This is a genomic window from Flavobacterium paronense, assembly GCF_030409795.1.
GTDB lineage: Bacteria > Bacteroidota > Bacteroidia > Flavobacteriales > Flavobacteriaceae > Flavobacterium > Flavobacterium paronense.
Genome location: NZ_JAUFQN010000019.1, coordinates 1,845,486 through 1,903,156 on the forward strand (window position 1 = coordinate 1,845,486; position 57,671 = coordinate 1,903,156).

Sequence of the window (57,671 nt, forward strand, 5' to 3'; positions counted from 1 at the left end):
GGTCAAGGTAAAATAACCAAAAGCACATATATAATTTGCAACGGCTTCAAAAGAGAACAATATATAGAAAACATTGCCCGATTAATTAACAACGGCTTCAATAAAACGGTTCCAATTATTGATAATTATGAAGAATTAGATTTGTTGCAGGAAGCTATTGATGGCAAATTCAAAATAGGAATACGTATTGCAGCTGAAGAAGAACCAAAATTTGAGTTCTACACCTCTCGTCTTGGAATTGGCTACAAAGACATTGTTCCTTTTTACAGAAAACAAATTCAAGAAAATAAGCAAGTTGAGTTAAAAATGCTCCATTTCTTTATCAACACCGGAATCAATGATACTGCATATTATTGGAATGAATTGGTTAAATGTATCAAAGTATATGTAGCACTAAAAAAAGAATGTACAACTTTGGATAGCTTGAATATTGGTGGTGGTTTTCCAATCAAAAATTCCTTAGCATTTGAATTTGATTACCAATATATGATTGACGAAATCGTGAATCAAATCAAAATCTCTTGTGATGAAGCAGAAATTGATGTTCCTCATATTTTTACCGAATTTGGTTCTTTTACTGTAGGCGAATCTGGTGGCGCTATTTATCAGATTTTATATCAAAAGAAACAAAACGACAGAGAGAATTGGAACATGATTGACAGTTCATTTATCACCACTTTACCCGACACTTGGGCAATTAACAAGCGTTTTGTGATGCTGGCAGTAAATCGTTGGAATGATACATATGAAAGAGTTCTTTTGGGCGGAATGACTTGCGATAGCGATGATTATTACAATTCTGAGCAACACATGAATGCTGTGTATTTACCGAAGTACAATAAAGAAAAACCATTATATATTGGCTTTTTCAATACTGGAGCATATCAGGAAACCATTGGTGGTTTTGGTGGATTACATCACTGTTTAATTCCACAACCCAAACATATTTTGATTGACCGCGATGAGAATGGAATATTAGCTACTGAAATATTCTCTGAACAACAAAGTTCTGATGACGTACTGAAAATATTGGGCTACGATAAAAAGTAGTTGCTTTTTTCATTGTAAAAATCGTGTTCATGAAATAAAAAATGTAAAAAAAATAGTTTGTAATTATAAAAAAAATAGGCTTTCTTTGAACCACAAACTATAAGTAAAATCGTAAGCGCGGCAAATTGTTGAATCGCAACAGAATAAAACAAGAAACTTAAAATGAGTAAAGGACCAATTAGTCAATTTATAGAAAAACATTACCTTCATTTCAATGCAGCAGCACTAGTTGACGCTGCAAAAGGATATGAAGCACATTTACTTGACAATGGTAAAATGTTGATTTCACTTGCTGGAGCCATGAGTACAGCTGAGCTGGGAAAATCATTAGCCGAAATGATTAGACAAGATAAAGTACATATTATTTCTTGTACTGGGGCTAATTTGGAAGAAGACATTATGAATTTGGTAGCTCACAATTCTTATAAAAGAGTTCCAAATTATCGTGATTTAAGTCCGCAGGAAGAATGGGATTTATTAGAGAATCATTTCAATAGAGTTACTGATACTTGTATTCCCGAAGAAGAAGCGTTCCGCAGATTGCAATCGCATTTATATGACATTTGGAACAACGCCAACTCAAAAGGAGAACGTTATTTTCCACATGAATTCATGTATCAAATGATCAATTCGGGTGTGTTAGAACAATATTATGAAATTGACCCAAAAGATTCCTGGATGGTTGCTGCAGCCGAAAAGAATTTACCGATTGTAGTTCCAGGTTGGGAAGACAGCACTATGGGAAATATATTTGCTTCTTATTGTATCAAAGGAGAATTCAATGCGACCACGATGAAAAGTGGAATCGAATATATGATGTGGCTAGCCGATTGGTATCCAAAAAATTCAACCGGAAAAGGTTTGGGCTTCTTTCAGATTGGTGGCGGAATTGCCGGAGATTTTCCAATTTGTGTGGTACCAATGCTGTATCAAGATATGGAAATGCATGAAGTTCCGTTTTGGAGTTATTTTTGCCAAATATCAGACTCAACTACCAGTTATGGTTCTTATTCAGGAGCTGTTCCTAATGAAAAAATTACCTGGGGAAAATTAGATATTCATACACCTAAGTTTATAGTTGAATCAGATGCAACTATTGTTGTACCTTTAATCTTTGCTTACTTACTAGATTTATAAAATGTTTTTTTATGAGAAGAATTATTGTAGATTATGCTAAACTAACCGGTGACATTCTGAATTTATTAGTAGATAAGTTTCCAGAAGGTTACGACGATTCTGACATCATTCGTTTTAGAAATGCTCAAAACGAATTGATTGAAGCTGTTGAAGTCAAAACAGAAGACACTATTTACCTGGTAAAAGTGAGTACAAAATTGGCTAGTCGTATGGAAAAATATGACGAGGAAGATATTGACTCTGTTGTGGAACCAATTGATCCAATCAAAGGATTAGATGATGATGAAGATGCATTAACTGAAAGTGAAGATGATGAAGAAGAGGATTTATTAAATGACAAAGGTGGGACCGACGATGGCGACGATGACGATGACGATGATGATTTTGAGACCTCAGATAACTTTGTAGAAGACGAAGACGAAGACGACGAAGAATAGAACAAAGCTTTAAGTTAGAAGCGTGAAGTATAAAATATAAAATCCCAAATTCAATTGAGTTTGGGATTTTATATTTTAAATGAATTGACAAATTCTTCGAGCTTCCCAGCTTATAAGTTACAGCTTAAAGATATCTTTCCTCAAAAACCCTTTGATGATGATTTTGATGTCCAATGATAGTAAATCCTAATGCTCTAACCGAAATTTGATTATGCGAAGCGATTCCTATTCGCAATAATTCTTCGTTTGAAAATGATTTGAATAAAGATAAAGTGGCTTGTCTGACAACAGCCATTTCAGTCAATAATTCTTGAATGCTTCTTTTTGTAGCATTAGCTTGGTCAACATAATCATTCTCTTCAAATCCTGCTAATTCGGTTTTGTCGTTTCTGGCAAAGCGTAAGGCACGATAAGCAAATATTCTTTCAGCATCAATCAAGTGTTGGATAATATCTTTAATCGTCCATTTTCCTTCAGCATATCGGTAATCAAATTTATCCAACGGAATATTTTGAACAAATTTTATAAAGCGGTGCACAGAGATTTCAAGTTCTTCAATAAGTGTATATTCAATGGAAACTTGGTTAATATAAGTACCAAAATTTCCTGCGAATTCTTTAGGTTGTAAATCGGATTGTTTCATGTAAATGATTTATTTGTGAAGCAAAGTTCACTATTTATTTTGTAAAAGCCTATGAAGAATATCTGTTCTTTTATAACTTTTTAGTTTGATATAAAGCCATCATCTCTTTTGCTTTTTCGGTTTGACCAATGCTTTCTAATGACTTAGCATATCTAAAATAGTAAACAGGTTCTAATTCATCAGGGCAAAATTCAAATAGTTGTGAATACCATTTGGCAGCAGTAACTAAATTGTCAGCAAAAAAATGATAATCTGCTACTGCCATTAGCATTTCTTCTGTTTTGTAACCTTTCTGTAAAACTCTTTCGTAGTTTTCTATTATTTTTATTTTGGCATACTGCAATTTCCCATCTGGAACAACTGAAATAACTTTAACAGGCTTTATAACATTTGCCGAAGTTGTAACAGCAGTAGTTGTCATTTTTTCTATAACTGGCAACTCTTCTTTTGGTTTAACATTTACATATTTTGGTTTTACAACTCTAGTATTGTCTGGCCCCAATTCATTTTTATCAACCAAATCTATATTTGAAACGGTATAAGTTGTTTTTCTACCACCAAATTTCATGTTTATTGTTTCTTCAACATCATAACCTTCAATTGCAACTTCATTTTTGGAAGTCTTATCGGATTTTGGTTGTACTTTTTCCGTTTTTTTAGTATGGGGCATTTTATCGTTCTTTTGTGAAAAAACACTTAGAAAGAAAAAACTGGCTATTAAGAGGAATGCAATTTTTTTCATATTAACTCAATTAAGATTATTGGCAACATCAAAAAACCTCATCTAAGTTACGAAAACATAATGCTTCTTTAAATTTTTAAACAATAAATTATATTAAAAGACTTTATTGAGTTAGAAAAAAAATCATTTACTATGCTGAATTCCGGCTAGCATTTGTATTTCCAAAAAGTGATCGCGTTACTAATTTTTCATATACATTAAGTAACTTTTCGTCAATTTTTTTATGCTTTTTCATTTCATTAATTTGCGAAGAAGCATATTGCTGAATTGCCAGTAAAGGCAATACAATTTGTTCTCTAACTGCAATAGAGGCTTTACCATCAGGATAGTTTTCCATGAGTTCTTTATGTCCCGCAATTTTAAGCAACAACCTTTTGGTATCTAGAAATTCATCATAAATGATTTGCCAAAATTCACCAAACTCCTTATCTTCTTTCATATAAGCAGTTAATGGAAAAAAAGATTTTGCTAAAGACATGGCTGTATTTTCTAAAAGTGTTCTAAAAAATAAAGAGTCATCATAGAGTGTTTGCACTTTTTCCCATTGGTTTGTTGCTTCAAAATGTTTTAAAGCGGTACCAACACCAAAAAATCCGGGCACATTTTGTTTCATTTGACTCCATGCACTCACAAATGGAATGGCTCGCAAATCAGCAAAATTAAGTTGTTCAGATGCATTTCTCTTAGAAGGACGACTGCCAATATTCGTTTTTGAATAATATTTCAGCGTGCTCATTTGTTCCAAATAGGGAATAAACTTTGGATGCGATTTGAAATCAAGGTATTTTTGATAGCCAAGATTAGCAAGTTCATCAATTATTGATTTGTCATAAGCTGAAAGATTATTTTCGTCTTTATTAAAAACCTGATTTGCAACACCTGCACTCAACAAGTTTTCTAAATTGTAACGACAAGAATCCAATGTTCCAAAATTGGAACTAATTGTTTGCCCTTGCACTGTAACTTGTATTTCCTGATTTTCTATAGTCGAACCTAAGGACGCATAAAACTTGTGTGTTTTTCCACCTCCACGAGCTGGTGGACCGCCTCGACCATCAAAGAAAATAACTTTGATTCCGTGTTTTCGAGAAACTTCTGTTATGGTTTCTTTGGCTTTGAATATACTCCAATTTGCCATTAAATAACCTCCATCTTTGGTTCCGTCAGAAAAACCAAGCATCACCGTTTGCTTATCTTTTCGATGTTTAATGTGATTTCGATAGGCTGTATTTTCATACAATTGCTCCATGATTTCGTTTGCATTTTGCAAATCGTCTACCGATTCAAATAGCGGAACAATATCAACAGTTGGACTTTCCCAGTCCAATAATCGAAACATGGCAAAAGTTTCAATAACATTTAGAGCACTTTCGTTGTTACTAATTATATATCGATTGCAACCTCTTTCCCCATTCTGTTTTTGAATTTCACGCATCAACTTTATAGTGTCAAGCGTAGATCGTGTTATTTGATTTTCAAAAAAATGATTGTTCAAATTAAATTGGAGTTTTGAAATAAAATCCATTTTATTTTCTTCGGAAAATGTATCAAAATCATTCGGAAAATAAAGTGTTTTCTCCTTTTTTAAAAAATCTAAAATATCATTAAAAACTTCATTGTGAATACGACTATTTTGACGAATATCTAAATCAGCAAAATGAAAACCAAACTGATTTATTTTTTGCAATAACATATTTATTTCATCCAAATACAAAGACTGATGCTCATTAATTATAATTTGTTTTATAATATTTAGATCATTATTTAACTCATCTAAAGAAATAAATAATTCACCTTGAGAATAAAAAACCGAACGATACAGCTTGTATTCCAAAGTGGCAATTATCGTATCAACTTGGTTGAAAGTTAATTTTCGCTTTAAAGCCCTTACATCAAAATAATAACATTTGAGTATGGAAGTTCGTAGTCTTTTGGCAACTTTTTCAGTGATTTCGGGAGTTACAAACGGATTTCCATCTCTATCGCCACCAGGCCAAAAACCTAAATTAATAATAGGATTTTCGATGATGTTACCATCAAATATATTTTTTTGCATATACTGCATCATCTCTCCAATAGTTTGATAAAAAACATTTTCGAGATACCAAATCAAACTCACAGCTTCATCGTATGGTGTTGGTTTTTCCTTTTTGATGAAAGGTGTTTTACCTAATTGTGCTAACAATTGTTTGATTTGCAATAAGTCGTTTTGGCGAATGGCTTCGGTCAAATCAGTGATTATGCCCAGAACTGAACCTGGATAAAATTGTGTAGGATGAGCCGTAAGCACAGTTCGAACGCTAAAGTTTTCCAAAAATTCAATTAGTTCTTCATGCTTGTCCTTAGCTTCTGATTTTTCTTTAATGTCGCGCAACGATCCTCTACCTTCAAGGTTATTTACAACCGAGAAAGCAGCATCTTCGATAGCATCAAAAAGCACAATTTGACGTTCAACATATTGAATAAATCGAAACATTAAATCGATTTTCATTTCATCTGAAGCATTATCTAAATACTTTTCGGAAAAGAAATCTACAATCTGTTTTGGTGACCAATTCTTTTTAAAACCTGTTTCACAAACTTCTGAAAATAATGGTAACAAAACGCCTGTATTATCAATAGCATCAAAAGGTAACGTTATAAAAACGCTATTATATATATGGTACTTGGATAAAACATTTTGGTTGAAACGCTCAATTTTTGGTAAAGTATACATGGCTAAAACTTTAGGCATTAAATTAGTAAAAAAAAACCTCATTCGATGTTAAAGAATGAGGTTAGAATTATATATCAATAATAGTTCTTAGTCTAATTCTTGGAAAATGGTATGCATCAAACGTTTTTTGTCGTTTATGCTTTCTTCTAATGAAATCATAGTTTCTGTTCTGTAAACACCATCAATATCATCAAGCATAAAGATTACATCTTTAGCATGTTTGGTATCTTTTGCTCTAATTTTACAGAAGATGTTGAATTTTCCTGTAGTTACGTGAGCTACTGTCACATAAGGAATTTCACTGATTCTTTCTAAAACAAATTTTGTTTGAGAAGTGTTATTCAAAAACACACCAACATAAGCAATAAAAGAATAGCCAAGTTTTTCATAATCTAAAGACAATGAAGAACCCATTATAATGCCTTGGTCTTCCATTTTCTTTACCCTAACATGCACAGTTCCTGCTGAAATTAACAATTTTTTAGCAATATCAGTAAATGGAATTCTGGTATTGTCAATCAGCATATCTAAGATTTGGTGGTCTACTTCGTCTAATTTAAACTTACTCATAAAATATATTTTTATTAAAACCCAATTTTAAAATTTAAAGTTCAAAAAAGAATAACTAACTACTTGATATTTCCGTTAACTATTTGAATACTTTTTCCTAAATAAAAGTTAGCTTTCTTATCTAAAATAGGAAAATTACTTTCGCCGTCGTAATAGGTTTCGTCTCTAGCGTCAATTTCTATATGACCAAAATAATTTTCTAAATTATCAATTTGAGCAATCACTGCTTCAAAAGTTACTTTTTCGTTATTTAGAACTTCTTTGAACTGAGCAGCAAAATTGATAATTTTTTTGTTATTATCATAATTTATTTTAACATTTTTATAAACAAAATCATAAAAAACGACTTTATTTTGCGAAATTTTTAGGTAATTGCCAATTTCGTTGAGAACTATATCGTTTTCGTTTAAAAACTTGATTCCCGAAACTAAAGCGATAAAAATATATTTTCTGGAAATTTCTCTTTCATAATCGTTGGCAAAATGTCCTGCTTCAAAAAGTATTGTTGGCACATTTAAATATTGAAATGTATCTCCAACACAATTTATATTAAAAGAATCGTCAAACCGACCAACTTGATTTGGAATAAATTGCTGCAAAGTATTGTTCATCGACACAATTATATTCATAGCTTTAATACGAACTTCATTGAGATCTCGATTTTCATTATAAGCTGGCGCTAAAAACGAAACTGTAGCTGAATGTCCTGATTCTCCGGCACCATAAATAGTACGCTGGTCATGAAGATTATAACAATAATTGGGTTTAAATGCTTCGAATTCTTTTCTTAAAACTACACTTTCTGGTTGTGAAAGGTTTTGGGCATCACGGTTTAAATCTATTCCGTTGGCGTTTTCTCTGGTATATAATTTTGCTCCGTCAGGATTGAGCATCGGTAACAAACAAAAAGTAAAATTGTCTAGAAAGGAGTTGCTTTCTGTAGTATTAGAATCCAAAAAATTAATAAAATCAAATAGCGCTTTGGTTGTGGTGCTTTCGTTTCCGTGCATTTGTGACCACATTAAAATTTTATTTTTTCCAGTTCCGAACTGCAATTTGTATATCGGTTTACCCAAAACAGATTGACCAATAATTTCAGCCTTTTGTTTTAAAATCAAAGATTCAATATGTTGCAATGTTATATAGCGACCGGAAATTGATTCTTCTTTGTATTGTTTATGCAGTTCTAAATAATTCATTTGTTTGGTTTTAAACTTCAAATCCTCTTTCTGGGTTTTTGCCTTTAACTCCTTTATAGAAAGGTAAAATAACTTTCATATCTTCTTCATAATTGCCCGTTACGGTAAAAGGATTACCAACTTTAACTTCCTTTTTGCCATAATCAAAAGCAACAGGAATAATAGGAACGTTTGCTTTTAGTGCAATATAATAAAATCCAGTTCGCAGTTCAGTTACTTTTTTGCGTGTTCCTTCGGGCGATAATGACAATCGAAAGGTTTCATGTTTACTGAATATCTCGGCAGTTGCATCTACGTTATTTTTGCCACCACTTCTGTCTAATGGTGCACCACCAACACTTCTAAAATAATAACCAAACGGAAAAACAAACAATTCCTTTTTGCCCACAAAGTTGATTTCAACATTCATTATTCCACGAACCAACAAGGCAATAAAAAAATCAACATTCGCAGTATGCGGAATAACGATAACAACGGACTTTTTGATTGACTTGTCAAGTGTGCCAATCAATTTCCAGCCAAGTAATTTAAAGAAAATAAATTTATAAAGTTGCTGCTTCATTCGGTTATATTTTTCGTAAATTTAGTGTTTCTGTCTTACTTTTGATAAAAATATTTATCGATGATTCGAAAACTGTTTAGCTATTTTATTCCAATTAACGTTTACCAAAAAAAATCTGCGGTAAGCCAATCGCTTGAAGTAACTTGGAACAATGGCGAATTAGTTTTAGACAGTAAAAGCACCAATTATTCGTATGGCAGCCTGCAACGGATTCTTAGAAAAGGCTTGAAATATATAGGTTTTGAACGCATTCGGAATTTTGAAAGCATTTTGGTTCTTGGCGTTGCCGGAGGAAGTGTGATTAAGACTTTGACTGATGAAATCAAATTTAAAGGAAAAATTACCGGTGTTGAAATTGATGAAGCCATTATCAAAATTGCCAATGAATATTTTGAATTAAATAAAATCCCGAATCTGGAAATTGTGATTGATGATGCTTTTGAGTATGTATTGAAAACCAAATTAAAATACGATTTAATCATCATTGATATTTTTGAAGATGCTACTATGCCGAACTTTTTGTTTCAGGATTTTTTTATACAAAGAATAAACTCTTTACTGAATCTGAACGGTTTTATTTTGTTCAATACAATGGTAATTGACAAAAAACAAGAAGAACGAAATCTAATTTATAAATCAAAATTTGGTGGCAATTATTCTTTACGAATGTACCCAAAAGTGGAAATACACAACGAATTGTTTACTATTAAAAAACTAAACTAATGGGATTTTTTAAAAAATTATTGATTGGTAAAGTTGATGAAAACTACAAACCAAAATACAATCCAATAGACAGAAGAATTTTAAACATCCGTTCTATTTGGAATAACGACCACCAAGATGATAATGGCATTGAAAAAATATTTCGTTTGTTTCTTTCCATTTCTCAATTGTGTTTCCCTGGTATTTATGTTAAAACATTAGCATCTAAAATAAATTACGCTTACAAAGATTTAGCGATGGATTGTTATATATTAATCAAAACATTCTTTCCAATACTAATTCTCATGAATCATTGGCAAGACCACAAAATTTTAATTTGGTTGTTGGTCTATCTAATTCTGGAAACCATTCTATACATTCCAACACTGATTTTTGCTTCCGATTTGTTTGCACGTCCTCGTTCTTATAAGCGTTCTATGTTGTTGTTGTTTTTTAACTATTTAGAGGTAGTTATCTCTTTTGGCGTTTTTTATACTTTGGGAAATAATACTAATATTCCTTTTGGACATTGGTCTGATGCAGTCTATTTTAGTTTAATGACTACAAACACCATTGGTTTTGGGGATTATCATCCGATTACCACTTATGGAAAATTTTTGGCTTGCGTTCAAGCGATGTTCTTCTTGTCATTTGTGATTTTGTTTTTGAATTTCTTTTCTACAAAAGTAAAATCAAAAGGCTATTTTGACAATGAAAATAAAGATATTTAAATCATCTTCCTAGCTTTTTCCAAATCTTCTGGAGTATCAATACCAATGCTTCCCTGATTGGTTTCGACCATTTTAATTCGCTTACCAAATTCTAAGTATCGAAGTTGTTCCAATTTTTCCGAAGCTTCAAGTGATTTCATTGGCAAACGATAAAAATCTAAAAGTGCCTGTTTGCGGAAAGCATAAATCCCGATGTGTTTCATATATCGAACTCCAGCATTTGCATCTCGTGGATACGGAATTACAGAGCGCGAAAAGTACAAGGCAAAGCCATTTTGATCGGTTACTACTTTTACGTTATTGGGATTTTCGATTTCGTCAGTATCCGTAATTTGAAACATCAGTGAAGCCAAATCAACTTTTTGGTCAAAATCATTTCTAAAAACATGCAACACTTTTGCTAATGGCTCTTTGTTAATGAACGGTTCGTCGCCTTGTACATTCACAACAATATCTACATCCAGATTCTCTACTGCTTCGGCAATTCGGTCGCTACCACTTTCGTGCTCTTTGACACTCATGATAGCTTTGCCACCATTGTTAATGATTTCATCGTAAATCAAAATCGAATCGGTAACTACGAATACATCGTCAAATAATCTGGTATTTACCGCTGCTTCATAAGTTCGTTGAATAACTGTTTTACCTCCCAAATCCTGCATCAGTTTGGCAGGAAAACGTGTAGAAGCATAACGGGCTGGAATTACGGCGATGATTTTCATTTCAAATTAGTTTATTCAAATATAATTAATTCCTCAATAAATCTATTCTACAAAATTGTCATCTTTAAATCCAATTAAATACAATTTGTCTTTAGCACGAGTCACTGCTGTGTAAAGCCAACGGATATAATCTAAATCGACACCATTTGGTAGATACGGTTGCTCTATAAAAACGGTATTCCATTGTCCGCCTTGGGATTTGTGGCAGGTAATTGCATAAGAGAATTTTACCTGTAAGGCGTTGAAATATTCGTTGCTTTTTACTTTCTGGAACTTGCGGTATTGCGGTTCACCTTCGTAATCTTTCATAACTTCCTGATACAACCGATTGCTTTCTTCAAACGTTAATGAAGGCGATTCGCTTGTAATTGTGTCTAATAACAGTACCGTTTCAAAAGGTATTTGATTGGGATAATCGACCATTCTGATTTTAACTTTGGCAAATTTGAAATTATATAATTCCTTGAAACCATAAATTTCTAAAACCTCAATGATATCGCCATTGGCAATAAATCCGGCTTCATCGGTTTCTTTTAGCCAAAAATAATTGTTCTTAACCACCATTAAATAATCGCCAACTGACAAATCACTTTCCTTATCCAAAATTCGGGAACGAATTTGCTGATTATACTGATTCGCTCTTTTGTTAGAACGCACAATAAAACACGTATCTTCAATACTGTAATTGCTATAAGCACTTTGAATGGCATCCTGAATATCGAAACCATCCGTCAAACGGACAATATCTTTATACCCTTTTAAGTCGAATTTAAAATCATCTAGAAAACTGCTTTTCATCAATTCTCTCAGTTCGGTTGCGTTATATAAAATCCCTGATTTTTCTTCCTGTCGCATGACTTCATCCAACTCGATTGAAAAAATCTCTTTATTATAATTCATGGCTAATTTTTCGGTATCCAATGCCGGACTGACATCTAATTGCACTGGCGCTAATTGGGCTGTATCGCCCAGCAAAATCATTTTGCAATTGTCACCATTATATACATACGAAATCAAATCATCGAGCAATGAACCGTTTTCATAAAGTTTGGATTCGGTATTCACATCTGAAATCATGGACGATTCATCTACAATAAAAATGGTGTTTTTGTGTTTGTTGGTTTGCATTGTAAACGAAACGCCACCTGATTTTCCTTTCTTCGGAAAATAGATTTTCTTGTGAATGGTAAAGGCTGGTTTGTTTGAGTAATTCGCAATCACTTTGGCAGCTCTTCCGGTTGGTGCCAACAAAACATATTTTTTGTTGATTTCTATGAGATTATTAACAATGGTAGAAATCACGGTTGTTTTTCCTGTTCCGGCGTAACCTTTTAGTACAAATATTTCGTTGGAATTCGAATTGGTTAAAAACTCAGCAATTTGTTGAAAAAAAATATCCTGCTTTACGGTTGGTTGAAACGGAAACTGTTTTTGTAACACACTGTAAAACTGGCTGGAAGTCATGAAAAGATTGAATAAAATGGAGTTTCAAATATAAAGGTTTCAATGGCAATGACAATATCAATTGCAATAAACAATTATAAATCTATTAACTATTAGAACACTACAATTGACATTGACATTAATTTTTGCCATTGATATTGATTTTTGCCATTGACATTGACATTGATTTTCGTAAGTTTGCCATCCGCACTAATTCAAAATAATATGTGGCAAAACAGTAGTGTTATCGACAAAATGTATCAAAAACTGGCAATTCAGGTTTCCCTGAATGGTTTGTCTTTTGCTACGTTTGATACACTGACGAACAAAGCTACTAAACTCCAAAAAGTTGTTTTGGGTAAAGTCCAACTCACTACCAAAATAGAAGATTTGTTTGCCGAAGCGTTTCAGAATAACCCGGAACTAAAAGTAGGTTACGACGAAGTCATTATTATTCACAGCAATAATCTTTCGACATTTGTACCAACAGCTTTATTTGACGAAGACTATTTAGGCAGTTATTTACAATTTAATACCAAAGTTTTTGAAACCGATTTCTTTGCTTTTGATGAGTTGGGAAATTACGAAATGAATAATGTGTATATTCCGTATGTGAATCTGAATAATTATTTCATTGACCAATTTGGCACATTTGACTACAAACACGCGAATACCGTTTTGGTAAAAAAATTGTTGGATATTTCCAAAAACAATGACGAACGCCAAATGTTTGTGCATGTAAGTGATACTCATTTTGAAATTGTGGTAATCCAAAATCAAAAACTACAACTTTATAATACTTTTGAATATAAGACTCCGGAAGATTTTATCTATTATATAGTATTCACTGCCGAACAGTTGCATTTGAATCCAGAAAGTTTCAAATTGGAATTATTAGGCAAGATTACCGAAGACGATTCGCTTTACAACATTGCATATAAATACGTGCGAAATACCAATTTGTTTGATGTGAGTTTTATGCAAAGCAATTTAACCGATGCCGAAAAGCGTGAGCATTTTATATTGTTACACTCATGAGAATCATCTCGGGCAAATATAAAGGCAGAAGAATAGCGCCTCCCAAAAATCTTCCCGTTCGTCCTACGACTGATATGAGCAAAGAAGCGTTATTCAACGTTTTGAACAATCATTTTAATTTTTCGGAACTGAAAGTTTTGGAACTTTTTGCCGGAACCGGAAGTATTAGTTATGAGTTTGGTTCGCGAGGTTGTTCGCCAATACTTTGTGTTGATGGCGATATGGGTTGTGTAAACTTCATTAAGAAAACCGCCAAAGAATTTGAGTTTGATATTACGGCAATCAAAAGCGACGTATTTAAATTTCTTGAAAAACATAGTGGTAACTACGATATTATTTTTGCTGATCCGCCTTACGGAATGGAACAAAAGGAATTCGAAAAAATCGTTGAACTTATTTTTGAAAGAGAATTGTTAGATGAAGAAGGGATGCTCATTGTTGAACATTCGAAATACACCAAATTGGAAAACATGTCAAATTATTCCTTCCAAAAGAATTACGGTGGTTCGGTGTTTACTTTTTTTGAATTTGCCTCAGATAAGGAAACTGAAGAAGAATAAATCAATTAATTCTACCTGAGTTTTCGTCAACGCTTCTTTCCTTGAATTCTGATTTTTTAATCTTTCCGAAAGAATATTTTATCGAAAGAGAAATTGCACTCGAATCGGTGTAATAGATTCCTTTTGCCGCAATATTATTTATAGTAAAGTTGCCTCGGTAATTCATTTTTCTAAAAATATCACTCCAACTCAACGCACAATCAAAAGCTGTAAAAAACTTTTTGGTAACAGCTGCATCAAAAGTTACGAGACCACTTCTTTCAAAAATGCCTAACTTTTGTTTGGTATAGCCCCAACCGGTAAGTGATACTTCTATTTCTTTTGGCAAGCTAAAAATATGATTAGAATAAATATAGACCGAAGGTTTGGTTTCCATCATCAAAGCTGTACTGTCCACAATTTTGGTGTAGCCAAGATTCACCACATTGGTTGTCGTCCAAAATTTATATTTAAACGGAATCGTTAGTTCTATTGAAATTCCAGATTCTTTTTCAAAATTGGTAGTCATAAAAGTTAATAAGTCTTGTGAATCATTATAACTTGCTCCATAATAAATTGGATTCTTAGTTTTGTAAAATACCAATCTAAGTGATTTGTCTTTATAGCCATAATCAAGTGAAATTTCGTCTGTTATAGTTGGATTCAGATTAATATTATTCGCCCAAACAAAATAAGGATTAATATAGGCGGAAGCCTGACTTGTAGATGAATAATTAGGACGCACGATGCTTTTAGCATAATTCACACTAATGGTATTAGAACTGTCGATTGTCATTCCGATTTCAGCTTTTGGAAATAGGTTGATGTAATCCTTATCAACAGAAAAAGTATTTTCTGCAGCATACTTTCCTTTTACAATGGTGTTTTCAGCTCGTAAACCAACTGTATAATTTAGCTTTTTATAACTTCCGCTAAGCTGAGAATAAGCCGCAATGTTTTGCTCTTTATAATTATAATCCGATTTGGTTGTGCTTACTGGATTTATGTTTTCGATAGTAAAATGAGTATCCGCATTGGCAGACAAATACAAGGCTCCAAGTTCTAATTGCATTTCGTTTTTAAACTTTTTCTCCAAATCGGTTCTGCCTGAAAAAACATTTACATCAAACTTTTGATTTCGGTGTTGTGTTAATTCAGAACCCGTATCATTATAATCATTAAAAACAACACTCGCCATCTGCTGATTAAAATTAGAATACTGAAATCCCGAAAATAAGTTAGCCTCTAAACTTTTAATTTTATGATTGTAGTTCAAAAAACAATTGGTGAATTCACGATTTTCATCATTCCTATTCAAAGTATTAATATAATTTATAGTGCTTTGTTCCTGATTGAACGTATTTGTATTAATATCAAAAATATCATCTTGACTTTTTCTGCTGCCATTTAAAGTCAGATAATCGTCTTCATTGATTTTGTAGAAAAGCCCGCTACCGTATAAAAATTGCGGTCTTTTGGTAATAGCTGTAACTAAATAATTGGAGTGAATATCATAATCGGGCATCGTCAAATCATTTCCATTGCTTTCCCAAACGGTAATCTGATTATAATTGAAATTGGTTTTGAACTCAAGTTTTCCGGTTTTAAAACTGGCATTAATTCCCGAGTAATTATTGAAATATTTCTTGAAAGAAGCATTTTCAGAAAGCACCACTTTAAAGCCTTCTTTTTTACTGAACTTTCGGGTTATTAGAATGACTACTCTTCCGTTAGCTTCGTATTTTGAAGACGGATTATTAATGATTTCAATGGTTTTTATATCTTCTACAGCCAACGCATTGAATTCTTCCATATCAACACTTTGATTGTCTATATACAACAACGGCGTGCCTTTGCCAATTACTGAAATACCATCTTTTTCGGGCGTGATTTGGATTTTAGGCAACTTAGCCAGCAAATCAAGAGTATTTGGAGACGAATTGAAAATAGAATTTGCCACATCAACCTTAATGTTTCCATTTTTATAGGCAAACGTTTTGGTTTCATTTTCTACTACAACCTCTTTTAATTCTTCAGGTTTTTCCTTTTCCTGTTCTTTTCTCTTTTCCTTTTCTTGCGCTAAGACAAATTGGGTAACAAATAAAATTAACAGTAAAGAGAATTTGTTCATTTTCATGGATTAAAATTTTCACAAAAGTGTTTCTATTATTTAGTTCCGAAAGTTAATTGAAGGTTAATGCAGGGTTAAACGTTTTATTTTGGTATAATTCACTTATTTTTGAAAAGTCAATTTTGCATTCATGAAACAAAAAATAAATTTCTTAATCGGATTTTCGGCTATAATATTACTCTTGCTTTGTGCCATTCAGGTGTATTTAGTGAAGACTGCGTATGACTATAAAGTAGAACAGTTTCATGCCGAAGTCAAAGACAAAATCGGGAACATCACCAGTAATTTTACCGAATTGGATTCGAGTATTTTCTTCAGAAAAGAAATCCTTTATAAAAGCCTAGCCGAAAAATTCATTAACGACAAAAGCTATAGAAATCAGGTTAAAGCTGATTTACTCGATAACGAATACCGCGATGTATTGACCAACCGTTTAAGAAAAAAATTAAAGCGTGCTTTCCCTGATGAAGAAATCAGTTTTGCAGTTGTTGCTAATAAATTCGTAATGCTTGACAACACTACAAAGACAGACACTCTTTTTTCAGAGAAACCGGTTATCTCGAATGCTATTTATGGAAATCTGGCTTCTTTGGACGATGCTTTTTTAGTTAGAAACTATGTTGGAACCACAAGCGGATTTAAAAATGACAACTATAAATTACTGACAGAAGACTGTTTGTATGTTTCGGTAAAAAATTGGGAGCAAATCATATTAGGGCGAATGGCAACGCTATTGATTTTGTCGATACTTTCGATGTTGGTTTTGGTAACGCTATTCGTAATCGCCATCAAAGCTCTAATCAAACAAAAGAAAGTGAGCGATGTCAAAACTGATTTCATCAATAACATTACCCACGAATTGAAAACACCTTTGACTACATTAAGTGTTTCAACCAAAATGTTAGCTCGCAAGGAAATAAAAGAAAACGAAGCTGTTTTTGACACCATTCTGGATACTGTAAACCGTCAAAATATACGTTTGCAAAATATCATCGATCAGGTGATGAGCAATTCTTTGGGCTTTGAAGACATTGAACTTCAAAAAGAAAAGGTAAAAACCAACGCCTTGTTGCAAACCATTATTACTGATTTCAATCTCGCATATCCAAACGTAAAGATTAAATACAATTTCAATACTACAGAAATAAATTTATTACTTGATAAATTTCATTTGACAACAGCAATCACTAATGTTCTCGAAAACGCCGTGAAGTATGGCTGCCAGAATATTACTTTAGTAACTTCGCTTGAAAATGAGATTTTCCACATCAGCATTCAGGATGATGGTATCGGAATTGCCAAAACAAAACAGCCGTTTCTTTTTGAAAAATTCTATCGCGTCGAACAAGGAAATGTTCACAATACGAAAGGCCTTGGTCTCGGATTGTATTATGTTGACCAAATCATAAAAGCACATCAAGGAACTGTAAAAGTTGTAAGTGAACTTGGAAAAGGAGCTTCTTTTACTATTAGTATACCTTCCGTTTAATTCATGAAAAAAATACTATTAGCCGAAGATGATATTGATTTTGCCAATGTGCTGAAACACTATTTAGAGATTTATCAGTTTGAAGTACATTGGGCAAAGGATGGCGAAGAAGCCTGGAAGCTCTTTCAAAAGGAAATTTTTAATATCTGCATTTTTGATGTTATGATGCCTAAAACGGACGGATTTACTTTGGCAGAACAATGTGTTAGTCTTCGTCCAGAAATTCCGTTTCTATTCTTGACTGCCCGAAACCAAAATGAAGATAAAATCAAAGGCTTAAAACTCGGGGCAGATGATTATATTATAAAACCTTTTGAAGCCGATGAATTAGTTTTGAGGATTACCAATATTTTAAAAAGGGCTACCAATTCTGTGACTAAATTATCTAATGCCAATGAGATTCAAATTGGAAACTATCTTTTTCACACATATCGATTAGAATTAAAAATAGGAAACAAAACCCAACAACTCACGGAAAAAGAAGCTTCACTAATTACGTTTCTTTTCAACTATAAAAATCAATTACTGAAGCGTGAACAAATATTAAAGGCAGTATGGAAAAACGACGATTATTTCTCAGGCAGAAGTATGGATGTTTTCATCAGCAGACTCAGAAAATATTTTAAGGATGATACTGCTATTTCAATCGAAAGTGTTCGGAATATTGGATTGGAGTTTAAAATAAAAAAAGGAAGTTAATTTTCACAATTATTAAACCTTTTTAAATTATTTTAGTCGAAAGGTTGCTTTTTAAATCCACAGACTATGAATAAAGTTTTACCACTCCTTTTTTTATTTTTTATTTCTCAGACAAATTCGCAAACAGTAAATACTCAATTCGGGACTATTCAAGGAAGTTTAAACGGAACAGTCTATCAGTTCTTAGGTATTCCTTTTGCAAAACCTCCTATAAATGACTTACGTTGGAAAGCGCCACAAAATCCAGTAAATTGGACAGGCATATTAACTACAAATGCTTTTTCTCCGGTTTGTCCTCAAAAAAACTTTGATACAGGTGGTTCGTCATCTACAATTGAAGGGAATGAAGATTGTCTTTATCTAAATATTTGGACTCCCAATTTAACCAATACCACGAAACCTGTAATGGTCTTTATTCATGGTGGAGGAAATCAACAAGGAAGTACCAGTGAAGTAAATGGTGGAACACAAATGTTTTTTGGGAAAAACTTAGCAGACAGAGGAAATGCTGTAATTGTCACTATACAATACCGACTTGGACCTCTAGGTTTTTTAGTGCATCCCGGTTTAGAAACTGAAAACGTTAATAATGTTTCAGGAAACTATGCTGTAATGGATCAAATTTTAGCCTTAAGATGGATTCAAAACAATATAGCCAATTTTGGTGGAGATGTTAATAAAATAATGATTTTTGGAGAAAGCGCTGGCGGAATCAATGTCGGGAATTTATTGACTAGCCCATTAGCCGCTAATCTATTTCAAAGAGCTTGCATTGAAAGTGCTGCTCCAGTCATAAACAATTATTCTACAGGAAGAAATCTTGGTATTGATTATGTAAACACTTACACCACAACAGGTACAGATACTGACAAAATTGCTTACATGCGAAGCTTAACAAGTGATCAACTTGTAGCTAATGAAACGGCTCCTTTAAGCGGTGGTGCTGTTGGCTTGAACTGGTTGCCAGTAGTAGATAATGTTGTTTTTAATAGCGTTCCATCAGCCCAATTTCAATCAGGAAATTTTAATAAAGTTCCGTTGATAATTGGTAGTAATTCAGAAGAAATGAGTATTTCTGCACCCGAAACAGTTACACCGTTAATGGTGACTTTATTAAAAAACAGTATTGTACCGACTGCATTATTACCGCAAGCAAATAGTTTATATCCATCTGGCGCAGATAACACAACAGCTAAACAATCCTATATTGGCATACTAACAGACTCACAGTTTACAGCCTCGACAAGAAGAACAGCACAATGTGTAAGTTCTAATCAAACAGAGCCTGTTTGGCGTTATTTTTTCACTCACAAACATACCGTTTCAATACTTCAACCTCTGGGAAGTTATCATGGTATGGAACTTTTTTATGTTTTCAATAATTGGGAAAATGCTACGCTTGGTTCTGGACCTTTATTTCACAACGAAGATGAACAAGTTCAAGATGCTATGTTGTCTTATTGGGTGAATTTTGCCAACACCGGAAATCCTAATGGAACAGGACTAGCTACATGGCCTCAATATAATGCTGCTACCGATTGTTATGTAGAAATTAAAGCAACTCCTGATGGGACACAATGTGGTTTGAGAACTGCAAAAACGGATTTGTGGGATGCAGCAATTAATTATACGCCTTGTACAAGTTCACTTTCTGTTGTAGAAAATAATGACACCATGTTTACTGTTTTTCCGAATCCTTTAAATGATATTGTAAATATTATCCCGAAAGGAACTACAGACTCGATTGAGATTTCTGTATTTGATTTAACTGGTAAAAAACTCTTTACTTCAACTGAATTACAACTTGATTTTTCTAATTATTCAAGCGGAATTTATACTCTTAAAATAAATCAAGGCAATACAACTTCGACAGCAAAAATCATTAAAAAATAAAAAAGCAGACCTATAAGCCGGATTCTGTACCTCGCCGAGGCGGGCCCTTATCATTTATCTAGTCTCGTTATTACTAACGAGATCAAGCTTCCTACCCTTCGGCAACGGACGAGTAATCCTTAAATGCCGATATACTTGGAATTTCACCGCATAGAGTTTACCTGGTTTCACTACAGCCGAACTGTACTTGCTTTCTGTTGCACTTGTCCTCGTCTTTCAACGGTTGGGCGTTACCCAATATGCTACTCTTTGGTGTCCGGACTTTCCTCCCCGATTGCTCAGGACGATAAGGCGGTCTGCGTGGCAAAGATAGGAAATTGGGATTTAGGAATTAGGATTAAGAATTTGGGAATTATTTTTTATCTTTATGGAAATAATACCTTATGAAAAATCGATATCATTATGCTTCTGTTTTAAAAGCTTTGGAAGAACTTAAAGCTATGGATTTTGTTGTTGATTTTAATCTGCAGGAAGATGCCATAATGAGTAATCCTGAGAATTATCAAATTCTGCATATATATCGTTATGAAGGTGATACCAATCCGGATGAAGAAGCTATTGTCTATGGTATCAAATCGAGCACTGGAGAAAAAGGAGTATTTGTGGCTGGATTTTCACCCAATTCCGAAAGTCATGCCGCACAGGTTTTACATGAATTAAGTATTAAAGGAAATAAACAATAGCATCAGAAATTGTGGAAAAGTTTTTTCCAAATAACCACATTCCCAAATAACCAAATCAACTATTATTCTATATTTGTAATCCAGTAAAAATCTATGGAACAATTTGTAGTATCAGCACGCAAGTATCGTCCACAAACGTTTAAAGACGTTGTGGGTCAACAAGCAATTACGAATACTTTGCTTAATGCCATAGAAAGTAATCACTTGGCTTCTGCCCTATTATTTACCGGTCCGAGAGGTGTTGGAAAAACTACCTGTGCCAGGATTTTAGCACGCAAAATTAATCAGCCTGGTTATGATGATCCCAATGAGGATTTTGCTTTTAATGTGTTTGAACTAGATGCCGCTTCTAACAATTCGGTTGATGATATTAGAAACTTAATTGACCAAGTTCGCATACCGCCACAAACCGGACAATATAAAGTTTATATTATTGACGAGGTTCATATGTTGTCTTCGGCAGCTTTCAATGCCTTTTTAAAAACACTTGAAGAACCGCCAAAGCACGCCATCTTTATTTTGGCTACGACCGAAAAACACAAAATTATTCCAACTATATTATCGCGTTGCCAGATTTTTGACTTTAAAAGAATTACGGTTAAAGATGCTAAAGAACATTTGGCTGATGTTGCTAAAAGTCAAGGCGTGGAATTTGAAGATGACGCTTTACACATTATTGCACAAAAAGCGGATGGCGCTATGCGTGATGCTTTGTCCATTTTTGATCGTGTGGTTTCCTATTGTGGAAACAACTTAACACGTCAGGCGGTAACTGAGAATCTGAACGTTTTAGATTATGAGACGTACATCAATATGACCGATTTGATTCTGGAAAACAAAATTCCGGAAGTCTTGCTAGGGTATAATGATATTTTATCCAAAGGTTTTGATGGTCATCATTTCATTGCTGGATTAGCATCGCATTTTAGAGATTTATTAGTTGCCAAAACACCCGCTACACTTTCGTTGTTGGAAATGGGTGAAGCGGCACAAAGATTATACGGACAACAATCCCAAAAAGCGTCTCAAGACTTTTTATTAAAAGGGATTGAGATTGCTAATGATTGTGATTTGAAATATAAGGTTTCTCAAAATCAACGCCTTTTAGTAGAACTCGCGTTAATGCAATTAAGCTCTATCGGTTTTGATGGAGAAAAAAAAAAGCCTGAGTTAATAATTCCGCCTACTTATTATCGTAATAACAGTTATTCTATAGCTGAAGTTAAAGAGCCATTAGCCAAAAGCCAAAAGCAATTAGTAGAATACATTCAGAAGGCAGAAGAAATTGTTGAGAAACAAATAAATATAAACAATCAACCAACAACCGACAACCAACAACCAATAACTGATAACCTTCAACCAAAGGTTTCCTCAATGTCTTTAGCTAGCATTCGTGCTAAGAAAGAAATGGTTGAGGCCCATAAGTCGACAGTAAAAGAAGTGATTCATTTGGCAAGCGAGCCGTTTTCTGAAACGGAAATGCACGAACAATGGTTTGAATACGCACGTCGCATGGAAGATAAAGGTCATCATATTGTTGCTTCTTTAATAACGATAAACAAACCAACACTCGAAGGCACAACCATTATTCACGAGTTACCGAATGAAAGTTCAAAACTGGATTTCGAAAAAGATAAAGAATTAGTGGGCTACTTAAGAGGAAAGCTGCATAATCACGATATTACTATTGAAGTTAAGGTAAATGAAACTTTAGTACTTAAAAAAAGTAGCCGAACAATAGACAAATACAACCGTTTGGTAGAACTTAATCCCAATTTAGAATTGATGCGTAATCTTTTTGGGTTAGAAGTCAATGAGTAAATTATAATTTCCCCTGATACATCGCTTTTACAATTCCGTCTGCCAAACCAATTTTTGGTACAAAAAGCTGACGTGCTCCACTCCATTTCATAGCATTTAGATACACTTTAGTTGCTGGTATAATTACATCAGCACGGTCAGTATTCATGGCTAACTCTGCGATGCGTTGTTCGTAAGTCAATGAATTCAAATATTGGTATTGAGAGTTTAAGTATAAATACGATAACGGTTTGTCTTGTAATTTGCCTGAGAGTTTGAACAACTTGTTGATGTTTCCTCCAGAGCCGATAAGGATAACATTTTCAAATTCTGCGGTGTTTGTTTTTATCCATTTTTCAATTTCTTCCCAAACAATGTCGCTTACCACATTGTTCAGCATACGAACAGTTCCGATTTTGAATGATTTGGACGCAATCATTTTGCCATTGGTAAATAAAGAGAATTCGGTGCTTCCACCTCCAACATCAACATATAAATAGGTTTGATCCGTTTTTAAGAAATCGTGTAAATCGGAAGAAGCAATAATGGTAGCTTCAATTTTTCCGTCAATAATATCAATATCAATATCACATTTTTCTCTGATAATATTGGCTACTTCTTTTCCGTTATAGGCTTCGCGCATAGCAGATGTAGCGCAGGCTTTGTATCTTTCTACCTTATAAACTTTCATTAAGAGTTTGAAAGCTTTCATGGCATCAACCATTCTGTCAATATTTTCATCTGAGATTTCACCGACAGTAAAAGCATCTTGCCCTAAACGAATTGGTACCCGAATCAAGGAACTTTTGTTAAATTGTGTTTCCTTGCCTTGTTGTTCAATGATGTTAGTAATAAGCAATCGCATGGCATTGGAACCAATATCTATTGCTGCATATTTTTTTATTGAAATCATTAATTGGTTTATTCGATTATTTGGTTATTTGACGTACCTTCAAGTCTTTCTTTATAATAGTTGTAGGTTTCATGTTGCGCTCTGAAAATAGTTTCTCCTTCAGCTCGAACTCGGTATTTATTTTCAAATTTTTCTGAATGATAACGAGCTTTTACATTTCCTTTCCATCCTATATTAAAGGTGTCAATAATTTGCTTTTTGATTTCTTCATCATATATTGGGCTGGTAACTTCTACTCGTCCATCTAAATTACGCGTCATAAAATCGGCCGATGAAATAAATACTTCAGGATCATCATTGTTACAAAAAATATAGGAACGTGTATGTTCTAAAAAGTAGTCTACAATGCTAACAGCTTCAATATTTTCGCTCATTCCTTTGACGCCAGGAATTAAGGAGCAAATGCCTCGCACCTGCAATTTAATCTTTACACCTGCATTACTAGCTTCATATAATTTGTCAATCATTGGGTAATCCGAAATACTATTCATTTTTAAATTAATGTATGCCGGACGACCCATTATAGCGTTGTTTATTTCTCTGTCAATTAACTTGTAGAATCTAGAACGAGTGTAATGTGGCGAAACAATTAGGTGTTTGTAACGATGAATTCTGTAGTTAACATCAAAGAAATCAAATATTTTAGAAACGTCTTTCAGTATTTGTTGATGACTGGTAAAAAGTGTCAAATCGGTATAAATTTTTGCCGTACTCTCGTTGAAATTTCCGGTAGAAATAAAGCCGTAACGTTTTAATTTTCCTTCTTCAATTCGGTCAATCAAACATATTTTGCTGTGAACTTTCAATCCTTTAATCCCAAAAATAAGTTCTATTCCTTCTTGTTGCATTTGTTCGGCATACGAAATATTACTGGCTTCATCAAAACGAGCTTGGAGTTCAATTTGAACCGTAACCTTTTTGCCGTTTTTAGCAGCATTTATAAGTGAACTTACAATTTGAGAGTTTTTTGCCAAACGATATAAAGTGATTTTAATGGAAGTTACTTTTGGATCTAAAGCGGCCTCACGCAAGAACTTTATCAGATAAGAAAACGACTGAAATGGCGCATTAATCAAGTAATCTTTTTGGGCGATTTTATTCAGCAGACTTCCATCTAATGACAAGCCTTCTACCGGAAGCGGCACTCTTGGCGGATACAACAAGTCAAATCGACCAAGGTTTGGAAAGTTCATATAATCTCTACGGTTGTGATATCTTCCGCCCGGAATAACACCATCGGAAACATCAATTCCCATTTTGGAAAGGAAAAATTTGAGTGTATCTTTTCCGATATGTTGATCATATACAAAACGAACAGGTTCACCAATACGTCTGTCTTTTACAGAAGTTGCAATCTTTTCGAGCATACTTTTACTCATGTCGCTATCAATATCCAACTGAGCATCACGTGTGATTTTTATCATGTGAGCCGAAATGCTTTCGTAATCAAAAATATTAAAAATACTGTTTATGTTGTAGCGAATAATATCGTCTAACAACATTAAATATTGTTTACCATCTTTTACAGGAAGTTCTTGAACTCTGTTGATGTTTTTGGGGATTTCGATAATAGCATAACGTACTTCAGGTTTGTTTTTTATCAAACCTAACATTTTTGATTTCTGTTCCGTCTTCATTACTAATTTAACAGCGAGATATCCTGAAGTGTCTTTTAATAGTGGAAATTCGGCTAAATCATTTAAGATGATGGTAACTAATTCAGGGCTTATTTTTTGGATAAATAAATCCTTAATAAAGTTTTCATGTTCTTCGGAAACTTCATTCTCGTTGATAATGATTATGTTTTGCTTCTCTAGCTCTTTTTCAATAGTAGTGAGTACACGTAAACTTTCTTCTTGTTGTTTAATAACAATTTCGGTGATGTCTTTCACCAGTTGTTGGGCAGTTATACCGCCGAGAATTTTTTCGCCTGTTTCTCCGGAAAGACTCAAACGTCGAATAGCGGCAAAACGTACGCGAAAAAACTCATCTAAGTTATTGGAAAAAATGCCTATAAAACGAAGTCTTTCTAATAATGGAACTGCTTCGTCAGCTGCTTCTTGTAGAACTCTGGCATTAAATGCTAACCAACTTTTTTCTCTATCTATATATCGAAAACGGGGTTCTGTACTCATAATTATTTTAAATCTCTTGGGAAAATAACTTTCTTGGTAATGCCTTTTTCAATGCTATCCCAACCATTTTGGTCAAATATAATGTTTACAAAACCAGAGGTGGAAACATTGTCGATAAAAACGCTCCCAAATTTATTGACAAAATTTGTAATTGCTTCATTATGTCCAAAAAGAATTAAGTTTTCATATTCATTTGGACATGATTTGATAATACGCTCCAATTTTATTTCGTCAAAAGTATATAGCTCTTCTTTAAAAACTATACTTTCTACAGGAAAGGAAATATTTTGTGCAAAAATTATCGCTGTTTCAGAAGCTCTTTTAGCGGTACTACTCCAAACCAAAAATGTTTTTGGTATTAGATTGCTAATATAAGAAGATACCAAATGAGCATCTTGAATACCTTTGCTAGTTAATGGCCTATCCTTATCTCGAAGTGGTGCATCCCAACTAGATTTTGCATGTCTTACTACTATTAGCTCTTTCATTATAAATTTCTTGTAAGCAATTGAATGCATAAATTTAAGTTTTTATATCATATAAAATGTATTTTATCTAAAGACTTTAAATACTAAATAAACAATCAGAATCAACAAGTAATAAAAGTAATTTTATTTTAAATTGTCGTTTATTCTGCTTCAATATTTCTTAGTTGAGAAAATTATAAATTAATGTTAAAAATAAAAAATGGAATAAAATACTTATAACAATAAAAATTGTAGTATTTTTCTATTTAAATATGTTAATAAATGCACTTTATCTATAAAATAACGCACTTTGTCGATATTTTTTTTGGTGGTTTAATTAAAACTATCTACTTTCGAATTGTAAAACCTAAATAATTACAAAAAAATAACCCTAAATACCCAAATCACCATGTCAAAAAACAAACAAATTATGCCCAAAAACAAAGTTAAACATCTGCATGAAATCAAAAAAAATGCACTTAATCGTTTTCTTTTACTTTTTATAGATAAAATTTAAATTTGTTAATAACTTGTGAATAACTTTGTTTTATAGTTTAACCCAAAATCTATGCTACCTAAATGCCTACAAAAAATCTTCCTAGCCAAAAATGCGATTTTTTTAAACTGTTTTAAGAAAAGAAATTTTTAAATAATCAAACCCAAATAATTAACCGTCAAACAATTTACTTGTTTGAAAAATCAAGTCAACTCATGAAACAAAAACTATTACTAATTTTAATGTTAGTTTCTTTTTACTCAGGTGTCTTTGCCCAAGGTACAAGAGCAATTAAAAATGAAACTATCGTGATCAAAGAAATGAATTCATTTCTATCTTTGAGTAACAGTGAAACTTCAGCCCGTATTGCAAATGGGACACCTGCAGTGAATACTAATCACTTAAAAGATCTGATATCTAATGTACATTCAGCTACCTATTTTTATTCTGGTGAAGCCAAAACCTATGGTGAACAACCCGTTAAACTTTATACTGATTTAGGCATGCTTAATCGTTTAGACAGCTCAATTACTTTAAAACAAAATATTGAGATTGTAACTGTTCAAATTACTGATTCTAGTCAATTAAATTCTACTATTGATTTATCTAGCCTTTCAAATTTTCCTAATTTGAAATTCGTTTATTTTATATCAAGTCTCAATACAACTAGTGAAAATATCGCAAGTCATATTGTTAATTATGACAAAAGGTTTAACATATTTTATAAAATCGACAAAGGCGATAACAATCAATAAAAATTGATAAAAAGAGAATATATGAAAAATTTATACTTCAATTCAATCGTAAAAAAGCTTACCTACTCCATAGCTATATTGGCAATCTTTCTTGGATTTAACAATACTGTTAATGCGCAGGTTAAAAAGACTTTTACACAAAGAACTTCACAATATAGTCCTACCAAAAAGATATATAATGTGAAAGGTGATTTTGCCATGTTAGGTAATACCTGTTTGAGTCCGCAAAATTATAGCGCAACAACCAACAACAATGGTCAAACAATGGTGTATGTTGATACCGATGGTGATTCAAGCACGTTTAACTCATCTTCTTCCACACTAGTTTTATCAACTGAAGGTGGAGTTGCAGTACCTGCTTGTTCGAATATCATTTATGCCGGTTTATATTGGACTGGTAAATCTTCTCCAAATGTAACTTTTAACGTAACCAAAAACAGCGTTACAAAAACATTCAATAAACGAATTGTTAAGTTTAAAGGTCCTGCATCTTCATCTTACACGACTATAACTGCAGCTGCGACAGATATTTATTATCCATCAGGTACTGATGATGATATATACTCTGCTTATGCTGAAGTTACCGATTATGTAAAGACCAATGGTCTAGGACAGTATACTGTAGCTGACATGGCATTATTAGAAGGTGATCCGGGAGGGACTGGATATTCTGGTGGATGGGGAATGATTGTAATCTATGAAAACTCTAAAATGAAATGGAGAGACGTAACTATTTTTGATGGTTATGCTTATGTAGCTTCTACAAATACCACAGGATTTGATTTACCAGTTTCTGGTTTTAATACCGTTCAATCAGGAAACGTTGGCGTAAAACTTGGTTTGATGGCGAGTGAAGGTGATGTAAGTTTTACAGGCGATTATTTTAAAATTAGAAATCTTAATACAACAAATTATACTTCTTTAAGTCATTCTGGTAATTCTGCAACTAATTTCTTTAACTCTTCAATCAATACAGGTGGTACACGAAACCCAAATTTGGTAAATAATACGGGTATCGATATTGCAGTTGTTAACATTCCAAATACTAACAACACAATAATTGGTAATAGTCAAACATCAACTAATTTTAAATACGGTACAAGTTCAGATACATATTCAATATTTGCAATTGCTATGTCGGTAGATGCATATGTCCCTGAGGTTGAAGCTGTAATTTCAGCAACAACTATCAATGGTACTCCTGCTGTACAACCGTATACTATATTACCAGGTCAAGACGCTGGTTATACAGTTGACATCAAGAATATTGGTACTGAGGCTGTGAAAAACTTTAAATTAGTTGTCCCAATTCCTTTTAATGCAACTTATGTTGCAGGAAGTGCTGCCGGTTCAGTTTTCAGTCCTCAAACAACACCTACTCCAAATAGCATTACGTTTAATCCTAGTTTAGGAGCTACGGGTTCAATTGTTTGGGATTTTGGTACTTTAGTTTTACCTGTTTCTCCTAATGGACCAGGAACATTATTGGCCAGATTAACTTTTAAATTAAAAGCAACAACAGATTGTGCGATTTTAAGTAATGCAACCTGTGGTAGTGCCATGTCGGTGAATGGAAATTCTACCGGAATTGGAAATACTACAAATGTGCCTTTAAACAATTCAGATTTCATTCAAGGTTATACTCAAAATGGAAGTTGTGCAGGTGTAGCTATTCCTACTCCAATAAACATAGCAATAAATGGAACAAATTATGTTACACAAAATTGTCCAAATAGTGATTATACCAGACATTTTTCTTACTGTAGTGCTAGTACAAGTGTAGGAACTTCTGAAATTGCTTCTAATTTTCCATTAGGGACATTATTTTATAATACTTTCCCAGTAACAATCAATTCGATTCAATATACAGATGCCAATCCTATTCCTTTAGTTTCTGGTTCAACTGTTACTTATTATGCAGTTCCTTCAGGTGGTGGAACCGGATGTAATTTTCCTTTCACCATTACTAAATGTCCTGTTATTGTAGCTCAAAATGATGCTCTTACCGGAGGCAATGGAACAACAGGAAATCCTAATGCTGGAAACGTATTAAATAACAACGGAAGTGGTGCTGATACTTTAAATGGTGTTCAGGCTACTATTTCACAAGTTAATATTACGGTTACGACACCAGCAACTTCAATAGGTGGCAATCCTGTTCCTTCTATAGATACTGCTACGGGACAAGTTTCTGTTCCTGCCGGTACACCAGCCGGAACCTACACCATAGTATATAACTTGTGTGAAAAATTAAACCCTACAACTAACTGTGATCCTGCAACGGTAACTATTACTGTTACTGCTCCAGCTATTTTAGCTGTTAACGATACTTATACAAATATTAATTGTACAACTTCAGGTTTAATAGGTAATGTTTTAACAAATGACACATTAAATGGTGGACCATTTGCAGCTAATCTGGTAACTTTCACATTACTTTCAGGAAGTAATCCTAAAATCTCTATTAGTTCAAATGGAGATGTAAATGTTACATCAGGAATTGCAGCTGGAGTTTATACTTTTACATATAAAATTTGTCAAGTATTAAATCCAACAAACTGCAGTAATACAGCAACTATTTCTATTACTGTTGTTGATACGACTGCACCTGTAATTTCGACTTTACCAGGAACATCTACAATTTCATGCCCAGCAACTCCGAGTTTTACAACTCCAACTGCAAGTGATACATGTGGTGCTGCTACTCTAACTTCTAATGATGTTAGAACAAATGGTACTTGTGCTAATTCCTATTCTATTACTAGAACTTGGACAGCAACTGATGCTTCAGGAAATACTTCAACAGCTTTTCAGACTATTATTGTTCAAGATACTACAGCGCCAACTTGGTCAACTACAGCTACTGCTTTAAATACTACTCTTCAATGTAGCGATGCTGCTGGTTTAGCAACGGCTCAAGCTTTAGCTCCAACGGCTACTGATAATTGTGGTGGAACAGTAACTTATACTAAAACGGCTGGTACCTTTACTGCTGGTTCTTGTCCAAATAACGGTACTTATACTAATACTTGGGTTGCTAAAGATGTATGTAATAATTCGTCTGCTACTTTCACGCAAGTAATAACTATTGAAGATACTACGGCACCAACTTGGTCAACTACAGCTACTGCTTTAAATACTACTCTTCAATGTAGCGATGCTGCTGGTTTAGCAACGGCTCAAGCTTTAGCTCCAACAGCTACTGATAATTGTGGTGGAACAGTAACTTATACTAAAACGGCTGGTACGTTTACTGCTGGTTCTTGTCCAAATAATGGTACTTATACCAATACTTGGGTAGCTAAAGATGTATGTAATAATTCGTCTGCTACTTTCACGCAAGTAATAACTATTGAAGATACTACGGCGCCAATTTGGTCAACTACAGCTACTGCTTTAAATACTTCTCTTCAATGTAGCGATGCTGCTGGTTTAGCAACGGCTCAAGCTTTAGCTCCAACAGCTACTGATAATTGTGGTGGAACAGTAACTTATACTAAAACGGCTGGTACGTTTACTGCTGGTTCTTGTCCAAATAACGGTACTTATACTAATACTTGGGTTGCTAAAGATGTATGTAATAATTCGTCTGCTACTTTCACGCAAGTAATAACTATTGAAGATACTACGGCACCAACTTGGTCAACTACAGCTACTGCTTTAAATACTACTCTTCAATGTAGCGATGCTGCTGGTTTAGCAACGGCTCAAGCTTTAGCTCCAACAGCTACTGATAATTGTGGTGGAACAGTAACTTATACTAAAACGGCTGGTACGTTTACTGCTGGTTCTTGTCCAAATAACGGTACTTATACTAATACTTGGGTAGCTAAAGATGTGTGTAATAATTCGTCTGCTACTTTCACGCAAGTAATAACTATTGAAGATACTACGGCACCAATTTGGTCAACTACAGCTACTGCTTTAAATACTACTCTTCAATGTAGCGATGCTGCTGGTTTAGCAACGGCTCAAGCTTTAGCTCCAACAGCTACTGATAATTGTGGTGGAACAGTAACTTATATTAAAACGGCTGGTACGTTTACTGCTGGTTCTTGTCCAAATAATGGTACTTATACTAATACTTGGGTAGCTAAAGATGTGTGTAATAATTCGTCTGCTACTTTCACGCAAGTAATTACTATTGAAGATACTACGGCTCCAATTTGGTCAACTACAGCTACTGCTTTAAATACTACACTTCAATGTAGCGATGCTACTGGTTTAACAACGGCTCAAGCTTTAGCTCCAACAGCTACTGATAATTGTGGTGGAACAGTAACTTATATTAAAACGGCTGGTACGTTTACTGCTGGTTCTTGTCCAAATAATGGTACTTATACTAATACTTGGGTTGCTAAAGATGTGTGTAATAATTCGTCTGCTACTTTCACGCAAGTAATAACTATTGAAGATACTACGGCACCAATTTGGTCAACTACAGCTACTGCTTTAAATACTACACTTCAATGTAGCGATGCTGCTGGTTTAGCAACGGCTCAAGCTTTAGCTCCAACGGCTACTGATAATTGTGGTGGAACAGTAACTTATACTAAAACGGCTGGTACCTTTACTGCTGGTTCTTGTCCAAATAACGGTACTTATACCAATACTTGGGTAGCTAAAGATGTGTGTAATAATTCGTCTGCTACTTTCACGCAAGTAATTACTATTGAAGATACTACGGCTCCAACATGGTCAACTACAGCTACTGCTTTAAATACTACACTTCAATGTAGCGATGCTGCTGGTTTAGCAACGGCTCAAGCTTTAGCTCCAACAGCTACCGATAATTGTGGTGGAACAGTAACTTATATTAAAACGGCTGGTACGTTTACTGCTGGTTCTTGTCCAAATAACGGTACTTATACTAATACTTGGGTAGCTAAAGATGTGTGTAATAATTCGTCTGCTACTTTCACGCAAGTAATTACTATTGAAGATACTACGGCTCCAATTTGGTCAACTACAGCTACTGCTTTAAATACTACTCTTCAATGTAGCGATGCTGCTGGTTTAGCAACGGCTCAAGCTTTAGCTCCAACAGCTACTGATAATTGTGGTGGAACAGTAACTTATACTAAAACGGCTGGTACCTTTACTGTTGGTTCTTGTCCAAATAACGGTACTTATACCAATACTTGGGTAGCTAAAGATGTGTGTAATAATTCGTCTGCTACTTTCACGCAAGTAATAACTATTGAAGATACTACGGCACCAATTTGGTCAACTACAGCTACTGCTTTAAATACTACACTTCAATGTAGCGATGCTGCTGGTTTAGCAACGGCTCAAGCTTTAGCTCCAACGGCTACTGATAATTGTGGTGGAACAGTAACTTATACTAAAACGGCTGGTACGTTTACTGCTGGTTCTTGTCCAAATAACGGTACTTATACCAATACTTGGGTAGCTAAAGATGTGTGTAATAATTCGTCTGCTACTTTCACGCAAGTAATTACTATTGAAGATACTACGGTACCAATTTGGTCAACTACAGCTACTGCTTTAAATACTACTCTTCAATGTAGCGATGCTGCTGGTTTAGCAACGGCTCAAGCTTTAGCTCCAACAGCTACCGATAATTGTGGTGGAACAGTAACTTATACTAAAACGGCTGGTACGTTTACTGCTGGTTCTTGTCCAAATAACGGTACTTATACTAATACTTGGGTTGCTAAAGATGTATGTAATAATTCGTCTGCTACTTTCACGCAAGTAATAACTATTGAAGATACTACGGCACCAATTTGGTCAACTACAGCTACTGCTTTAAATACTACTCTTCAATGTAGCGATGCTACTGGTTTAGCAACGGCTCAAGCTTTAGCTCCAACGGCTACTGATAATTGTGGTGGAACAGTAACTTATACTAAAACGGCTGGTACCTTTACTGCTGGTTCTTGTCCAAATAACGGTACTTATACTAATACTTGGGTTGCTAAAGATGTATGTAATAATTCGTCTGCTACTTTCACGCAAGTAATTACTATTGAAGATACTACGGCACCAATTTGGTCAACTACAGCTACTGCTTTAAATACTACTCTTCAATGTAGCGATGCTGCTGGTTTAGCAACGGCTCAAGCTTTAGCTCCAACAGCTACTGATAATTGTGGTGGAACAGTAACTTATACTAAAACGGCTGGTACGTTTACTGCTGGTTCTTGTCCAAATAATGGTACTTATACCAATACTTGGGTAGCTAAAGATGTATGTAATAATTCGTCTGCTACTTTCACGCAAGTAATTACTATTGAAGATACTACGGCACCAATTTGGTCAACTACAGCTACTGCTTTAAATACTACTCTTCAATGTAGCGATGCTGCTGGTTTAGCAACGGCTCAAGCTTTAGCTCCAACAGCTACTGATAATTGTGGTGGAACAGTAACTTATACTAAAACGGCTGGTACGTTTACTGCTGGTTCTTGTCCAAATAATGGTACTTATACCAATACTTGGGTAGCTAAAGATGTATGTAATAATTCGTCTGCTACTTTCACGCAAGTAATTACTATTGAAGATACTACGGCACCAATTTGGTCAACTACAGCTACTGCTTTAAATACTACTCTTCAATGTAGCGATGCTGCTGGTTTAGCAACGGCTCAAGCTTTAGCTCCAACAGCTACTGATAATTGTGGTGGAACAGTAACTTATACTAAAACGGCTGGTACGTTTACTGCTGGTTCTTGTCCAAATAATGGTACTTATACCAATACTTGGGTAGCTAAAGATGTATGTAATAATTCGTCTGCTACTTTCACGCAAGTAATTACTATTGAAGATACTACGGCACCAATTTGGTCAACTACAGCTACTGCTTTAAATACTACTCTTCAATGTAGCGATGCTGCTGGTTTAGCAACGGCTCAAGCTTTAGCTCCAACAGCTACCGATAATTGTGGTGGAACAGTAACTTATACTAAAACGGCTAGTACGTTTACTGCTGGTTCTTGTCCAAATAATGGTACTTATACTAATACTTGGGTAGCTAAAGATGTGTGTAATAATTCGTCTGCTACTTTCACGCAAGTAATAACTATTGAAGATACTACGGCGCCAATATTTGAAACTCTTCCAAATCCAAGTACAATATCATATAGTTCAACACCTTTATTTCAGCAAGCAATTGCTTCAGATAATTGTAGTACAGCTACTTTAACTTTCAATGATGTACCTACTTCAACGAATTGTGATGGATCATATTCAATCACTAGAACTTGGACAGCAAAAGACGATTGTAATAATTCAAGTAATGCTTCACAAACAATAAATGTTAGTCCAGCTGTATTTATAGCTAATAATGATTCTGGAAATTCTATTAATGGTTTTGTAGGTGGAATTTCATTTACTAACGTTTTAGTGAATGATACTTTAGACGGAAACCCAATAACAAGTTCACAAGTAACTACAACTTTTGTTTCTTCAACTAACCCTGGAGTTACATTATCAGGAACTAATGTTGTTGTAGCACCTGGAACTCCTGCTGGTAATTACACTTTAACGTATCAAATATGTGGTGTTAAAGCAACATGTAGTTGTGCAACAGCAATTGTAACTGTTGCTGTTTCTGCTGCTTCTATCATCGCTAATGATGATACAGGTGCTGCTGTAAACGGTTTAACTGGTGGAACGGCTTTCACTAATGTACTGGTTAATGATACTCTTAATGGTGTGCCGGTTTTAGCTTCGCAAGTAAACACTACTTTCGTATCTTCTACTAATCCAGGTATTACGCTTTCTGGTACTGATGTACTTGTGGCTCCTGGAACGCCTGCTGGTTCGTATAGTTTAGTATACCAAATCTGTGAAATATTAAATCCAGGTAACTGTGATACTGCTACGGTTTCGGTTGCTGTTTCTGCTGCTTCTATTATCGCTAATGATGATACGGGTGCTGTGGTTAACGGTTTAACTGGTGGAACGGCTTTCACTAATGTACTGGTTAATGATACTCTTAACGGTGTGCCGGTTTTAGCTTCGCAAGTAAACACTACTTTCGTATCTTCTACTAATCCAGGTATTACGCTTTCTGGTACTGATGTACTTGTGGCTCCTGGAACGCCTGCTGGTTCGTATAGTTTAGTATACCAAATCTGTGAAATATTAAATCTAGGTAACTGTGATACTGCTACGGTTTCGGTTGCTGTTTCTGCTGCTTCTATTATCGCTAATGATGATACAGGTGCTGCTGTAAACGGTTTAACTGGTGGAACGGCTTTCACTAATGTACTGGTTAATGATACTCTTAACGGTGTGCTGGTTTTAGCTTCGCAAGTAAACACTACTTTCGTATCTTCTACTAATCCAGGTATTACGCTTTCTGGTACTGATGTACTTGTGGCTCCTGGAACGCCTGCTGGTTCGTATAGTTTAGTATACCAAATCTGTGAAATATTAAATCCAGGTAACTGTGATACCGCTACGGTTTCGGTTGCTGTTTCTGCTGCTTCTATTATCGCTAATGATGATACAGGTGCTGCTGTAAACGGTTTAACTGGTGGAACGGCTTTCACTAATGTACTGGTTAATGATACTCTTAACGGTGTGCCGGTTTTAGCTTCGCAAGTAAACACTACTTTCGTATCTTCTACTAATCCAGGTATTACGCTTTCTGGTACTGATGTACTTGTGGCTCCTGGAACGCCTGCTGGTTCGTATAGTTTAGTATACCAAATCTGTGAAATATTAAATCCAGGTAACTGTGATACCGCTACGGTTTCGGTTGCTGTTTCTGCTGCTTCTATTATCGCTAATGATGATACGGGTGCTGCTGTAAACGGTTTAACTGGTGGAACGGCTTTCACTAATGTACTGGTTAATGATACTCTTAACGGTGTGCCGGCTTTAGCTTCGCAAGTAAACACTACTTTCGTATCTTCTACTAATCCAGGTATTACGCTTTCTGGTACTGATGTACTTGTGGCTCCTGGAACGCCTGCTGGTTCGTATAGTTTAGTATACCAAATCTGTGAAATATTAAATCCAGGTAACTGTGATACTGCTACGGTTTCGGTTGCTGTTTCTGCTGCTTCTATTATCGCTAATGATGATACGGGTGCTGTGGTTAACGGTTTAACTGGTGGAACGGCTTTCACTAATGTACTGGTTAATGATACTCTTAACGGTGTGCCGGTTTTAGCTTCGCAAGTAAACACTACTTTCGTATCTTCTACTAATCCAGGTATTACGCTTTCTGGTACTGACGTACTTGTGGCTCCTGGAACGCCTGCTGGTTCATACTCTTTAGTATACCAAATCTGTGAAATATTAAATCCAGGTAACTGTGATACTGCTACGGTTTCGGTTGCTGTTTCTGCTGCTTCTATTATCGCTAATGATGATACGGGTGCTGCTGTAAACGGTTTAACTGGTGGAACGGCTTTCACTAATGTACTGGTTAATGATACTCTTAATGGTGTGCCGGTTTTAGCTTCGCAAGTAAACACTACTTTCGTATCTTCTACTAATCCAGGTATTACGCTTTCTGGTACTGATGTACTTGTGGCTCCTGGAACGCCTGCTGGTTCATACTCTTTAGTATACCAAATCTGTGAAATATTAAATCCAGGTAACTGTGATACCGCTACGGTTTCGGTTGCTGTTTCTGCTTCTTCTATTATCGCTAATGATGATACGGGTGCTGCTGTAAACGGTTTAACTGGTGGAACGGCTTTCACTAATGTACTAGTTAATGATACTCTTAATGGTGTACCGGTTTTAGCTTCGCAAGTAAACACTACTTTCGTATCTTCTACTAATCCAGGTATTACGCTTTCTGGTACGGATGTACTTGTGGCTCCTGGAACGCCTGCTGGTTCGTATAGTTTAGTATACCAAATCTGTGAAATATTAAATCCAGGTAACTGTGATACCGCTACGGTTTCGGTTGCTGTTTCTGCTTCTTCTATTATCGCTAATGATGATACGGGTGCTGCTGTAAACGGTTTAACTGGTGGAACGGCTTTCACTAATGTACTGGTTAATGATACTCTTAATGGTGTACCGGTTTTAGCTTCGCAAGTAAACACTACTTTCGTATCTTCTACTAATCCAGGTATTACGCTTTCTGGTACTGATGTACTTGTGGCTCCTGGAACGCCTGCTGGTTCATACTCTTTAGTATACCAAATCTGTGAAATATTAAATCCAGGTAACTGTGATACTGCTACGGTTTCGGTTGCTGTTTCTGCTGCTTCTATTATCGCTAATGATGATACGGGTGCTGCTGTAAACGGTTTAACTGGTGGAACGGCTTTCACTAATGTACTGGTTAATGATACTCTTAACGGTGTGCCGGTTTTAGCTTCGCAAGTAAACACTACTTTCGTATCTTCTACTAATCCAGGTATTACGCTTTCTGGTACTGACGTACTTGTGGCTCCTGGAACGCCTGCTGGTTCATACTCTTTAGTATACCAAATCTGTGAAATATTAAATCCAGGTAACTGTGATACTGCTACGGTTTCGGTTGCTGTTTCTGCTGCTTCTATTATCGCTAATGATGATACAGGTGCTGCTGTAAACGGTTTAACTGGTGGAACGGCTTTCACTAATGTACTGGTTAATGATACTCTTAATGGTGTACCGGTTTTAGCTTCGCAAGTAAACACTACTTTCGTATCTTCTACTAATCCAGGTATTACGCTTTCTGGTACTGACGTACTTGTGGCTCCTGGAACGCCTGCTGGTTCATACTCTTTAGTATACCAAATCTGTGAAATATTAAATCCAGGTAACTGTGATACTGCTACGGTTTCGGTTTCGGTTGGTGCAGCTGCTATTGAAGCTATAGATGACAACTATGTAAACATTCAATGTTCGGACATTGGTTTAATTGGAAATATTTTATCAAATGACACCTTGAATAGCACTATTGGTTTATCAACTAATGAAGTAAACTTAACAATACTAAGCGGTAGTTATAACAATTTAAATATTGATAATGCTGGTAATGTCAATTTAAATAGCTTTGGAAGTTGTGGTTCATATACATTTACTTATAGAATCTGTGAAATATTAAATCCTAACAATTGTGATGAAGCTACAGTTACTGTTGTAATACAAGATTTAATCGAGCCTGTAGCTCCAGAAGCTCCAGCAACTGTAAACGTTGCTTGTGCTGGTGATATACCTGCAAATACTTCTCTAACTGCAATTGATAATTGCTCTGGTGAGATAACTGCTCAAGGTGTGGATACCGCTGTTCCTGGAAACTGTCCTAACTCGTTCACTGTAACTAGAACTTGGACATTTACGGATGCTTGCAACAATACATCTTCTGTATCACAAACTATTAATGTAAATGATACCATTGCGCCTGTAGTTCCAGAAGCTCCAGCAACTGTAAACGTTGCTTGTGCTGGTGATATACCTGCAAATACTTCGCTAACTGCAATTGATAATTGTTCAGGTGAGATAACTGCTCAAGGTGTGGATACCTCTGTTCCTGGAAACTGTCCTAACTCGTTCACTGTAACTAGAACTTGGACATTTACGGATGCTTGTAACAATACATCTTCTGTATCACAAACTATTAATGTAAATGATACCATTGCGCCTGTAGCTCCAGAAGCTCCAGCAACTGTAAACGTTGCTTGTGCTGGTGATATACCTGCAAATACTTCGCTAACTGCAATTGATAATTGCTCTGGTGAGATAACTGCTCAAGGTGTGGATACCGCTGTTCCTGGAAACTGTCCTAACTCGTTCACTGTAACTAGAACTTGGACATTTACGGATGCTTGTAACAATACATCTTCTGTATCACAAACTATTAATGTAAATGATACCATTGCGCCGGTAGCTCCAGAAGCTCCAGCAACTGTAAACGTTGCTTGTGCTGGTGATATACCTGCAAATACTTCGCTAACTGCAATTGATAATTGCTCTGGTGAGATAACTGCTCAAGGTGTGGATACCGCTGTTCCTGGAAACTGTCCTAACTCGTTCACTGTAACTAGAACTTGGACATTTACGGATGCTTGTAACAATACATCTTCTGTATCACAAACTATTAATGTAAATGATACCATTGCGCCTGTAGCTCCAGAAGCTCCAGCAACTGTAAACGTTGCTTGTGCTGGTGATATACCTGCAAATACTTCTCTAACTGCAATTGATAATTGCTCTGGTGAGATAACTGCTCAAGGTGTGGATACCGCTGTTCCTGGAAACTGTCCTAACTCGTTCACTGTAACTAGAACTTGGACATTTACGGATGCTTGTAACAATACATCTTCTGTATCACAAACTATTAATGTAAATGATACCATTGCGCCGATAGCTCCAGAAGCTCCAGCAACTGTAAACGTTGCTTGTGCTGGTGATATACCTGCAAATACTTCGCTAACTGCAATTGATAATTGCTCTGGTGAGATAACTGCTCAAGGTGTGGATACCGCTGTTCCTGGGAACTGTCCTAACTCGTTCACTGTAACTAGAACTTGGACATTTACGGATGCTTGTAACAATACATCTTCTGTATCACAAACTATTAATGTAAATGATACCATTGCGCCTGTAGCTCCAGAAGCTCCAGCAACTGTAAACGTTGCTTGTGCTGGTGATATACCTGCAAATACTTCTCTAACTGCAATTGATAATTGCTCAGGTGAGATAACTGCTCAAGGTGTAGATACCGCTGTTCCTGGAAACTGTCCTAACTCGTTCACTGTAACTAGAACTTGGACATTTACGGATGCTTGCAACAATACATCTTCTGTATCACAAACTATTAATGTAAATGATACCATTGCGCCTGTAGCTCCAGAAGCTCCAGCAACTGTAAACGTTGCTTGTGCTGGTGATATACCTGCAAATACTTCACTAACTGCAATTGATAATTGTTCAGGTGAGATAACTGCTCAAGGTGTGGATACCTCTGTTCCTGGAAACTGTCCTAACTCGTTCACTGTAACTAGAACTTGGACATTTACGGATGCTTGTAACAATACATCTTCTGTATCACAAACTATTAATGTAAATGATACCATTGCGCCTGTAACTCCAGAAGCTCCAGCAACTGTAAACGTTGCTTGTGCTGGTGATGTTCCTGCAAATACTTCACTAACTGCAATTGATAATTGTTCAGGTGAGATAACTGCTCAAGGTGTGGATACCGCTGATCCTGGAAACTGTCCTAACTCGTTCACTGTAACTAGAACTTGGACATTTACGGATGCTTGTAACAATACATCTTCTGTATCACAAACTATTAATGTAAATGATACCATTGCGCCTGTAGCTCCAGAAGCTCCAGCAACTGTAAACGTTGCTTGTGCTGGTGAAGTTCCTGCAATGATTTCGCTTACTGCAATTGATAATTGCTCAGGTGAGATAACTGCTCAAGGTGTGGATACCTCTGTTCCTGGAAACTGTCCTAACTCGTTCACTGTAACTAGAACTTGGACATTTACGGATGCTTGTAACAATACATCTTCTGTATCACAAACTATTAATGTAAATGATACCATTGCGCCGGTAGCTCCAGAAGCTCCAGCAACTGTAAACGTTGCTTGTGCTGGTGATATACCTGCAAATACTTCGCTAACTGCAATTGATAATTGCTCTGGTGAGATAACTGCTCAAGGTGTGGATACCGCTGTTCCTGGAAACTGTCCTAACTCGTTCACTGTAACTAGAACTTGGACATTTACGGATGCTTGTAACAATACATCTTCTGTATCACAAACTATTAATGTAAATGATACCATTGCGCCGGTAGCTCCAGAAGCTCCAGCAACTGTAAACGTTGCTTGTGCTGGTGATATACCTGCAAATACTTCGCTAACTGCAATTGATAATTGCTCTGGTGAGATAACTGCTCAAGGTGTGGATACCGCTGTTCCTGGAAACTGTCCTAACTCGTTCACTGTAACTAGAACTTGGACATTTACGGATGCTTGTAACAATACATCTTCTGTATCACAAACTATTAATGTAAATGATACCATTGCGCCGGTAGCTCCAGAAGCTCCAGCAACTGTAAACGTTGCTTGTGCTGGTGAAGTTCCTGCAATGATTTCGCTTACTGCTGTTGATAACTGTAGTGGTACTATAACCGTTCAAGGTGTAGATGCTATAACACCTGGTAACTGTCCTAATTCATTCACTCTAGTAAGAACTTGGACTTTCGTTGATGCTTGTGGTAATACTTCTTCAACATCACAAACAATTACAGTTAATGATACTGTGGCTCCGACTTTCAATCAGGTTGCACCTGCAAACATTAGTGTTTCTTGTGATAGTGTTCCAAATCCTGCTGTATTAACTGCAAGCGATAATTGTGGAACTGCAACGGTTGCTATGACTGAATCTGTTTTACAAGGAAACTGTCCTTCTAACTATCAAATAGTAAGAACTTGGACTGCAACTGATACTTGTGGTAACACAAAATCAGTAACTCAAACAATTAGCGTCTCTGATACATCTGGACCAGTACTAGTAACTGAAATACCTCTAAAAATCATGGCAACATGTGATGAAATCCCTGAGGTTCCAACCCTTGTATTTACTGATAATTGTTCTTCAACTGTAGTAACAACAGAACCTGTTATAACTACATCAGAAATAGTAGACAATGTTTATACTATTACTAGAACTTGGACAGTAACTGATGCTTGTGGAAATGTAACTACTGTTATTCAATCAGTACATGTGACACAAACAACTGATGTAACTGAAGTTCTTAAAACAAGTTGTACTAATGAAGATACACCTTATGTTTTACGTGATTTATTAACAAATCCAAATGATGTGCCTGCAGATGTAGTATGGACAAACGTGGATAATGTTGGTGGATTTACAAATGGAACTACGTTCAATGCCTTCAATATTCCGGCAGGAACATATACTTTCAGTTATACTATTACAACTGGATTATGTCCAAGAAGAATTGAAATTAAAATGACTGTAGATACAGATTGTGGTGTCTTACCTTGTGAATCTATTGTAATTCACAATGCATTTACTCCTAATGGTGATACTATAAATGATTTCTTTGACATTGAACATATTGAAGATTTTAATTGTTATCCAAGCAATAACGTAGAAATATACAACCGTTGGGGTGTTTTAGTATACGAAACTAAAAACTACGATAATAGTTCTAAGAAATTTGAAGGTATTTCAGAAGGAAGAGCTACGGTAAGCAAATCAGCTGAACTGCCAACTGGAACTTACTTCTACATCATCAGTTGGACAACTACTGATGGACAGACTGTAAATAAAGACGGATATTTATACCTTACCAGATAAAAAAACCCTACTAACTCCTGAGGGCTAATAACCCTCAGGTAAAAAATAGAAAATATGAGAACAAAAATTTTAATTTTCGCATTGATGTTAACGTGTTACTCTGGTTTTGCTCAGCAAGACGCACAGTATACCCAATACATGTACAACACCATAAACATCAATCCAGCATATGCAGGATCAAGAGGAGTTATGAGTATTTTTGGATTGCATCGTACCCAATGGGTAGGTTTAGATGGTGCACCAGTTACCAACGCCTTCTCTTTGAATACCCCAATCAAAAACAGTAATCTTGGTTTAGGGATATCTTTGGTAAATGATAGAATTGGTCCTACTAGTGATAATACTATTTCGGCTGATTTATCATACACTATTCCAATGAATGAAGACTATAATTTATCCTTTGGTATAAAAGCTTCCGGAAACATGTTTAATCTGGACACAGATAAATTGACTCCGGCTCAAGCTAATGACCCAAATCTTCAAAATTTTAACAATGAATTTTCTCCAAACTTTGGAGCTGGTATTTACTTGCATTCTGATAAATTATATTTAGGACTTTCCGTGCCAAACTTCTTGCAAGACTCGAAATACAACGATAATGATGTAGCGGTGTTTCAAGAAAGAATGAATTTCTATGCTATTGGTGGTTATGTATTTGATATTTCGCCTTCAATAAAATTCAAACCCGCTTTCTTAACTAAAGTCGTAACGGGTTCTCCGCTTCAAGTTGATGCTTCTGCTAACTTCTTATTCTTTGATAAGTTAATGCTTGGTGGAGCCTATCGTTGGGATGCAGCAGTAAGTGCTCTGGCTGGTTTTCAAATAACCGATGGCTTATTTATTGGCTATAGCTATGATATGGAAACAACACACTTAAGAAGATATAACTCGGGTTCTCATGAGGTATTCTTAAGATTTGAGCTGTTCAACAAAGTAAGCAAAATGGTATCACCTAGATTCTTCTAATAACACAATGATTATGAAAAATAAAATTACATATTTAGTACTATTAGCTATCACTTGTGTGAATAGTTATGCTCAGGTTGCTAACAAAAAAGAAGCAAAAGGTGATAAAGAGTATAGTAAATACGCTTATATCGATGCTATTAAAACCTATGAACGAATCTATCAAAAAGGATATAAATCGCCTGATATGCTTCTAAAAATAGGGAACGCCTACTATTTCAATGCTGAACTGGAAAAAGCTAACAAATGGTATGCTGAACTTTACGCAACCACTCCAGAACAAGAACCAGAATTCTATTATCGTTTTGCTCAAACTTTAAAAGCGGTTAAAGAAAGTGAGAAAGCTAACGCTATGTTAGCCAAATTTTCTGAAAAAAGCGGAAACGATAGTAGAGCTAAAATACTTTCACAAAACAAAAATTATTTAGCAGAAATCAAAGCTAATTCAGGTCGTTATAAAATCGAAAACGCTGGTATTAATACCAAATATTCCGATTATGGAACAGCTTATATGGGAACTAAAGTGGTGTTTTCATCGGCTCGTGATACTGGAAATTTCTCCAAAAGAATTCACACTTGGACAGGACAATATTTCACCAATCTTTATGATTCTCCAATAGCTGAAGATGGTTCTCTTGGTGCCGTAGGTAAGTTTGGCAAAAAAATAAATACCAAATTCCATGAAGACACGCCAGCCTTTACTAAAGATGGAAAAACGGTATACTTCACTCGTAATAACTATCTTGATAAAAGAGGTTATGATGTTAGTAAAGTAACTCTTTTGAAAATTTACAAAGCCACTGTTGATAAAGATGGGCAATGGAATGACATTACACCTGTTTCATTTAACAGTGATAGTTATCAAACGGCACATCCTGCCCTATCTCCAGATGAAAAAACATTGTACTTTGCCTCTGATATGCCTGGAACTCATGGACAATCTGATTTGTATAAAGTAAAAATAAATGAGGATGGCAGCTTTGGTACTCCCGAAAATCTTGGTGATGCTATTAATACCGAAGGTAGAGAAACCTATCCTTTCATCTCAGATGACAATGAACTATACTTTGCCTCTGACGGTCAACCTGGAATAGGTGGTTTGGATATATATATCACTAAAATCCCAAAAGATGGTAGTACTAATTTTAAAGAAGTGTTGAATGTTGGTGAGGAAGCCAATAGTCCAAAAGATGATTTTGCTTTGATTATCAATTCTAAATCTAAAAAAGGGTTCTTATCTTCTAACAGAGATGGCGGACAGGGAAGTGATGATATCTATAAATTTGTTGAAACAAAACCTATTTGGTGTGAGCAACTTCTTTATGGTGTGGTAACTGATGAAGATACTAAAGCCGTTTTGCCAAATGCTAAATTGATTCTTTTTGATGACAATTTTAATCAAATTAAAGAAACAACTTCTGATGCAGAAGGTAAATATGAGTTTGCCGAAGTTGAATGCGGTAAAAAATATTTTGTAAGAGCTTCTCTTGAGGATTATACCACCAAAGAATCTCCGGTAATTATTGGGAAAAATACTGGTAAAACAGAGCTAAACATTGAGCTTAAAAACGAAGGATGTAAAGTTAAAATTGGTGATGATTTGGCCAATTGTTTCAAAATCAATATCATTTATTTTGACTTAGACAAATGGAACATCAGACCTGATGCTGCGATTGATTTAGCTAAATTACTAGATGTTTTAGAACAAAATCCATCAATGAAAATTAACATTCGTTCGCATACAGATAGTAGAGCTTCTGATAAATACAATGATGTATTATCTAAAAACAGAGCGAAATCAACTAAAGATTGGTTAATCAAAAACGGAATTGCTGCTAATCGTTTAACATCTGAAGGTTTGGGTGAAAGAGAACTCGTTAACAAATGTGCTGACGGTGTAGAATGTACAGAAGCAGAACACCAACTTAACAGAAGATCTGAATTCATAATTACCGCTCTATAAAAAGCAAAAAGAATATTTATGGCTAAAAAGCATCCTTAAACGGATGCTTTTTTTGTTTATAACTAATAAAAACACTAGTTAATATGGAATAAAAATCGATTAAAAACTTCAAAATTAGTAAAAAGGGCACTTTAACGAGTATTTGAGTTAATCACAGAAAAAAATTTAGTACTTCTGGTTTTCTGCATAATTTAGCCATCAAATAGTATAACCCAATAACTATTACCTATATGCCTACATCTAAGAATACTTCTAGCCCAAATTCTATTTTGTAAATTAATTTTAAAACTAATTGTATGAAAACGATTGACCCAAATGTATCATTTAACCATCAAGCAAATTTTTGGCTTGAAAAAAACAAACAAATCATGAAACAAAAATTATTATTAGTATTAATACTAGTTTTCTTTTGCTCAAGCATCAAAGCACAAAGCACAAGAAGTGGAACTATTGTTGTAAGAGAGATGAATTCTTTTCTATCAACTGCAAGCAGTGAAACAACTGCTCGTACTACAACTGGAGTAAGTGTTTTGAACACTGACCAAGTGAGAGATTTGATAACTAAAGTACAACCTTCAGTATATTTTTATTCTGGAGATGTTAAAACTTATGGTGATCAACCTGTTAATCTTTTTACGGATTTAGGTTCACTTAATCAAATAGACAATTCAATTACTTTAAAAGATAATATTGAAATTGCTATAATACGCATCAATACCGCAAATGAATTAGGTTCAACTATTGATTTAGCTAAATTTTCTAATTTTCCGAATTTGAAATATATTTATTTTATAACAAATCTAGAAACTACAAGCCAAAATATCTCTAGTAATATTGTTAACTATGATTCTAGATTTAACATATTTTATAAAATAGATAAAGGAGATAGCAATCAATAAAAATTGATAAAAAAGAGACTATATGAAAAATTTATACTTCAATTCAATCGTAAGAAAGTCCACTTATACACTAGCAATATTTGCAATCCTATTTGGATTTAATAATATGGCTAATGCTCAAGTAAAAAAAGCTTTTACCCAAAGGACTTCACAATATTCTCCTACAAAGAAAATATATAACGTGAAAGGTGATTTTACAATGTTAGGTAATACTTGTTTAACACCTCAAAATTATACTGCCACAACAGTAAATAATGACGCTTCGATGATTTATGTTGATACTGACGGAGATTCAAGCACATTCAACTCATCATCTTCAACTTTGGTTTTATCAACTGAAAATGGTGCTGTACCAGCGTGTTCTAATATTGTATATGCAGGATTATACTGGACAGGAAAATCATCTGCTAATGCAACATTTAATGTAACTAAGAATAGTGTGACTAAAACCTTTAACAAAAGGATAGTAAAACTTAAAGGTCCTACCTCTAGTTCATATACCACTATTACTGCTGGTACAAATGATATCTATTATCCTTCTGGTTCAGAAGATGATATTTATTCTGCCTATGCCGAAATTACTGACTATGTAAAAACTAACGGAGTTGGTCAATATACAGTTGCTGATATGGCTTTATTAGAAGGCAATCCAGGCGGAACTGGATATTCTGGAGGATGGGGAATTATTGTTATTTATGAAAATTCTAAAATGAAATGGAGAGACGTAACTATTTTTGATGGTTATGCCTATGTTGCCTCGACAAATTCATCTGGTTTTGATTTGCCCGTAACTGGTTTCAATACTGTACAATCAGGAAATGTTGGAGTTAAATTAGGATTAATGGCTAGTGAAGGTGATGTAAGTTATGTAGGAGATTATTTTAAAATTAGAAATCTAAACACAACAAATTATACTAGTTTAAGTCATTCAGGTAATTCAACTACTAACTTTTTCAATTCATCTATTAATGCCGGTGGAGCAAGAAATCCTCAGTTAGTAAACAATACTGGGATTGACATCGCTATTGTAAACATTCCAAATACAGGAAATACTATTATTGGCAATAGTCAAACTTCAACAAATTTTAAATATGGAACAACTTCTGATACGTATTCTATTTTTACCATTGCAATGTCTGTTGATGCTTATGTTCCAGAGGTTGAAGCAGTAGTTTCTGCAACAACTATTAATAACGTACCTGCTGTACTGCCTTACACAATATTACCAGGTCAAGATGCGGGTTATACAGTTGATATTAAAAATATTGGTACTGAAGCAGTAAATAATTATAAAGTAATTGTTCCTATTCCTTATAATGCAACTTATGTTGCTGGAAGTGCTGTGGGTACTATATTTAGTCCTCAAACCACTCCAACCCCTAACAACATTTCATTTAGTCCTAGTTTAGGAGCAACGGGATCTATTGTTTGGGATTTCGGAACTTTGGTTTTACCAGCTAATCCTAGCTCTTTATTAGCTAGATTAACATTTAAATTAAAATCAACCACAGATTGTGCTATTTTAAGCAATGCTACTTGTGGAAGTAACATGGCTGTTGCAGGTAATTCTACTGGTATTGGTGCTACTACTCTTGTAGGCTTAACTAATTCAAATTTCATTCAAGGATATACTCAAAATGGTAGTTGTGCTGGTGAACCAATCCCTACTCCTATTAATATTGGAATAAATGGTACTAGTTATGTCGCACAAAACTGTCCAAACACTGATTATACTAGACATTTCTCCTATTGTAGTGCAAACACTAGCGTTGGGACATCTGAAATTGCTTCGAATTTTCCAGTTGGTTCATTGTTTTACAATACTTTCCCAGTAACAGTAAATTCTATTCAATATACTGATGCTAATCCTATTCCATTAGTTGCTGGCTCAACTGTTACTTATTATGCAGTTCCCTCAGGTGGTGGAAGTGGATGTAATTTCCCATTTACTATTACTAAATGTCCTGCAATTATAGCTCAAAATGACACTATTGCTGGTGGAAACGGAACTACAGGTAATCCTAATGCTGGTAATATTTTAAACAACAACGGAAATGGTCCAGATACTCTTAATGGTAATCAAGCTCTTATTTCACAAGTTAATATAACTGTTACAACTCCGGCTACTCCTATTGGTGGAAACCCAGTTCCATTTATAGATACTACAACTGGTCAAGTGGTTATTCCTTCAGGAACTCCAGCAGGTACTTATACTATTGTATATAACTTATGTGAAAAATTAAATCCACTTACTAATTGTGATCCTGCAACTGTAACAATTACATGTACAGCTCCAGCAATAGTAGCTGTTAACAATACATATACAAATATTAATTGTACTACTTCAGGTTTAATAGGTAATGTCTTAACAAACGATACTTTAAATGGGGCGCCATTTGCATCTAATCTGGTAACTTTCACATTACTTACAGGAAGCAATCCTAATATATCTTTTAGTTCAAATGGAGATGTAAACGTTACATCAGGAATTGCAGTTGGAATCTATACATTTACTTATAAAATCTGTCAAGTATTAAATCCAACAAACTGCAGTAACACAGCAACTATTTCTATTACTGTTGTTGATACAACTGCACCTGTAATTTCGACTTTACCAGGAACATCTACAATTTCATGCCCAGCAACTCCGAGTTTTACAACTCCAACTGCAAGTGATACATGTGGTGCTGCAACGCTAACATCAAACGATGTTAGAACGAATGGAGCTTGTGCTGGTTCTTATTCAATAACTAGAACTTGGACAGCAACTGATGCTTCAGGAAATACTGCTACAGCTTCTCAAACTATAAATGTAATTGATAATGTTGCACCTGTAATTTCAACATTACCAGCTGTAACTACAATTTCGTGTCCTGCATCTCCAAGCTTTGCAACACCAACTGCAACCGACAATTGTAATTCTGGTGCTACATTAACTTTTGCTGATGTAAGAACAAATGATCTAAATGGAGAATGTTTAGCAAGTTATTCTGTCACTAGAACTTGGACAGCAACTGATGCTTGTGGAAATTCATCTACTGCAACTCAAACTATAAATGTAATTGATAATGTTCCTCCGGTAATTTCAACTTTACCAACTGCAACAACAATTTCGTGTCCTGCATCTCCATCTTTTGCAACGGCAACGGCAACGGATGCTTGTTCTGGAAATGTAAGATTGACTTTTGCAGATGTAAGAACAGCTGGAAACTGCGCTGGAAGTTATTCTGTAACTAGAACTTGGACAGCAATAGATTTATGTGGAAACATTTCTACAGCTTCACAAACTATAAATGTAATTGACAACGTTGCACCAGTAATTTCTCAATTGCCTGCAACTACTACAATTTCTTGTCCTGCAATGCCTTCTTTTGCGCAAGCAACTATAACTGATGCATGTGATACAGATTTATCATTGTCTTTTGTAGATGTTACTACAAATGGATCTTGTGCTGGTTCCTATTCTGTAACTAGAACTTGGACTGCAAGAGATCTTTGCGGAAACATCTCTACTGCTTCACAAACTATAAATGTAATTGATAATGTTGCGCCAGTAATTTCCGAATTGCCTCCAATTACTACAATTTCTTGTCCTGCAACGCCTTCTTTTGCCAATCCAACAATTACTGATACTTGTGATCAAGATTTAACAATAACTATTGAAGATGTAACTACAAATAGTAATTGTCCCGGGAATTATTCTGTAACGAGAACTTGGATTGCAACTGACGATTGTGGAAACTCATCTACTGCTTCGCAAACTATAAATGTAATCGACAATGTTGCACCCGTAATTTCAGAATTGCCTGCAGCTACTATAATTTCTTGTCCGGCAACGCCTTCTTTTGTTGAACCTTTAGTTAGTGACAGTTGTTCTTCTGTTGATTTAACATTCAATGATGTTACTACAAATGGTAATTGCCCTTTTAGATATTCGGTAACAAGAACTTGGACTGCAATAGATGCATGTGGTAACTCATCTACTGCATCGCAAACTATAACTGTTGTTGATAACGAGGCTCCGGTAATTTCCGAATTGCCTGAAACTTCAATAATATCTTGCCCAGAAACTCCATCTTTTGTAACTCCAACGGCAACTGATGCTTGCACACAAAATGTAAGTTTGACGTTTGTAGATGAAAAAACGAATCAAGAATGCGCTGGCTCTTATTCTGTAACTAGAACTTGGACAGCTATTGACGAATGTGGAAACACTTCTACTGCATCTCAAACCATAAATGTTTTTGATAATGTTGCACCAGTAATATCAGAATTGCCTGCAACATCAACAATATCTTGTCCTGCAACTCCATCTTTTGCGATTGCAACAGCAACAGATGCTTGTTCCGAAACTGTAACATTGACATTTTCAGACGTAACAGTAGCTGGAGAATGCCTTGGAAGTTATAATGTAACAAGAACTTGGATAGCTACCGACGATTGTGGTAATTCTTCAACTGCTTCACAAACCATATTTGTTCAGGATACAACTGCGCCAGTAATTTCAACTTTACCAGCTGCATCCACAATATCATGTTCTGAAATTCCAAGCTTTGCAACACCAACAGCAACTGACAATTGCAATTCTGGTGCTACATTAACTTTCGCTGATGTAAAAATTGGTGGAAATTGTTCTGGAAGTTATTCAGTAACTAGAACTTGGACGGCAATTGATGGTTGTGGAAATACTTCAACCGCTTCACAAACTATTAATGTTATCGATAATATTGCACCAGTAATTTCAGATTTGCCTACAACTTCAGCAATATCATGCCCTGCAACGCCAAGTTTTGTAACTGCAACTGCTACTGATACTTGTTCTGATAGTGTGACTTTAACTTTTGTTGATAGTGTTACAAATGGAACTTGTTCTGGAAGTTATTCTGCAACTAGAACTTGGACTGCAATTGACGCTTGTGGAAATATTGCTACCGCAACTCAAACAATAAATGTTATTGATACAGTTGCACCTGTAATTTCTGAATTGCCTGCAACATCAACAATATCTTGTCCTGCAACTCCTAGCTTCTCAACTGCAACTGCAACTGATGCTTGTGATGATGATGTAACATTAACTTTTGTAGATGCTACTACAAATGGTAATTGTCCTTCTAGTTATTCCGTAACAAGAACTTGGACCGCTACTGACGATTGTGGTAATTCATCTACTGCAATTCAAACTATAAATGTAATCGACAACGTTGCACCCGTAATTTCTGAATTACCGGCAACTTCAACAATATCTTGTCCTGCAACACCAAGCTTTGCAACTGCAACTGCAACTGATGCTTGTACAGAAGATATAACGTTGACTTTTGCTGATGTTACTACAAATGGTTCTTGTGCTGGTTTCTATTCTATAACTAGAACTTGGACTGCAACAGATACTTGTGGAAATATATCAACAGCTTCTCAAACTATTAACGTTCAAGATATAACAGCTCCAACTTGGTCTACACTTGAAACTTCATTGAATCAAACTGTAGAATGTAGTGATGCAACTGCTTTAACTAATGCTCAAGAATTGTTCCCAACTGCAACAGACGACTGTGATAGCGATGTGACTAACATCGTTAAAACCGCTGGTCAGTTCGTAGCTTCTGAAGAATGCCCTAATGCTGGTACTTATACTAATACGTGGACTGTAACAGATGCGTGTAACAATACTTCGGAGGTATTCACTCAGGTGATTACCGTTCAAGATACAACAGCTCCACAAATAACAACTAATGCAGCTAATCTAATTGTACAATGTGGTAATGGAATGACTGGTTCTTTAGAACAGTGGATTGCTTCTAATGGAGGAGCTATTGCTACTGATAACTGTTCGAATGTAACTTGGTCAAATAATTTTAATACAATTGGCAATAATTGTTCAGAGGCTGTAACAGTAATATTTACTGCAACTGATGCTTGTAATAATGCCAGTTCAACAACTGCTACATTTACCGTTCAAGATACAACAGCACCAACTTGGTCTTCGCTTGAAGCTTCATTAAATCAAACTGTTCAATGTAGTAACACAGCGGCTTTAGCTTCGGCTCAAGAATTGTTCCCATCTGCAACTGACAACTGTGATAGTGATCTAACTAACATCGTTAAAAATGAAGGTCAGTTCGTAGCTTCTGAAGAATGTCCTAATGCTGGTACTTATACTAATACGTGGACTGTAACAGATGCGTGTAACAATACTTCGGCTGTATTCACTCAGGTGATTACTGTTCAAGATACTAGCGCTCCAACTTGGTCTACAACTGCAGCTTCTTTAAATCAAACTGTAGAATGTAATGATGCTGAAGCTTTAGCTGCTGCTCAAGAGTTATTCCCAACAGCAACAGACAACTGTGATAGTGATGTGACTAACATCGTTAAAACCGCTGGTCAGTTCGTAGCTTCTGAACAATGTCCTAACTCAGGTACTTATACCAATACTTGGACTGTAAAGGATGCTTGTAATAATACTTCGGCTGTATTCACTCAGGTGATTACTGTTCAAGATACTGTAGCACCAACTTGGTCTATAGCTGCAGCTTCATTAAATCAAACTGTGGAATGTAGCGATGCAACGGCTTTAGCTGCTGCTCAAGAGTTATTCCCAACAGCAACAGACAACTGTGATAGTGATGTGACTAACATCGTTAAAACGGCTGGTCAGTTCGTAGCTTCTGAAGAATGTCCTAACTCAGGTACTTATACTAATACATGGACTGTAACGGATGCATGTAATAATACTTCGGCTGTATTCACTCAGGTGATTACTGTTCAAGATACTACTGCTCCAACTTGGTCTACAACTGAAGCTTCTTTAAATCAAACTGTTGAATGTAGTGATGCTGAGGCTTTAGCTACTGCTCAAGGATTATTCCCAACAGCTTCAGACAACTGTGATAATGATGTGACTAACATCGTTAAAAATGCGGGTCAGTTTGTAGCTTCTGAAGAATGTCCTAACGCTGGTACATATACCAACACATGGACAGTAACTGATGCTTGTAACAATACTTCGGAGGTATTTACTCAGGTGATTACTGTTCAAGATAATTCAGCACCAACTTGGTCTACTGCTGCAACTTCATTAAATCAAACTGTAGAATGTAGTGATGCTGAGGCTTTAGCTACTGCTCAAGGATTTTTCCCAACAGCTTCAGACAACTGTGATAGTGATGTAACTAACATCATTAAAACGGCTGGTCAGTTTGTAGCTTCTGAAGAATGTCCTAACTCAGGTACTTATACTAATACATGGACTGTAACGGATGCATGTAATAATACTTCGGCTGTATTCACTCAGGTGATTACTGTTCAAGATACTACGGCTCCAACTTGGTCTACTGCTGAGGCTTCTTTAAATCAAACTGTAGAATGTAGTGATGCTGAGGCTTTAGCTACTGCTCAAGGATTATTCCCAACAGCTTCAGACAACTGTGATAGTGATGTGACTAACATCATTAAAACGGCTGGTCAGTTTATAGCTTCTGAAGAATGTCCTAACTCAGGTACTTATACTAACACATGGACAGTAACGGATGCATGTAATAATACTTCGGCTGTATTCACTCAGGTGATTACTGTTCAAGATAATTCAGCACCAACATGGTCTACTGCTGTAGCTTCATTAAATCAAACTGTAGAATGTAGTGATGCTGAGGCTTTAGCTACTGCTCAAGGATTATTCCCAACAGCTTCAGACAACTGTGATAATGATGTGACTAACATCGTTAAAAATGCGGGTCAGTTCATAGCTTCTGAAGGATGTTCTAACGCTGGTACGTATACCAACACATGGACAGTAACAGATGCATGTAACAATACTTCGGCTGTATTCACTCAGGTGATTACTGTTCAAGATACTACGGCTCCAACTTGGTCTACTGCTGAGGCTTCATTAAATCAAACTGTAGAATGTAGTGATGCTGAGGCTTTAGCTACTGCTCAAGGATTATTCCCAACAGCTTCAGACAACTGTGATAGTGATGTAACTAACATCGTTAAAAATGCGGGTCAGTTTGTAGCTTCTGAAGAATGTCCTAACTCAGGTACTTATACTAATACATGGACAGTAACAGATGCATGTAACAATACTTCGGCTGTATTCACTCAGGTGATTACTGTTCAAGATACTACTGCTCCAACATGGTCTACTGCTGCAGCTTCATTAAATCAAACTGTAGAATGTAGTGATGCTGAGGCTTTAGCTACCGCTCAAGGATTATTCCCAACAGCTTCAGACAACTGTGATAGTGATGTGACTAACATCATTAAAACGGCTGGTCAGTTTGTAGCTTCTGAAGAATGTCCTAACGCTGGTACATATACCAACACATGGACAGTAACTGATGCTTGTAACAATACTTCGTCGGTATTCACTCAGGTGATTACCGTTCAAGATACTACGGCGCCTATCGCTCCAGAAGCTCCAGCTTCTATAACTGCTAGTTGTACTGGTGAAGTTCCTGCAATGATTTCGCTTACTGCTGTTGATAACTGTAGTGGTACTATAACCGTTCAAGGTGTAGATGCTACAACACCTGGGAACTGTCCTAATTCATTCACTCTAGTAAGAACTTGGACTTTCGTTGATGCTTGTGGTAATACTTCTTCAACATCACAAACAATTACAGTTAATGATACTGTGGCTCCGACTTTCAATCAGGTTGCGCCTGCAAACATTAGTGTTTCTTGTGATAGTGTTCCAAATCCTGCTGTATTAACTGCAAGCGATAATTGTGGAAATGCAACGGTTGCTATGACTGAATCTGTTTTACAAGGAAACTGTCCTTCTAACTATCAAATAGTAAGAACTTGGACCGCAACTGATGCTTGTGGTAACACAAAATCAGTAACTCAAACAATTAGCGTCTCTGATACATCTGGACCAGTACTAGTAACTGAAATACCTTTAAAAATGATGGTAACTTGTGCTGAAATCCCTGAGGTTCCAACACTTGTATTTACTGATAATTGTTCTACAGTTGGCACTCCAATATTTACATCAACACAAACAGATCCTATTGGAGGAAGCTATATTATAACTAGAAGTTGGACAGTATCTGATGCTTGTGGAAATACAACGTCAATTAACCAGACTATTAACGTGACAATAACAACTACAACTGTTAAAGAAATATCTGTTAAAAGATGTAATTTAGCTGAATTTGATAGTGTAGACTTAATTACTTTGCTACCAACGGGTACACCAACAAATGGAACTTGGACAAATGTTAACAATGCTAGTGGCTTAACTGGAACTATATTCAATCCTTTTGGAGTAGTACTTGGAGATTACATCTTTAGATATACACTTCCAAATGGAAGTTGTATTGAAAACTATGATATATTGATGAATGTAAATGACGATTGTCGTCCATTGGCTTGTGAAGCAATTGTAATTCACAATGCGTTTACTCCTAATGGTGATGGTATAAATGAATGGTTCCAAATTGATCATATTGGAGACTTTGATTGTTATCCAAGCAATAAGGTTGAAATATTCAACCGTTGGGGTGTTTTAGTGTACGAAACTAAAAACTATGATAACCTTGGAAAAAGATTTGAAGGAATATCCGAAGGAAGAGCTACAGTAAGCAAATCAGCTGAATTACCAACCGGAACTTACTTCTATGTTATTCAATGGACTGATGGCGGAGCTTCTTTCACTAAAGACGGATATTTATACCTTACCAGATAAAAAAACCCTACTAACTCCTGAGGGCTAATAACCCTCAGGTAAAAAATAGAAAATATGAGAACAAAAATTTTAATTTTCGCATTGATGTTAACGTGTTACTCTGGTTTTGCTCAGCAAGACGCACAGTATACCCAATACATGTACAACACCATAAACATCAATCCAGCATATGCAGGATCAAGAGGAGTTATGAGTATTTTTGGATTGCATCGTACCCAATGGGTAGGTTTAGATGGTGCACCAGTTACCAACGCCTTCTCTTTGAATACCCCAATCAAAAACAGTAATCTTGGTTTAGGGATATCTTTGGTAAATGATAGAATTGGTCCTACTAGTGATAATACTATTTCGGCTGATTTATCATACACTATTCCAATGAATGAAGACTATAATTTATCCTTTGGTATAAAAGCTTCCGGAAACATGTTTAATCTGGACACAGATAAATTGACTCCGGCTCAAGCTAATGACCCAAATCTTCAAAATTTTAACAATGAATTTTCTCCAAACTTTGGAGCTGGTGTTTACTTGCATTCTGATAAATTATATTTAGGACTTTCCGTGCCAAACTTCTTGCAAGACTCGAAATACAACGATAATGATGTAGCGGTGTTTCAAGAAAGAATGAATTTCTATGCTATTGGTGGTTATGTATTTGATATTTCTCCTTCAATAAAATTCAAACCCGCTTTCTTAACTAAAGTCGTAACGGGTTCTCCGCTTCAAGTTGATGCTTCTGCTAACTTCCTATTCTTTGATAAGTTAATGCTTGGCGGAGCCTATCGTTGGGATGCTGCTGTAAGTGCTTTGGCTGGTTTTCAAATAACCGATGGCTTATTTATTGGCTATAGCTATGATATGGAAACAACACACTTAAGAAGATATAACTCGGGTTCTCATGAGGTATTCTTAAGATTTGAGCTGTTCAACAAAGTAAGCAAAATGGTATCACCTAGATTCTTCTAATAACACAATGATTATGAAAAATAAAATTACATATTTAGTACTATTAGCTATCACTTGTGTGAATAGTTATGCTCAGGTTGCTAACAAAAAAGAAGCAAAAGGTGACAAAGAGTATGCAAAATACGCCTATATCGATGCTATTAAAACCTACGAACGAATCTATCAAAAAGGATATAAATCGCCTGATATGCTTCTAAAAATAGGAAACGCCTACTATTTTAATGCGGAATTAG

General features: G+C 35.3%; 32 protein-coding genes and 1 other RNA gene (2 of these 33 cut by a window edge). 20 read left to right on the plus strand and 13 right to left on the minus strand.

Going from position 1 to position 57,671, the window contains the following annotated elements:
* The 3 genes from QWY90_RS09475 to QWY90_RS09485 form a co-directional block, all read left to right on the plus strand.
* Positions 1–1,050 carry the 3' portion of a type III PLP-dependent enzyme domain-containing protein gene (locus QWY90_RS09475; protein ID WP_290285652.1) on the plus strand. Its footprint begins 354 nt before the window's first position, so the window shows 1,050 of its 1,404 coding nt (coding positions 355–1,404); its start codon lies off the left edge, out of view; the stop codon is at positions 1,048–1,050.
* A gap of 162 nt (positions 1,051–1,212) precedes the next feature.
* On the plus strand, positions 1,213–2,187 hold the full coding sequence (locus QWY90_RS09480; RefSeq protein ID WP_290285653.1) for a deoxyhypusine synthase family protein: 975 nt from the start codon (positions 1,213–1,215) through the stop codon (positions 2,185–2,187).
* A gap of 11 nt (positions 2,188–2,198) precedes the next feature.
* Positions 2,199–2,624: a DNA primase gene (locus QWY90_RS09485; protein ID WP_290285655.1), complete on the plus strand. Its 426-nt coding sequence runs from the start codon at positions 2,199–2,201 to the stop codon at positions 2,622–2,624.
* Positions 2,625–2,748: 124 nt separating this feature from the next.
* Here QWY90_RS09485 and QWY90_RS09490 read toward each other — a convergent pair whose 3' ends face one another.
* From QWY90_RS09490 to QWY90_RS09515, 6 genes are all read right to left on the minus strand, one after another.
* The gene (locus tag QWY90_RS09490; RefSeq protein ID WP_290285656.1) at positions 2,749–3,267 is read right to left on the minus strand and encodes a DinB family protein; all 519 of its coding nucleotides are present in this window, start codon (positions 3,265–3,267) and stop codon (positions 2,749–2,751) included.
* 70 nt (positions 3,268–3,337) lie between these two features.
* Positions 3,338–3,937 carry a tetratricopeptide repeat protein gene (locus tag QWY90_RS09495; protein ID WP_290285657.1) on the minus strand — a complete coding sequence of 200 codons (600 nt, stop codon included), beginning with the start codon at positions 3,935–3,937 and terminating at the stop codon, positions 3,338–3,340.
* A 202-nt stretch (positions 3,938–4,139) separates the two neighbouring features.
* Entirely contained in the window at positions 4,140–6,725 is a 2,586-nt protein-coding gene (locus tag QWY90_RS09500) for a phosphoenolpyruvate carboxylase (RefSeq protein ID WP_290285658.1), read from the minus strand.
* A gap of 87 nt (positions 6,726–6,812) precedes the next feature.
* A complete protein-coding gene (locus QWY90_RS09505) occupies positions 6,813–7,295 on the minus strand; it encodes an Lrp/AsnC family transcriptional regulator (protein WP_290285659.1) in 483 nt (160 codons plus the stop codon).
* A gap of 59 nt (positions 7,296–7,354) precedes the next feature.
* Positions 7,355–8,494, minus strand: a complete 1,140-nt coding sequence (locus QWY90_RS09510) for a M14 family metallopeptidase (protein ID WP_290285660.1) — start codon at positions 8,492–8,494, stop codon at positions 7,355–7,357.
* Between the two features lie 10 nt (positions 8,495–8,504).
* Positions 8,505–9,056 carry a 1-acyl-sn-glycerol-3-phosphate acyltransferase gene (locus QWY90_RS09515; protein WP_290285661.1) on the minus strand — a complete coding sequence of 184 codons (552 nt, stop codon included), beginning with the start codon at positions 9,054–9,056 and terminating at the stop codon, positions 8,505–8,507.
* Positions 9,057–9,116: 60 nt separating this feature from the next.
* Between QWY90_RS09515 and QWY90_RS09520 the strand changes: the two genes are divergently transcribed.
* Together QWY90_RS09520 and QWY90_RS09525 are read left to right on the plus strand one after the other, a co-directional pair.
* The gene (locus tag QWY90_RS09520) at positions 9,117–9,779 is read left to right on the plus strand and encodes a spermidine synthase (RefSeq protein WP_290285662.1); all 663 of its coding nucleotides are present in this window, start codon (positions 9,117–9,119) and stop codon (positions 9,777–9,779) included.
* Positions 9,779–10,489, plus strand: a complete 711-nt coding sequence (locus tag QWY90_RS09525; protein WP_290285663.1) for a potassium channel family protein — start codon at positions 9,779–9,781, stop codon at positions 10,487–10,489. The genes QWY90_RS09520 and QWY90_RS09525 overlap by 1 nt, the downstream gene beginning before the upstream one ends.
* On the opposite strand, the gene kdsB is transcribed toward QWY90_RS09525, so the two are convergent.
* Positions 10,486–11,211 carry a 3-deoxy-manno-octulosonate cytidylyltransferase gene (gene kdsB, locus QWY90_RS09530; RefSeq protein ID WP_290285664.1) on the minus strand — a complete coding sequence of 242 codons (726 nt, stop codon included), beginning with the start codon at positions 11,209–11,211 and terminating at the stop codon, positions 10,486–10,488. The two genes, QWY90_RS09525 and kdsB, sit on opposite strands and share 4 nt — an antisense overlap.
* Positions 11,212–11,253: 42 nt before the next feature.
* Positions 11,254–12,675 carry an ATP-dependent DNA helicase gene (locus QWY90_RS09535; RefSeq protein ID WP_290285665.1) on the minus strand — a complete coding sequence of 474 codons (1,422 nt, stop codon included), beginning with the start codon at positions 12,673–12,675 and terminating at the stop codon, positions 11,254–11,256.
* Between the two features lie 204 nt (positions 12,676–12,879).
* Here QWY90_RS09535 and QWY90_RS09540 point away from each other — a divergent pair, with 204 nt between their 5' ends.
* Positions 12,880–13,692, plus strand: coding sequence for a DUF3822 family protein (locus QWY90_RS09540; protein WP_290285667.1), 813 nt, complete (start codon positions 12,880–12,882; stop codon positions 13,690–13,692).
* A complete protein-coding gene (gene rsmD / locus QWY90_RS09545; RefSeq protein ID WP_290285669.1) occupies positions 13,689–14,252 on the plus strand; it encodes a 16S rRNA (guanine(966)-N(2))-methyltransferase RsmD in 564 nt (187 codons plus the stop codon). The genes QWY90_RS09540 and rsmD overlap by 4 nt, the downstream gene beginning before the upstream one ends.
* A 1-nt stretch (position 14,253) precedes the next feature.
* On the opposite strand, the gene QWY90_RS09550 is transcribed toward rsmD, so the two are convergent.
* Entirely contained in the window at positions 14,254–16,362 is a 2,109-nt protein-coding gene (locus tag QWY90_RS09550) for an outer membrane beta-barrel family protein (RefSeq protein ID WP_290285671.1), read from the minus strand.
* 130 nt (positions 16,363–16,492) lie between these two features.
* On the opposite strand from QWY90_RS09550, the gene QWY90_RS09555 reads away from it, so the two are divergent.
* The 3 genes from QWY90_RS09555 (at position 16,493) to QWY90_RS09565 (ending at position 20,443) form a co-directional block, all read left to right on the plus strand.
* Complete coding sequence (locus QWY90_RS09555) at positions 16,493–17,851, plus strand: sensor histidine kinase (protein ID WP_290285672.1); 1,359 nt, start codon at positions 16,493–16,495, stop codon at positions 17,849–17,851.
* Between the two features lie 3 nt (positions 17,852–17,854).
* On the plus strand, positions 17,855–18,550 hold the full coding sequence (locus QWY90_RS09560) for a response regulator transcription factor (protein WP_290285673.1): 696 nt from the start codon (positions 17,855–17,857) through the stop codon (positions 18,548–18,550).
* A 66-nt stretch (positions 18,551–18,616) separates the two neighbouring features.
* Positions 18,617–20,443 carry a carboxylesterase family protein gene (locus QWY90_RS09565; protein WP_290285675.1) on the plus strand — a complete coding sequence of 609 codons (1,827 nt, stop codon included), beginning with the start codon at positions 18,617–18,619 and terminating at the stop codon, positions 20,441–20,443.
* Here QWY90_RS09565 and rnpB read toward each other — a convergent pair.
* Positions 20,441–20,746: RNase P RNA component class A (gene rnpB / locus QWY90_RS09570), an RNA gene on the minus strand. The two genes, QWY90_RS09565 and rnpB, sit on opposite strands and share 3 nt — an antisense overlap.
* Positions 20,747–20,826: 80 nt before the next feature.
* Between rnpB and QWY90_RS09575 the strand changes: the two genes are divergently transcribed.
* Together QWY90_RS09575 and dnaX are read left to right on the plus strand one after the other, a co-directional pair.
* Complete coding sequence (locus tag QWY90_RS09575; RefSeq protein WP_290285676.1) at positions 20,827–21,126, plus strand: SH3 domain-containing protein; 300 nt, start codon at positions 20,827–20,829, stop codon at positions 21,124–21,126.
* A gap of 93 nt (positions 21,127–21,219) precedes the next feature.
* Positions 21,220–22,947 (plus strand): DNA polymerase III subunit gamma/tau, encoded by a 1,728-nt coding sequence (gene dnaX / locus QWY90_RS09580; RefSeq protein WP_290285677.1) that lies wholly within the window; start codon positions 21,220–21,222, stop codon positions 22,945–22,947.
* A 1-nt stretch (position 22,948) separates the two neighbouring features.
* Here the strand turns inward: dnaX and QWY90_RS09585 are convergent, their stop codons facing one another.
* The 3 genes from QWY90_RS09585 to QWY90_RS09595 are packed head-to-tail and all read right to left on the minus strand — an operon-like array spanning position 22,949 to position 26,462.
* The gene (locus QWY90_RS09585; protein ID WP_290285678.1) at positions 22,949–23,839 is read right to left on the minus strand and encodes a Ppx/GppA phosphatase family protein; all 891 of its coding nucleotides are present in this window, start codon (positions 23,837–23,839) and stop codon (positions 22,949–22,951) included.
* A gap of 8 nt (positions 23,840–23,847) precedes the next feature.
* Positions 23,848–25,974, minus strand: coding sequence for a polyphosphate kinase 1 (gene ppk1, locus QWY90_RS09590; protein ID WP_290285679.1), 2,127 nt, complete (start codon positions 25,972–25,974; stop codon positions 23,848–23,850).
* 2 nt (positions 25,975–25,976) lie between these two features.
* Complete coding sequence (locus QWY90_RS09595; RefSeq protein WP_290286959.1) at positions 25,977–26,462, minus strand: SixA phosphatase family protein; 486 nt, start codon at positions 26,460–26,462, stop codon at positions 25,977–25,979.
* Positions 26,463–27,152: 690 nt separating this feature from the next.
* Between QWY90_RS09595 and QWY90_RS09600 the strand changes: the two genes are divergently transcribed.
* The 8 genes from QWY90_RS09600 to QWY90_RS09635 form a co-directional block, all read left to right on the plus strand.
* Complete coding sequence (locus tag QWY90_RS09600) at positions 27,153–27,692, plus strand: hypothetical protein (protein ID WP_290285680.1); 540 nt, start codon at positions 27,153–27,155, stop codon at positions 27,690–27,692.
* A gap of 21 nt (positions 27,693–27,713) precedes the next feature.
* Complete coding sequence (locus QWY90_RS09605; RefSeq protein ID WP_290285681.1) at positions 27,714–42,956, plus strand: HYR-like domain-containing protein; 15,243 nt, start codon at positions 27,714–27,716, stop codon at positions 42,954–42,956.
* 54 nt (positions 42,957–43,010) lie between these two features.
* On the plus strand, positions 43,011–43,922 hold the full coding sequence (locus QWY90_RS09610; RefSeq protein WP_290285682.1) for a PorP/SprF family type IX secretion system membrane protein: 912 nt from the start codon (positions 43,011–43,013) through the stop codon (positions 43,920–43,922).
* A 13-nt stretch (positions 43,923–43,935) separates the two neighbouring features.
* Positions 43,936–45,885, plus strand: coding sequence for an OmpA family protein (locus QWY90_RS09615; protein ID WP_290285683.1), 1,950 nt, complete (start codon positions 43,936–43,938; stop codon positions 45,883–45,885).
* Between the two features lie 296 nt (positions 45,886–46,181).
* A complete protein-coding gene (locus QWY90_RS09620; protein ID WP_290285684.1) occupies positions 46,182–46,784 on the plus strand; it encodes a hypothetical protein in 603 nt (200 codons plus the stop codon).
* Between the two features lie 22 nt (positions 46,785–46,806).
* Positions 46,807–56,472: an HYR-like domain-containing protein gene (locus QWY90_RS09625; protein WP_290285685.1), complete on the plus strand. Its 9,666-nt coding sequence runs from the start codon at positions 46,807–46,809 to the stop codon at positions 56,470–56,472.
* A 54-nt stretch (positions 56,473–56,526) separates the two neighbouring features.
* Complete coding sequence (locus QWY90_RS09630) at positions 56,527–57,438, plus strand: PorP/SprF family type IX secretion system membrane protein (protein ID WP_290285686.1); 912 nt, start codon at positions 56,527–56,529, stop codon at positions 57,436–57,438.
* 13 nt (positions 57,439–57,451) lie between these two features.
* Positions 57,452–57,671 carry the 5' portion of an OmpA family protein gene (locus QWY90_RS09635; RefSeq protein WP_290285687.1) on the plus strand. 1,730 nt of this gene lie beyond the right edge of the window, so only the first 220 of its 1,950 coding nucleotides appear in the window; its start codon is at positions 57,452–57,454; its stop codon lies off the right edge, out of view.

What these genes read in the sequence shown, in the direction of transcription:
- QWY90_RS09575 (WP_290285676.1), top strand. Translation starts at nt 20,827, where the DNA reads ATGAAAAATCGATATCATTATGCTTCTGTTTTAAAAGCTTTGGAAGAA.
- QWY90_RS09595 (WP_290286959.1), bottom strand. Translation starts at nt 26,462, where the DNA reads ATGAAAGAGCTAATAGTAGTAAGACATGCAAAATCTAGTTGGGATGCA.
- dnaX (WP_290285677.1), top strand. Translation starts at nt 21,220, where the DNA reads ATGGAACAATTTGTAGTATCAGCACGCAAGTATCGTCCACAAACGTTT.
- QWY90_RS09495 (WP_290285657.1), bottom strand. Translation starts at nt 3,937, where the DNA reads ATGCCCCATACTAAAAAAACGGAAAAAGTACAACCAAAATCCGATAAG.
- QWY90_RS09605 (WP_290285681.1), top strand. Translation starts at nt 27,714, where the DNA reads ATGAAAAATTTATACTTCAATTCAATCGTAAAAAAGCTTACCTACTCC.
- QWY90_RS09490 (WP_290285656.1), bottom strand. Translation starts at nt 3,267, where the DNA reads ATGAAACAATCCGATTTACAACCTAAAGAATTCGCAGGAAATTTTGGT.
- QWY90_RS09560 (WP_290285673.1), top strand. Translation starts at nt 17,855, where the DNA reads ATGAAAAAAATACTATTAGCCGAAGATGATATTGATTTTGCCAATGTG.
- QWY90_RS09485 (WP_290285655.1), top strand. Translation starts at nt 2,199, where the DNA reads ATGAGAAGAATTATTGTAGATTATGCTAAACTAACCGGTGACATTCTG.
- QWY90_RS09550 (WP_290285671.1), bottom strand. Translation starts at nt 16,362, where the DNA reads ATGAACAAATTCTCTTTACTGTTAATTTTATTTGTTACCCAATTTGTC.
- QWY90_RS09480 (WP_290285653.1), top strand. Translation starts at nt 1,213, where the DNA reads ATGAGTAAAGGACCAATTAGTCAATTTATAGAAAAACATTACCTTCAT.
- QWY90_RS09585 (WP_290285678.1), bottom strand. Translation starts at nt 23,839, where the DNA reads ATGATTTCAATAAAAAAATATGCAGCAATAGATATTGGTTCCAATGCC.
- QWY90_RS09625 (WP_290285685.1), top strand. Translation starts at nt 46,807, where the DNA reads ATGAAAAATTTATACTTCAATTCAATCGTAAGAAAGTCCACTTATACA.
- QWY90_RS09615 (WP_290285683.1), top strand. Translation starts at nt 43,936, where the DNA reads ATGAAAAATAAAATTACATATTTAGTACTATTAGCTATCACTTGTGTG.
- QWY90_RS09505 (WP_290285659.1), bottom strand. Translation starts at nt 7,295, where the DNA reads ATGAGTAAGTTTAAATTAGACGAAGTAGACCACCAAATCTTAGATATG.
- QWY90_RS09510 (WP_290285660.1), bottom strand. Translation starts at nt 8,494, where the DNA reads ATGAATTATTTAGAACTGCATAAACAATACAAAGAAGAATCAATTTCC.
- QWY90_RS09500 (WP_290285658.1), bottom strand. Translation starts at nt 6,725, where the DNA reads ATGTATACTTTACCAAAAATTGAGCGTTTCAACCAAAATGTTTTATCC.
- QWY90_RS09555 (WP_290285672.1), top strand. Translation starts at nt 16,493, where the DNA reads ATGAAACAAAAAATAAATTTCTTAATCGGATTTTCGGCTATAATATTA.
- QWY90_RS09515 (WP_290285661.1), bottom strand. Translation starts at nt 9,056, where the DNA reads ATGAAGCAGCAACTTTATAAATTTATTTTCTTTAAATTACTTGGCTGG.
- QWY90_RS09535 (WP_290285665.1), bottom strand. Translation starts at nt 12,675, where the DNA reads ATGACTTCCAGCCAGTTTTACAGTGTGTTACAAAAACAGTTTCCGTTT.
- QWY90_RS09525 (WP_290285663.1), top strand. Translation starts at nt 9,779, where the DNA reads ATGGGATTTTTTAAAAAATTATTGATTGGTAAAGTTGATGAAAACTAC.
- QWY90_RS09610 (WP_290285682.1), top strand. Translation starts at nt 43,011, where the DNA reads ATGAGAACAAAAATTTTAATTTTCGCATTGATGTTAACGTGTTACTCT.
- rsmD (WP_290285669.1), top strand. Translation starts at nt 13,689, where the DNA reads ATGAGAATCATCTCGGGCAAATATAAAGGCAGAAGAATAGCGCCTCCC.
- QWY90_RS09630 (WP_290285686.1), top strand. Translation starts at nt 56,527, where the DNA reads ATGAGAACAAAAATTTTAATTTTCGCATTGATGTTAACGTGTTACTCT.
- QWY90_RS09600 (WP_290285680.1), top strand. Translation starts at nt 27,153, where the DNA reads ATGAAACAAAAACTATTACTAATTTTAATGTTAGTTTCTTTTTACTCA.
- QWY90_RS09520 (WP_290285662.1), top strand. Translation starts at nt 9,117, where the DNA reads ATGATTCGAAAACTGTTTAGCTATTTTATTCCAATTAACGTTTACCAA.
- kdsB (WP_290285664.1), bottom strand. Translation starts at nt 11,211, where the DNA reads ATGAAAATCATCGCCGTAATTCCAGCCCGTTATGCTTCTACACGTTTT.
- QWY90_RS09620 (WP_290285684.1), top strand. Translation starts at nt 46,182, where the DNA reads ATGAAAACGATTGACCCAAATGTATCATTTAACCATCAAGCAAATTTT.
- QWY90_RS09565 (WP_290285675.1), top strand. Translation starts at nt 18,617, where the DNA reads ATGAATAAAGTTTTACCACTCCTTTTTTTATTTTTTATTTCTCAGACA.
- ppk1 (WP_290285679.1), bottom strand. Translation starts at nt 25,974, where the DNA reads ATGAGTACAGAACCCCGTTTTCGATATATAGATAGAGAAAAAAGTTGG.
- QWY90_RS09540 (WP_290285667.1), top strand. Translation starts at nt 12,880, where the DNA reads ATGTGGCAAAACAGTAGTGTTATCGACAAAATGTATCAAAAACTGGCA.